At 52.8% G+C, this 57671-nt stretch carries 57 protein-coding genes (1 of these 57 cut by a window edge); 39 read left to right on the plus strand and 18 right to left on the minus strand.

Translation table 11 applies throughout. The features are described from left to right. Positions 1–78, minus strand: partial view of a beta-barrel assembly-enhancing protease gene (gene bepA, locus H9644_RS15710; RefSeq protein ID WP_064526260.1) — the 5' end (the start) only. The gene continues 1386 nt to the left of window position 1, outside the view; the window shows 78 of its 1464 coding nt (coding positions 1–78); the start codon lies at positions 76–78; its stop codon lies off the left edge, out of view. Between the two features lie 212 nt (positions 79–290). On the opposite strand from bepA, the gene H9644_RS15715 reads away from it, so the two are divergent. Next, positions 291–1352 (plus strand): AI-2E family transporter, encoded by a 1062-nt coding sequence (locus H9644_RS15715; RefSeq protein ID WP_064526262.1) that lies wholly within the window; start codon positions 291–293, stop codon positions 1350–1352. A 75-nt stretch (positions 1353–1427) separates the two neighbouring features. Here H9644_RS15715 and bcp read toward each other — a convergent pair whose 3' ends face one another. Together bcp and H9644_RS15725 are read right to left on the minus strand one after the other, a co-directional pair. Beyond that, positions 1428–1898, minus strand: a complete 471-nt coding sequence (bcp, locus tag H9644_RS15720; RefSeq protein ID WP_191775286.1) for a thioredoxin-dependent thiol peroxidase — start codon at positions 1896–1898, stop codon at positions 1428–1430. Beyond that, positions 1898–2470, minus strand: coding sequence for a glycine cleavage system transcriptional repressor (locus H9644_RS15725; protein ID WP_000176182.1), 573 nt, complete (start codon positions 2468–2470; stop codon positions 1898–1900). The genes bcp and H9644_RS15725 overlap by 1 nt, the downstream gene beginning before the upstream one ends. Positions 2471–2616: 146 nt before the next feature. Here H9644_RS15725 and dapA point away from each other — a divergent pair, with 146 nt between their 5' ends. The 6 genes from dapA (at position 2617) to ypfH (ending at position 9305) form a co-directional block, all read left to right on the plus strand. After that, entirely contained in the window at positions 2617–3495 is an 879-nt protein-coding gene (gene dapA / locus H9644_RS15730) for a 4-hydroxy-tetrahydrodipicolinate synthase (RefSeq protein ID WP_191775287.1), read from the plus strand. A 16-nt stretch (positions 3496–3511) separates the two neighbouring features. After that, positions 3512–4546: an outer membrane protein assembly factor BamC gene (gene bamC, locus H9644_RS15735; protein WP_064526268.1), complete on the plus strand. Its 1035-nt coding sequence runs from the start codon at positions 3512–3514 to the stop codon at positions 4544–4546. A gap of 212 nt (positions 4547–4758) precedes the next feature. Further along, entirely contained in the window at positions 4759–5472 is a 714-nt protein-coding gene (gene purC, locus H9644_RS15740) for a phosphoribosylaminoimidazolesuccinocarboxamide synthase (protein WP_001295467.1), read from the plus strand. Between the two features lie 167 nt (positions 5473–5639). After that, the gene (gene ypfJ, locus H9644_RS15745) at positions 5640–6503 is read left to right on the plus strand and encodes a KPN_02809 family neutral zinc metallopeptidase (RefSeq protein WP_064526270.1); all 864 of its coding nucleotides are present in this window, start codon (positions 5640–5642) and stop codon (positions 6501–6503) included. 14 nt (positions 6504–6517) lie between these two features. Beyond that, the gene (tmcA, locus tag H9644_RS15750; protein ID WP_191775289.1) at positions 6518–8533 is read left to right on the plus strand and encodes a tRNA cytosine(34) acetyltransferase TmcA; all 2016 of its coding nucleotides are present in this window, start codon (positions 6518–6520) and stop codon (positions 8531–8533) included. Positions 8534–8606: 73 nt separating this feature from the next. Then, entirely contained in the window at positions 8607–9305 is a 699-nt protein-coding gene (gene ypfH, locus H9644_RS15755) for an esterase (RefSeq protein ID WP_191775291.1), read from the plus strand. 108 nt (positions 9306–9413) lie between these two features. Here ypfH and H9644_RS15760 read toward each other — a convergent pair whose 3' ends face one another. From H9644_RS15760 to H9644_RS15770, 3 genes are read right to left on the minus strand one after another with little or no spacing between them, the layout of a single operon-like run. After that, positions 9414–9614, minus strand: coding sequence for a YpfN family protein (locus tag H9644_RS15760; RefSeq protein ID WP_001516859.1), 201 nt, complete (start codon positions 9612–9614; stop codon positions 9414–9416). Positions 9615–9641: 27 nt separating this feature from the next. Next, positions 9642–10769: a succinyl-diaminopimelate desuccinylase gene (gene dapE / locus H9644_RS15765; RefSeq protein WP_064526276.1), complete on the minus strand. Its 1128-nt coding sequence runs from the start codon at positions 10767–10769 to the stop codon at positions 9642–9644. Positions 10770–10772: 3 nt separating this feature from the next. Beyond that, on the minus strand, positions 10773–11129 hold the full coding sequence (locus tag H9644_RS15770) for an ArsC family reductase (protein ID WP_064526278.1): 357 nt from the start codon (positions 11127–11129) through the stop codon (positions 10773–10775). Between the two features lie 379 nt (positions 11130–11508). Here H9644_RS15770 and ypfM point away from each other — a divergent pair, with 379 nt between their 5' ends. Further along, positions 11509–11568: a protein YpfM gene (gene ypfM / locus H9644_RS15775; protein ID WP_001386977.1), complete on the plus strand. Its 60-nt coding sequence runs from the start codon at positions 11509–11511 to the stop codon at positions 11566–11568. Between the two features lie 92 nt (positions 11569–11660). Here the strand turns inward: ypfM and acrD are convergent, their stop codons facing one another. After that, entirely contained in the window at positions 11661–14774 is a 3114-nt protein-coding gene (gene acrD, locus H9644_RS15780) for a multidrug efflux RND transporter permease AcrD (RefSeq protein ID WP_064526280.1), read from the minus strand. Between the two features lie 169 nt (positions 14775–14943). Next, positions 14944–16638, minus strand: a complete 1695-nt coding sequence (gene narQ, locus H9644_RS15785) for a nitrate/nitrite two-component system sensor histidine kinase NarQ (protein WP_191775293.1) — start codon at positions 16636–16638, stop codon at positions 14944–14946. Between the two features lie 205 nt (positions 16639–16843). On the opposite strand from narQ, the gene aegA reads away from it, so the two are divergent. The 3 genes from aegA (at position 16844) to H9644_RS15800 (ending at position 20635) form a co-directional block, all read left to right on the plus strand. After that, entirely contained in the window at positions 16844–18823 is a 1980-nt protein-coding gene (aegA, locus tag H9644_RS15790; RefSeq protein ID WP_191775295.1) for a formate-dependent uric acid utilization protein AegA, read from the plus strand. A 67-nt stretch (positions 18824–18890) separates the two neighbouring features. Beyond that, the gene (gene nudK / locus H9644_RS15795; RefSeq protein ID WP_191775297.1) at positions 18891–19466 is read left to right on the plus strand and encodes a GDP-mannose pyrophosphatase NudK; all 576 of its coding nucleotides are present in this window, start codon (positions 18891–18893) and stop codon (positions 19464–19466) included. A 125-nt stretch (positions 19467–19591) separates the two neighbouring features. Beyond that, on the plus strand, positions 19592–20635 hold the full coding sequence (locus H9644_RS15800; protein WP_064526288.1) for a DUF1176 domain-containing protein: 1044 nt from the start codon (positions 19592–19594) through the stop codon (positions 20633–20635). A 103-nt stretch (positions 20636–20738) separates the two neighbouring features. On the opposite strand, the gene tkt is transcribed toward H9644_RS15800, so the two are convergent. Next, complete coding sequence (tkt, locus tag H9644_RS15805; RefSeq protein ID WP_191775299.1) at positions 20739–22742, minus strand: transketolase; 2004 nt, start codon at positions 22740–22742, stop codon at positions 20739–20741. Positions 22743–22762: 20 nt separating this feature from the next. Further along, positions 22763–23713, minus strand: coding sequence for a transaldolase (gene tal / locus H9644_RS15810; RefSeq protein WP_191775301.1), 951 nt, complete (start codon positions 23711–23713; stop codon positions 22763–22765). A gap of 287 nt (positions 23714–24000) precedes the next feature. Between tal and maeB the strand changes: the two genes are divergently transcribed. The 18 genes from maeB (at position 24001) to eutR (ending at position 41371) form a co-directional block, all read left to right on the plus strand. Next, entirely contained in the window at positions 24001–26280 is a 2280-nt protein-coding gene (gene maeB, locus H9644_RS15815) for an NADP-dependent oxaloacetate-decarboxylating malate dehydrogenase (RefSeq protein ID WP_064526293.1), read from the plus strand. Between the two features lie 287 nt (positions 26281–26567). Further along, positions 26568–26903 carry an ethanolamine utilization microcompartment protein EutS gene (eutS, locus tag H9644_RS15820; protein ID WP_000356956.1) on the plus strand — a complete coding sequence of 112 codons (336 nt, stop codon included), beginning with the start codon at positions 26568–26570 and terminating at the stop codon, positions 26901–26903. A gap of 12 nt (positions 26904–26915) precedes the next feature. Continuing rightward, complete coding sequence (gene eutP / locus H9644_RS15825; protein ID WP_064526294.1) at positions 26916–27395, plus strand: ethanolamine utilization acetate kinase EutP; 480 nt, start codon at positions 26916–26918, stop codon at positions 27393–27395. After that, a complete protein-coding gene (gene eutQ, locus H9644_RS15830; RefSeq protein WP_064526296.1) occupies positions 27370–28071 on the plus strand; it encodes an ethanolamine utilization acetate kinase EutQ in 702 nt (233 codons plus the stop codon). Before eutP ends, eutQ begins: the two co-directional genes overlap by 26 nt. Then, positions 28068–28871, plus strand: coding sequence for an ethanolamine utilization cob(I)yrinic acid a,c-diamide adenosyltransferase EutT (eutT, locus tag H9644_RS15835; protein WP_191775303.1), 804 nt, complete (start codon positions 28068–28070; stop codon positions 28869–28871). Before eutQ ends, eutT begins: the two co-directional genes overlap by 4 nt. Then, positions 28868–29884, plus strand: coding sequence for a phosphate acetyltransferase (gene pta / locus H9644_RS15840; RefSeq protein WP_064526300.1), 1017 nt, complete (start codon positions 28868–28870; stop codon positions 29882–29884). Before eutT ends, pta begins: the two co-directional genes overlap by 4 nt. 38 nt (positions 29885–29922) lie before the next feature. Next, positions 29923–30216 (plus strand): ethanolamine utilization microcompartment protein EutM, encoded by a 294-nt coding sequence (eutM, locus tag H9644_RS15845; RefSeq protein ID WP_000387713.1) that lies wholly within the window; start codon positions 29923–29925, stop codon positions 30214–30216. A gap of 106 nt (positions 30217–30322) precedes the next feature. Further along, positions 30323–30610 carry an ethanolamine utilization microcompartment protein EutN gene (gene eutN, locus H9644_RS15850; protein WP_000762200.1) on the plus strand — a complete coding sequence of 96 codons (288 nt, stop codon included), beginning with the start codon at positions 30323–30325 and terminating at the stop codon, positions 30608–30610. An 11-nt stretch (positions 30611–30621) separates the two neighbouring features. Beyond that, the gene (locus H9644_RS15855; RefSeq protein ID WP_064526302.1) at positions 30622–32025 is read left to right on the plus strand and encodes an aldehyde dehydrogenase family protein; all 1404 of its coding nucleotides are present in this window, start codon (positions 30622–30624) and stop codon (positions 32023–32025) included. A gap of 10 nt (positions 32026–32035) precedes the next feature. Further along, on the plus strand, positions 32036–32872 hold the full coding sequence (gene eutJ / locus H9644_RS15860) for an ethanolamine utilization protein EutJ (RefSeq protein ID WP_064526303.1): 837 nt from the start codon (positions 32036–32038) through the stop codon (positions 32870–32872). Further along, on the plus strand, positions 32862–34049 hold the full coding sequence (eutG, locus tag H9644_RS15865; RefSeq protein ID WP_191775305.1) for an ethanolamine utilization ethanol dehydrogenase EutG: 1188 nt from the start codon (positions 32862–32864) through the stop codon (positions 34047–34049). Before eutJ ends, eutG begins: the two co-directional genes overlap by 11 nt. 116 nt (positions 34050–34165) lie before the next feature. Then, positions 34166–35392: an ethanolamine utilization protein EutH gene (gene eutH / locus H9644_RS15870; protein WP_191775307.1), complete on the plus strand. Its 1227-nt coding sequence runs from the start codon at positions 34166–34168 to the stop codon at positions 35390–35392. Further along, entirely contained in the window at positions 35389–36792 is a 1404-nt protein-coding gene (eutA, locus tag H9644_RS15875; protein ID WP_191775309.1) for an ethanolamine ammonia-lyase reactivating factor EutA, read from the plus strand. Before eutH ends, eutA begins: the two co-directional genes overlap by 4 nt. Positions 36793–36803: 11 nt before the next feature. Continuing rightward, positions 36804–38165, plus strand: a complete 1362-nt coding sequence (eutB, locus tag H9644_RS15880) for an ethanolamine ammonia-lyase subunit alpha (protein ID WP_191775311.1) — start codon at positions 36804–36806, stop codon at positions 38163–38165. A 20-nt stretch (positions 38166–38185) separates the two neighbouring features. After that, positions 38186–39073: an ethanolamine ammonia-lyase subunit beta gene (eutC, locus tag H9644_RS15885; RefSeq protein WP_064526314.1), complete on the plus strand. Its 888-nt coding sequence runs from the start codon at positions 38186–38188 to the stop codon at positions 39071–39073. A gap of 9 nt (positions 39074–39082) precedes the next feature. After that, positions 39083–39742: an ethanolamine utilization microcompartment protein EutL gene (eutL, locus tag H9644_RS15890; RefSeq protein WP_001111027.1), complete on the plus strand. Its 660-nt coding sequence runs from the start codon at positions 39083–39085 to the stop codon at positions 39740–39742. Between the two features lie 12 nt (positions 39743–39754). Then, positions 39755–40267, plus strand: a complete 513-nt coding sequence (gene eutK, locus H9644_RS15895) for an ethanolamine utilization microcompartment protein EutK (RefSeq protein ID WP_064526318.1) — start codon at positions 39755–39757, stop codon at positions 40265–40267. Positions 40268–40312: 45 nt separating this feature from the next. After that, the gene (gene eutR, locus H9644_RS15900; RefSeq protein ID WP_064526319.1) at positions 40313–41371 is read left to right on the plus strand and encodes an HTH-type transcriptional regulator EutR; all 1059 of its coding nucleotides are present in this window, start codon (positions 40313–40315) and stop codon (positions 41369–41371) included. 33 nt (positions 41372–41404) lie between these two features. Here eutR and H9644_RS15905 read toward each other — a convergent pair whose 3' ends face one another. The 5 genes from H9644_RS15905 to amiA form a co-directional block, all read right to left on the minus strand. Then, entirely contained in the window at positions 41405–42076 is a 672-nt protein-coding gene (locus tag H9644_RS15905) for a hypothetical protein (protein ID WP_191775313.1), read from the minus strand. Positions 42077–42242: 166 nt separating this feature from the next. Next, complete coding sequence (locus H9644_RS15910) at positions 42243–42758, minus strand: GNAT family protein (protein ID WP_191775314.1); 516 nt, start codon at positions 42756–42758, stop codon at positions 42243–42245. Next, positions 42742–43035, minus strand: coding sequence for a type II toxin-antitoxin system TacA family antitoxin (locus H9644_RS15915; RefSeq protein WP_054494666.1), 294 nt, complete (start codon positions 43033–43035; stop codon positions 42742–42744). The genes H9644_RS15910 and H9644_RS15915 overlap by 17 nt, the downstream gene beginning before the upstream one ends. A gap of 120 nt (positions 43036–43155) precedes the next feature. Next, positions 43156–44055: an oxygen-dependent coproporphyrinogen oxidase gene (hemF, locus tag H9644_RS15920; protein ID WP_191775316.1), complete on the minus strand. Its 900-nt coding sequence runs from the start codon at positions 44053–44055 to the stop codon at positions 43156–43158. A 3-nt stretch (positions 44056–44058) separates the two neighbouring features. Beyond that, positions 44059–44928, minus strand: a complete 870-nt coding sequence (gene amiA, locus H9644_RS15925; RefSeq protein ID WP_191775318.1) for an N-acetylmuramoyl-L-alanine amidase AmiA — start codon at positions 44926–44928, stop codon at positions 44059–44061. A 213-nt stretch (positions 44929–45141) separates the two neighbouring features. Between amiA and H9644_RS15930 the strand changes: the two genes are divergently transcribed. The 4 genes from H9644_RS15930 (at position 45142) to yfeX (ending at position 47779) form a co-directional block, all read left to right on the plus strand. Continuing rightward, on the plus strand, positions 45142–45567 hold the full coding sequence (locus H9644_RS15930) for a GNAT family acetyltransferase (protein WP_064526329.1): 426 nt from the start codon (positions 45142–45144) through the stop codon (positions 45565–45567). After that, positions 45554–46003, plus strand: coding sequence for a DUF2919 domain-containing protein (locus tag H9644_RS15935; protein ID WP_064526331.1), 450 nt, complete (start codon positions 45554–45556; stop codon positions 46001–46003). Before H9644_RS15930 ends, H9644_RS15935 begins: the two co-directional genes overlap by 14 nt. Before the next feature lie 205 nt (positions 46004–46208). After that, complete coding sequence (locus tag H9644_RS15940; protein WP_064526333.1) at positions 46209–46784, plus strand: RpoE-regulated lipoprotein; 576 nt, start codon at positions 46209–46211, stop codon at positions 46782–46784. A 95-nt stretch (positions 46785–46879) separates the two neighbouring features. Next, positions 46880–47779, plus strand: coding sequence for a porphyrinogen peroxidase (gene yfeX, locus H9644_RS15945; RefSeq protein WP_000084590.1), 900 nt, complete (start codon positions 46880–46882; stop codon positions 47777–47779). 237 nt (positions 47780–48016) lie between these two features. Here yfeX and pbp4b read toward each other — a convergent pair whose 3' ends face one another. The 3 genes from pbp4b to murQ are packed head-to-tail and all read right to left on the minus strand — an operon-like array spanning position 48017 to position 51648. Further along, positions 48017–49321, minus strand: coding sequence for a penicillin binding protein PBP4B (gene pbp4b / locus H9644_RS15950; RefSeq protein ID WP_191775320.1), 1305 nt, complete (start codon positions 49319–49321; stop codon positions 48017–48019). 2 nt (positions 49322–49323) lie between these two features. Then, the gene (murP, locus tag H9644_RS15955) at positions 49324–50748 is read right to left on the minus strand and encodes a PTS N-acetylmuramic acid transporter subunit IIBC (RefSeq protein WP_191775322.1); all 1425 of its coding nucleotides are present in this window, start codon (positions 50746–50748) and stop codon (positions 49324–49326) included. 3 nt (positions 50749–50751) lie between these two features. Then, positions 50752–51648, minus strand: coding sequence for an N-acetylmuramic acid 6-phosphate etherase (gene murQ / locus H9644_RS15960; RefSeq protein ID WP_191775324.1), 897 nt, complete (start codon positions 51646–51648; stop codon positions 50752–50754). A 171-nt stretch (positions 51649–51819) separates the two neighbouring features. Between murQ and murR the strand changes: the two genes are divergently transcribed. The 6 genes from murR to cysA all read left to right on the plus strand — a co-directional run bounded on the left by murR (position 51820) and on the right by cysA (position 57579). Further along, positions 51820–52677 carry an HTH-type transcriptional regulator MurR gene (murR, locus tag H9644_RS15965; RefSeq protein ID WP_064526341.1) on the plus strand — a complete coding sequence of 286 codons (858 nt, stop codon included), beginning with the start codon at positions 51820–51822 and terminating at the stop codon, positions 52675–52677. A 128-nt stretch (positions 52678–52805) separates the two neighbouring features. After that, complete coding sequence (ucpA, locus tag H9644_RS15970) at positions 52806–53597, plus strand: SDR family oxidoreductase UcpA (RefSeq protein WP_191775326.1); 792 nt, start codon at positions 52806–52808, stop codon at positions 53595–53597. A 170-nt stretch (positions 53598–53767) separates the two neighbouring features. Next, positions 53768–54784: a thiosulfate/sulfate ABC transporter substrate-binding protein CysP gene (cysP, locus tag H9644_RS15975; protein WP_064526343.1), complete on the plus strand. Its 1017-nt coding sequence runs from the start codon at positions 53768–53770 to the stop codon at positions 54782–54784. Next, positions 54784–55617: a sulfate/thiosulfate ABC transporter permease CysT gene (gene cysT / locus H9644_RS15980; RefSeq protein WP_191775328.1), complete on the plus strand. Its 834-nt coding sequence runs from the start codon at positions 54784–54786 to the stop codon at positions 55615–55617. The genes cysP and cysT overlap by 1 nt, the downstream gene beginning before the upstream one ends. Further along, on the plus strand, positions 55617–56492 hold the full coding sequence (gene cysW, locus H9644_RS15985; protein WP_191775330.1) for a sulfate/thiosulfate ABC transporter permease CysW: 876 nt from the start codon (positions 55617–55619) through the stop codon (positions 56490–56492). The genes cysT and cysW overlap by 1 nt, the downstream gene beginning before the upstream one ends. After that, complete coding sequence (cysA, locus tag H9644_RS15990) at positions 56482–57579, plus strand: sulfate/thiosulfate ABC transporter ATP-binding protein CysA (RefSeq protein WP_191775332.1); 1098 nt, start codon at positions 56482–56484, stop codon at positions 57577–57579. The genes cysW and cysA overlap by 11 nt, the downstream gene beginning before the upstream one ends. Positions 57580–57671: the final 92 nt, after the last annotated feature.

Below are 57671 nucleotides of genomic sequence, written 5' to 3' on the forward strand. Positions count from 1 at the left end.
AAACGCCGGGGCCACCTGACCGAGGGTCACAGCAGCAATGAGGGTAGCAACAAGGTTTTTTTTCAACTGCCTGAACATAACCTCTGTCCTGTATTTTTGGAGATAGTCATTTGACCGATACTGTGAAATATCGTTCCCACCGCGCCGCCTTTGAGTGTAACGGTGAAGATTAGCCCACTCAAATGACTTTTCAGTTTCCTGAATCCGTCATAAAAAGCGAAGTCTTTTTTGTGACATTTCGATACAATTGCGGATCGCAATCCCCCTCTTGAGGTTCAGGGAAGGTCTTTATGCTCGAAATGTTGATGCAATGGTATCGCCGCCGTTTTAGCGACCCGGAAGCGATTGCCTTGCTGGTTATTTTAGTTGCCGGTTTTGGCATTATCTTTTTCTTTAGTGGCCTGCTCGCGCCGTTGCTGGTGGCTATTGTGCTGGCCTATTTGCTGGAATGGCCCACTGTGCGCCTGCAATCTATTGGCTGTTCCCGCCGTTGGGCAACGTCGATTGTATTGGTGGTTTTTGTCGGTATTTTGCTGCTGATGGCGTTCGTGGTACTGCCTATCGCCTGGCAACAGGGCATTTATTTAATCCGCGATATGCCGGGCATGCTCAATAAGCTTTCAGATTTTGCTGCCACGTTGCCGCGCCGTTATCCGGCGTTGATGGACGCGGGCATTATTGATGCGATGGCTGACAATATGCGTAGCCGGATGCTTACCATGGGCGATTCAGTGGTAAAAATTTCTCTCGCCTCGCTGGTTGGTTTGCTGACCATTGCCGTCTATCTGGTGCTGGTGCCATTGATGGTCTTCTTCCTGCTGAAAGACAAAGAGCAAATGCTGAATGCCGTTCGTCGGGTGCTGCCGCGCAACCGTGGGCTGGCAGGGCAGGTGTGGAAGGAGATGAACCAGCAAATCACCAACTACATCCGTGGCAAGGTACTGGAGATGATTGTGGTGGGGATCGCCACCTGGCTGGGATTCTTACTCTTCGGGCTGAACTATTCGCTGCTGCTGGCGGTGCTGGTCGGTTTCTCGGTGCTTATTCCGTACATTGGCGCATTTGTGGTGACCATTCCGGTGGTTGGCGTGGCGCTATTCCAGTTTGGCGCCGGCACCGAGTTCTGGAGCTGCTTCGCGGTGTATCTGATTATCCAGGCGTTGGACGGTAACTTACTCGTACCGGTGTTGTTCTCTGAAGCAGTTAACCTGCATCCGCTGGTGATTATTTTATCAGTGGTGATTTTCGGCGGGCTGTGGGGATTCTGGGGCGTATTCTTCGCTATTCCACTGGCGACGCTAATCAAAGCGGTAATCCATGCCTGGCCGGATGGACAAATCGCGCAAGAGTAATCTTCATTCCAATATATCACCGGATATGAAGTGTGCTGGCCGCAAGCGCAGCCAGCACGGAATGGAGCAAAGTAATCAGGCGTGTTCTTTTAGCCAGTTAAGCACTACGTCGTGGTGATTGCTGGTTTTGAAATCGTCAAATACGTGTTCGATTTTGCCGTTGGCATCGATCAGGAAGCTGATGCGGTGAATACCATCGTAGGTTTTACCCATGAAAGACTTCTCGCCCCAGACGCCGAATTGTTCGCATACCTGGTGGTCCTCATCGGACAGAAGCGTAAAGTTAAGCAGTTCTTTATCTGCGAAACGGGAGAGTTTTTCGGGTTTATCGGTACTGATACCCAGCACATCAACGCCCACTTTTTTTAACTCTTCCATGTTATCGCGTAAGCCGCAGGCCTGTACGGTACAGCCGGGGGTCATGGCTTTCGGGTAGAAATAAACCAGAACACGCTGTCCCTGGAAGTCGGTCAAATTAACTTGTTCTCCGTCTTGATCCGGCAAGCTAAATTTCGGTGCGATGTCACCGGCTTTCAGTGGATTCATTACTTAACTCCATCCTGTTCATCATGTTGGGAATAATTGACGACGCTAATACTGCCTTGCGCATTGAGTTCTGTACATAGTGCTTTGAAGGCTTGTTCAATATTTGCTGAGTCCGCAGACGCCGGGCTGTGAGCGGTGATCTGAATATGTAGCTGCGCAGCCCGTTCATTTTCAGCAGGTTGCGTGCGTGATACCAGCTCTGCAATGTTCATATGGTGCGCGTCAAAAAGTGCGGTAAAGCGCTCAATTAAATGCGGTGAATCTGCCACATCGATCTGAACCCAGACAGATGCGGGCATCGGCGGACGCGGACGAGCCGTCGTGCGCTTCATCACGATTAAAAGATCCAGTTCGGCACCTTTCAACGGTAACGTTGATTCGATCAAGGTGATGGCGTTCCATGAACCGGAAAGCAGCATGATAAAGGTGAACTCTTCTCCCAACATTGCCAGGCGACTGTCTTCAATATTACAGCCGCAACTACTGACATGACGGGTGATAGTGTTCACAATTCCTGGGCGATCGGCACCCAGCGCAGTGATCACCAGATAATGTTGCGATGACAGTGTCAAACCGGTTATTCCTTCAAGGGGGAGAGTAGCTCTTAAGGAAAGCATAAAAAAAACATGCATACAACAATCAGAACGGTTCTGTCTGCTTGCTTTTAATGCCATACCAAACGTACCATTGAGGCACTTGTTTGCACAGAGGATGGCCCATGTTCACGGGAAGTATTGTCGCGATTGTTACTCCGATGGATGAAAAAGGTAATGTCTGTCGGGCTAGCTTAAAAAAACTGATTGATTATCATGTCGCCAGCGGTACTTCGGCGATTGTTTCTGTAGGCACCACTGGTGAGTCCGCTACCCTGAATCATGACGAACATGTTGATGTGGTAATGATGACGCTGGAGCTCGCTGACGGGCGTATTCCGGTAATTGCCGGAACTGGTGCTAACGCTACTGCGGAAGCCATTAGCCTGACGCAGCGTTTCAACAACAGCGGTATCGTTGGCTGCCTGACGGTGACCCCTTATTACAACCGCCCGTCGCAGGAAGGTCTGTATCAGCATTTCAAAGCCATCGCTGAACATACTGACCTGCCGCAAATCCTGTATAATGTGCCGTCCCGTACTGGCTGCGATCTGCTACCAGAAACGGTGGGCCGTCTGGCGAAAGTCAAAAATATTGTCGGAATCAAAGAAGCAACAGGGAACTTAACGCGGGTAAACCAGATCAAAGAGCTGGTTTCAGACGATTTTGTTCTGCTGAGCGGCGATGATGCGAGCACGTTGGACTTCATGCAGTTAGGTGGTCATGGCGTTATTTCCGTTACGGCTAACGTCGCAGCGCGTGATATGGCCCAGATGTGCAAACTGGCGGCAGAAGGGCATTTTGCCGAGGCACGCGTTATTAATCAGCGTCTGATGCCATTACACAACAAACTATTTGTCGAACCCAATCCAATCCCGGTGAAATGGGCATGTAAGGAACTGGGTCTTGTGGCGACCGATACGCTGCGCCTGCCAATGACGCCAATCACCGACAGTGGTCGTGAGACGGTCAGAGCGGCGCTTAAGCATGCCGGTTTGCTGTAAAGTTTAGGGAGATTTGATGGCTTACTCTGTTCAAAAGTCGCGCCTGGCAAAGGTTGCGGGTGTATCGCTTGTTTTATTACTCGCAGCCTGTAGTTCTGACTCACGCTATAAGCGTCAGGTGAGTGGTGATGAAGCCTATCTGGAAGCGGCACCGCTTGCGGAGCTTCATGCCCCGGCAGGAATGATTTTGCCGGTGACCTCTGGTGATTATGCAATCCCGGTGACCAACGGTAGTGGTGCTGTCGGTAAGGCGCTGGACATTCGTCCACCAGCCCAGCCGCTGGCACTGGTTTCTGGCGCGCGTACCCAGTTCACGGGCGATACCGCTTCACTGCTGGTGGAAAATGGTCGTGGCAATACTCTGTGGCCGCAGGTGGTTAGCGTGCTGCAGGCGAAAAACTATACCATTACCCAACGCGATGATGCCGGTCAGACGCTGACCACCGATTGGGTACAATGGAACCGTCTGGACGAAGACGAGCAGTATCGTGGTCGTTATCAAATCTCTGTTAAACCGCAGGGTTATCAGCAGGCGGTAACGGTGAAATTGCTGAACCTGGAACAGGCTGGCAAGCCGGTTGCAGATGCGGCGTCTATGCAGCGTTACAGCGCTGAGATGATGAACGTCATTTCCGCTGGCCTGGATAAATCCGTCACTGATGCGGCTAATGCAGCGCAAAATCGTGCTTCCACAACAATGGATGTACAAAGCGCCGCTGACGACACTGGTTTACCGATGTTGGTCGTGCGTGGTCCGTTCAACGTAGTATGGCAACGTCTGCCTGCTGCGTTGGAAAAAGTGGGCATGAAAGTGACCGACAGCACTCGTTCACAAGGCAGCATGGCCGTAACTTACAAGCCACTGTCTGACAGCGACTGGCAGGAACTGGGCGCGAGCGATCCAGGCCTGGCATCGGGCGACTACAAACTGCAGGTCGGTGATTTAGATAACCGCAGCAGCCTACAGTTCATCGATCCGAAAGGTCATACGCTGACACAAAGCCAAAACGACGCACTGGTATCTGTCTTCCAGGCTGCGTTTAGCAAGTAAAAATACAGGGCTGGAGTCTTCCGGCCCTTTTTTCTGATATGATACGCAAACGTGTGCGTCGGCAGAAAAACGCGATTTTAGCGGTAATTCGCACGAAATTTGTTTGTCGGACGTAGGTCGGATAAGGCGTTTACGGCGCAACCGACAAAACATCCGGCACACCAGACAGCAAAAGATTTTAAAACGTTAATTCACACCCAGGAGTGATAAAGATGCAAAAGCAAGCTGAGTTGTATCGTGGTAAAGCGAAAACCGTATACAGCACGGAAAACCCGGACCTGTTGGTGCTCGAATTCCGCAATGATACGTCAGCAGGGGATGGCGCGCGCATTGAGCAGTTTGATCGCAAAGGTATGGTGAACAACAAGTTCAACTACTTCATTATGAGCAAACTGGCTGAAGCGGGTATCCCGACTCAAATGGAGCGTCTGCTCTCTGATACCGAATGTCTGGTGAAAAAACTGGATATGGTGCCGGTTGAGTGTGTCGTGCGTAACCGTGCTGCTGGCTCTCTGGTGAAACGTCTTGGAATCGAAGAAGGTATTGAGCTGAACCCACCGCTGTTCGATCTGTTCCTGAAAAACGACGCTATGCACGACCCAATGGTCAACGAATCTTACTGCGAAACCTTTGGCTGGGTAAGCAAAGAGAATCTGGCGCGTATGAAAGAGCTGACCTACAAAGCGAACGACGTGCTGAAAAAACTGTTCGACGATGCAGGTCTGATTCTGGTCGACTTCAAGCTGGAATTTGGCCTGTACAAAGGCGAAGTGGTGCTGGGCGATGAGTTCTCCCCGGACGGTAGCCGCCTGTGGGACAAAGAAACGCTGGAGAAAATGGACAAAGACCGTTTCCGCCAGAGCCTCGGTGGCCTGATCGAAGCCTATGAAGCCGTCGCCCGCCGCCTGGGTGTACAGCTGGACTGATTTTTCTGTTCATCATCTTGCCGTGCTGCTGGCACGGCAAGATGACCGCTCTTGTAAGACGTGAATTGAACGCTCATTCCTCCATCATTTCCTCCCGCTTTCCTGTGGTAATCTTCCTCTGAACGACCTACGATCATTCCTATAATGAATATATTGTTGAGGTATCTATGCGCTGGCAAGGGCGTCGTGAAAGTGACAATGTTGAAGACAGGCGAAACAGCTCCGGTGGTCCGTCAATGGGTGGTCCCGGTTTTCGCCTACCAACCGGTAAAGGTGGGTTAATTTTATTGGTGGTTGTTTTGGTTGCTGGCTACTATGGTGTTGATTTAACTGGATTGATGACCGGACAGCCAGTTTCACAACAGCAATCAACGCGTTCAATTAGCCCAAATGAAGACGAAGCGGCAAAATTCACCTCGGTGATTCTGGCAACCACGGAAGATACCTGGGGACAGCAATTCGAGAAGATGGGTAAGGCCTATCAGCAACCGAAGCTGGTAATGTACCGTGGAATGACTCGCACTGGTTGCGGGGCGGGGCAATCCATTATGGGACCGTTTTATTGCCCGGCGGATGGCACAGTCTATATCGATCTCTCCTTCTATGATGACATGAAAGACAAACTGGGCGCGGATGGTGATTTTGCCCAAGGGTACGTTATCGCCCATGAAGTCGGTCATCACGTGCAGAAACTGTTAGGCATCGAGCCGAAAGTCCGTCAGCTGCAACAAAACGCGACGCAAGCGGAAGCCAACCGCTTATCTGTGCGTATGGAACTCCAGGCCGACTGCTTTGCCGGTGTCTGGGGGCATAGCATGCAGCAGCAAGGTGTTCTGGAAACCGGCGATCTGGAAGAGGCGCTGAACGCGGCGCAGGCCATCGGCGATGACCGTTTACAACAGCAAAGTCAGGGGCAGGTTGTGCCAGATAGCTTTACTCATGGCACATCTCAGCAACGCTACAGCTGGTTTAAACGTGGCTTCGACAGCGGCGATCCGGCACAATGCAATACTTTCGGTAAAAGCATTTAACTTCCGGGGCAGGGATGGCTGAACTGACTGCGCTTCATACATTAACAGCGCAAATGAAACGCGAAGGGATTCGCCGCTTGTTGGTGTTGAGCGGCGAAGGAAGTTGGTGCGGTGAGCATGCGCTTAAGTTGCGTGAAGCATTACCGGGCGACTGGCTGTGGGTTTCGCCACAGCCAGCTTCTGAAAACCACTGTACGCCATCTGCGCTGCAAACTTTACTTGGGCGCGAGTTTCAGCATGCGGTATTCGATGCCCGCCAGGGCTTTGATGCCGCCGCTTTTGCGGCCCTTAGCGGAACGCTGAAAGCGGGAAGCTGGCTGGTGTTGTTGCTCCCCGTGTGGGAAGAATGGGAAAACCATCCTGATGTCGATTCGCTGCGCTGGAGTGATTGCCCTGGTCCTGTTGCGGCTCCGCATTTTGTCCAACATCTCAAACGCGTACTTGCGGCGGATAACAACGCTATCCTCTGGCGGCAAAATCAGCCGTTCACGTTGGTGCATTTTGCTCCCCGTACTGACTGGCAACCTGCTACCGGCGCACCACAACCAGAACAACAGCACATATTACAGCAACTGCTGACCATACCGCCGGGCGTGGCAGTAGTAACCGCTGCGCGCGGGCGCGGTAAGTCGGCGTTGGCGGGGCAGCTCATTTCCCGTATCTCTGGCAGTGCGATTGTTACAGCACCTGCGAAGGCTGCAACGGATGTGCTGGCGCAGTTTGCGGGCGAGAAGTATCGCTTTGTGGCGCCAGATGCCTTATTAGCCAGTGATGAAAAAGCTGACTGGCTGGTGGTTGACGAAGCTGCAGCCATTCCTGCGCCACTGTTGCATCAGCTGGTATCGCGTTTCTCACGCACCTTGTTAACTACCACGGTACAGGGTTATGAAGGTACCGGACGAGGATTTTTGCTGAAGTTTTGCGCTCGCTTTCCGCGCCTTCAGCGCTTTGAATTGCAACAGCCGATCCGCTGGGCGCAGGGCTGTCCACTGGAAAAAATAGTCGGTGAGGCACTGGTTTTTGACGACGAAAACTTCACTCACGAACCAGAAGGTGACATCGTCATTTCCGCTTTTGAACAGACGCTATGGCAAAGCCATCCGGATACACCGTTAAAGGTGTATCAGCTATTGTCTGGTGCGCATTACCGGACATCCCCCCTGGATTTACGCCGGATGATGGATGCACCTGGGCAACATTTTTTACAGGCGGCTTGCGAAAACGAGATTGCCGGGGCGCTGTGGCTGGTGGATGAGGGCGGATTATCGGAAGAACTCAGTCAGGCGGTATGGGCGGGTTATCGTCGTCCACGGGGCAATCTGGTGGCTCAGTCGCTGGCGGCACACGGCAGCAATCCAGTTGCGGCGATGTTGTGCGGTAGACGTGTCAGCCGGATTGCAGTCCACCCGGCACGTCAGCGCGAAGGTGTTGGGCAACAGCTTATTGCCAGCGCTTTGGAATATACGCATGGCCTCGACTACCTTTCGGTAAGCTTTGGCTACACCGAGGAATTATGGCGTTTCTGGCAACGATGCGGTTTTGTGTTGGTGCGGATGGGCAATCATCGCGAAGCCAGCAGCGGCTGTTATACGGCGATGGCGTTGTTACCGATTAGCGAAGCGGGTAAACAACTGGCAGAACGTGAGCATTTTCGTTTACGCCGCGATGCGCAAATTCTCTCGCAGTGGAATGGCGAAACTATTCCAGTCGATCCGCTTAACAATATCGTGATTACTGACGGCGACTGGCTGGAACTAGCTGGTTTTGCTTTCGCTCATCGTCCGCTTTTAACGTCGTTAGGCTGTTTAATGCGTCTACTGAAAATCAGCGAACTGACATTACCAGCGCTTCGTGGGCGTTTGCAGAAAAACGTCAGCGACGCGCAGTTATGTACCACACTTAAACTTTCGGGGCGTAAGGCGTTGTTGGCCCATCAGCGTGAAGAGGCGGCACAGGCGCTATTTGCACTTGATGATGCCCGCACTGAACGCCTGCGCGATCGCATAACGCAATGGCAATTTTTTCACTGACTCCTTCAATTTTATCCCATGGTCATTGTGAGTCAGCGGCGTAAAATTAATGACATCAGTTAAGGAGTTCGCCATGAAACATGACCATTTTGTTGTTCAAAGCCCGGATAAACCTGCGCAACAGTTGTTGCTGCTTTTTCACGGCGTCGGCGATAACCCAGTAGCGATGGGGGAGATCGGCAGTTGGTTTGCACCGTTGTTCCCGGATGCGCTGGTGGTGAGTGTCGGTGGCGCCCAGCCGAGCGGTAATCCGGCTGGACGTCAGTGGTTTTCGGTGCAGGGCATAACGGAAGAAAACCGCCAGGCGCGCGTGGATGCCATCATGCCGACCTTTATTGAGACGGTGCGCTACTGGCAGAAACAGAGCGGAGTAGCGGCTAACGCTACGGCGCTAATCGGTTTCTCACAAGGCGCGATTATGGCTCTGGAGAGTATTAAAGCCGAACCGGGCCTTGCCTCACGCGTCATTGCTTTTAATGGACGCTATGCCAGCCTGCCGGAAACGGCTTCTACGGCCACGACAATTCACTTGATCCATGGTGGTGAAGATCCGGTTATCGATCTGGCGCATGCGGTTGCGGCACAAGAAGCGTTAATTAATGCGGGTGGTGATGTGACGCTGGATATTGTGGAAGATTTGGGCCATGCGATCGACAATCGTAGTATGCAGTTTGCCCTTGATCACTTGCGTTATACCATACCGAAACATTACTTCGATGAAGCGTTAAGCGGGGGCAAGCCCGGCGATGATGATGTGATTGAAATGATGTAATAATAGACGAGTAGGCCTGATAAGACGCGTGAGCGTCGCATCAGGCATCGTTCACCATTGCCGGATGCGGCGTGAACGCCTTATCCGGCCTACGGTTGAGCGCCCAGCTTACTTCTTCGGTTGATCCTTCTTCGGCCAGTCGTCGTCATCGTCCCACTTATCGTTGAAATCACGATGCGGGGGAAGCTCCGGCTTGTTGGCGAGAAATTTCTTATGGTCGATGCGCTTGAGATCTTTAATCACGTTCAGCAGGACGCCGACCAAAAAGACAATCACCAGAATCCACCAATATTTAGCCAGCCAGTCCATGCTTATTTCCTCTTACAGAACGACTCATCAGGCGACGAGTTGTTCCATGATACGTTGATACATACGGGCAAGTAGCTGCAGGTCGGCAGCATTTACACATTCATTAATTTTATGAATGGTAGCATTGACCGGCCCGAGTTCCACCACCTGCGCCCCCATGCGAGCAATAAAGCGCCCGTCGGACGTTCCGCCTGTGGTCAGTAGCTGCGGTTTAATTTCATTATAGTGCTCAACGGCGTTCACCACCGCATCTACCAGTTTACCGCGTGCTGTCAAAAATGGCTGACCAGAAAGCCACCAGTCGACGGTGTAGCGCAGCTGATATTTATCCAGTAAGGCAAGCACCTGCGCTTTGATCATTTCGTCGGTCAGTTCGGTACTAAAACGGAAGTTAAACTGCACAAACAGTTCGCCCGGAATAACATTGTTACTGCCAGTTCCCGCCTGAATATTGGCAATCTGCATACTGGTTGCCGGGAAGAATTCATTACCCTGATCCCACTCAATGGCCACTAATTCATTAAGGAAAGGCGCTGCGCGATGTACCGGGTTGTCAGCCAGATGCGGGTAGGCCACATGCCCCTGCACGCCATGAATAGTGAGGTTGCAGGTTAATGATCCGCGCCGGCCATTTTTCACTACATCGCCAACCACTTCGATACTCGACGGCTCACCGACCAGGCAGTAATCCAGCCGTTCATTACGCGCCATTAACGCTTCGACGACTTTTACCGTGCCATTGTGGGCGCTGGCCTCTTCGTCTGAGGTGATCAGAAACGCCAGTCGGCCTTTATGGTTTGGATGTTGCGCGACAAAACGTTCTGCTGCCACCACCATCGCTGCCAGCGAGCCTTTCATATCAGCCGCGCCACGCCCGAACAACATGCCATCGCGAATGGTTGGCTCAAATGGTGGGTTGATCCAACGGTCGGCATCGCCAGGGGGGACTACGTCTGTATGTCCGGCAAAGGCCAATGTTTCTCCTTGCCCACGCCACGCCCAAAAATTCTGCGTATCCGCAAAATCCATGCGTTCAATGGTAAAACCGATTGCCTGCAGACGGTCAATCATGATTGCCTGACATCCTGCATCATCAGGACTTAAGGATGGGCGGCGAATAAGCTGCTGTGTCAGCTCAATAACCGGACACGACATAGACTACACCTCATGGAAAAATTGCTGATAACTGGATTCACTGAAACCCAGCAGCATAGGCTTCCCTGGCGCACAGAGCAATGGGCGTTTGATGATTGCAGGCATTTCAGTCATTAATGCTATAGCGGAGGCCGCATCGGTGATGTTGTGGCGGGTGGCTTCGTCCAGTTTTCGCCAGGTTGTACCACGGGTGTTGAGTAACGCTTCCCAGCCTAATTCGTTGATAAAACCGTTCAATAATTCGCTGTCCAGCCCATCAACGCGGTAATCGTGAAAGCGATAGTCGATGTTATTGGTTTCCAGCCAACGGCGAGCCTTTTTAATGGTGTCACAATTTTTGATGCCGTAAAGTGTAAGCATAATGAATCCTTTTTCGATTTATAAGAATAAATACTCATTTAACGGGCAATACATTTCCCCTGCAAATGAATACCAGAAAATATAACATTATTAAGGTGTTTCACTTAACAATTATTAAATGATTGTGAGCGTTTTGAATGCAATATATTAAGAATATTCCCCTAGGTATCTGTCTGTATTTCAAACAGAATTAAACAAGTATTAGAATCTGTATGAATATGTCGAAATGTTGCTGTTCATCACATAAAAATCCCTGTCACAGGGCCATAGTATTTACATAGGCTTTGCCCCGGAGGTAGTAATCACAGCAATCGAATAAATTAGCTTCACCACGGTATATTGTTTCCGTAGAATACCCATAATTATAAGAGAGGTTGTTATGATTGAACGTGAACTGGGGAACTGGAAAGACTTTATCGAAGTTATGCTTCGTAAGTAATTTCCAGAACAGGAAATGAAAGAACCTGACGTCAGGTTCTTTATCAGAGAGTTGAAAAAGGCGACACATATGTATGTCGCCTTTTTTATTGCTTATTCTGGTCGAGGCTTCAGTGGGAAGCGACGACGCACCAGCACAAAGAATAGCGGTACGAAGTAAATCGCCAGAATGGTGGCAGAAATCATCCCACCCATTACGCCAGTACCGACTGCGTGTTGGCCACCGGAACCGGCACCACTGCTGATAGCCATTGGCAGTACGCCGAAGATAAACGCCAGTGAGGTCATCAGAATCGGGCGTAAACGCTGACGGCAGGCGTAGAGCGTCGCTTCAAACAGGTCGTGGCCTTTTTGATTCATCTCGTTGGCAAACTCAACAATCAGAATGGCGTTTTTCGCCGACAAACCAATGACTGTTAGCAGGCCAACCTGAAAGTAAACATCGTTTTCCAGCCCACGCATCCAGGTTGCCAGCAGCGCGCCGATAACCCCCAGCGGTACAACCAGCATTACCGAGAACGGTACAGACCAACTTTCATAAAGTGCAGCCAGACACAGGAATACCACCAGCAATGAAATGGCATACAGCGCCGGAGCTTGCGCACCGGAAAGTCGTTCCTGGTACGACATCGCTGTCCACTCCAGTCCAAAGCCGTTCGGCAACTGCTTCACCAGCGATTCCATAATATCCATCGCTGTACCCGTACTAACGCCCGGAGCGGCTTCCCCGACAATTTCTACCGCAGAATAGCCGTTATAGCGTTCCAGACGCGGCGAGCCTGTCTCCCAGCGAGAGGTTGCGAAGGCGGAGAAAGGCACCATGCCGCCGTCTTTGTTACGCACATACCACAGGTTAATGTCATCTGGCAGCATGCGATACGGCGCGGCAGCCTGCACATAGACTTTCTTCACGCGACCGCGATCCATAAAGTCATTCACATAGCTCGAGCCCCACGCGGTTTGCAGCGTGTCGTTAATATCGTCAATGGCAACGCCCAGCGCCTGCGCTTTGCGCTGGTCGATATCAATCTGCAATTGCGGGCTGTCGTCCAGACCGTTATGGCGCACACGGGTAAGTTCTGGGTTTTCCGCCGCGAGCGCCAGCAGCTGATTACGCGCGGCCATCAGCGCATCGTGACCAGCCCCGGCGTGGTCCTGCAACTCCATATCAAATCCAGCGGAACTGCCAAGACCGCTGATAGCTGGCGGGCTACTGGCGATAACGCGAGCTTCTTTGATTTTATTAAATTCTTTTGTTGCACGTTCGATAATGGCAAACGAGGTGCCTGTTTTACTGTCGCGTTCGCTCCAGTCTTTCAGGCGGACAAACATTCGTGCCACGTTCTGCCCGTTCCCCCCAGGGCCAGAACCGACAGTGGCAAACACCGACATGATGTTGTCTTTCTCATGGGTGAAGTAATACTTCTCGATCTGTTCCACCACTTTCAGGGTCTGTTGTTGAGTCGAACCGCTGGGTAACTGTACCGAGGTGGTAAACATGCCACGGTCTTCCAGAGGCAGGAACGACGTCGGCAGACGCAGAAACAGGAACACCATGCCGCCTAACAGCAGGACGTAAATCAAAATCCAGCGCAGGCTGCGATGGAGAATTTTTGCCACCCCTTTTTCGTAGCGTTCGGCGTTACGGTTGAACATCTGGTTGAACCAGGCAAAAAAACCTTTTTGCCCGTGATGCTCACCTTTTTTCAGTGGCTTAAGTAGTGTGGCGCACAATGCCGGAGTCAGGATCATCGCCACCAGCACCGACAGCACCATTGCTGCAACAATGGTTATAGAGAACTGGCGATAGATAGCCCCGGTGGTGCCGCCAAAGAAGGCCATTGGCACAAATACGGCAGAAAGCACCATTGCAATCCCGACCAGAGCGCCCTGGATCTGCCCCATCGATTTACGTGTGGCTTCGCGAGGAGTGAGTCCTTCCTCACTCATAATGCGTTCGACGTTTTCCACCACCACGATGGCGTCATCCACCAGCAGGCCGATCGCCAGCACCATCGCGAACATGGTTAAGGTGTTGACGCTATAGCCGAAGGCATAAAGCACCGAAAAGGTTCCCATCAACACTACCGGCACGGCAATAGTTGGGATCAGCGTAGCGCGGAAGTTTTGCAGGAACAGATACATTACGAGGAAAACCAGCGCGATAGCTTCTAACAGGGTTTTCACTACGTCTTCAATGGAGGCCTTAACAAACGAGGTGGTTTCATACGCCACCTTGTACTCCAGTCCGGGCGGGAAATACTGCGCCAGTTCATCCAGACGGTTGATCACCAGTTCTGCCGTCGCCATTTCGTTCGCGCCGGAGGCCAGTTTTACCCCTAGCCCCGAGGCTGGTTTACCGTTGAAGCGGCTAAGATAGTCGTATTTCTCCGCTCCCATTTCGACGGTGGCGACATCACCCAGTTTCACTTCCGAACCGTCCTGATTCACCCGCAGAGTGATATCACGGAACTGTTCTGGCGTTTGTAACAGTGACTGGGCGTTAATGGTGGCGTTGAGTGCCTGGTTATCGACAGACGGCGTACCGCCAAGCTGCCCAACCGCAATTTGTGCGTTCTGCGACTCGATGGCGTCGGTCACATCTTTAGCCGTCATCTGGAAACTGTTCAGTTTTGCCGGATCCAGCCAGATACGCATCGAATACTGTGAACCGTAAGCGTCGATATCACCAACGCCGTTCACGCGGCTTAACGGGTCCTGAATATTACTGGCAACGTAATCGGCAATATCCTGTTTATCCATCGAACCATCGGTTGAGACAAAGGCAATGGTCAGAATGTTGGTATCCCCGGTTTTACGCACCGTTACACCCTGATTTTGCACCGCCTGCGGTAGTTTACGCATGGCCGACTGCAACTGGTTCTGCACCTGTTGCACTGCTTCATCCGGATCTGTGCCAGCTTTAAAACTGAGCGTTACCGACGCCTGTCCAGTACCGCTGCTTTGTGATGACATATACATCAGGTTATCGAGGCCAGTCATATTCTGCTCGATAACCTGGGTCACGGTGTTTTCCAGTGTCTGGGCTGACGCGCCAGGATAGTTAGCGGTCACTCGCACATTCGGTGGCGCGAGATCCGGGTACTGTTCAACGGGCAATGAGAAAATGGCCAGGGTTCCTGTCAGACACAACAGAATTGCCAACACCCAGGCAAAAATGGGGCGATCAATAAAGAAATTCGCCATTAAAAGAGGACCTCGTATTTCTGCGTATCGTTATGGGCATGCCTTGCTTCACTGTAGCGGCAAGGTACGAGCCAATCGTGGAGAAAAAAAGGAGATAATGTAAATTATCATACCCTTTTATACTGAATCTAAAGTGCCAGTATTTATTGAACAGTAGGCGGCATTATATCTACTGGCTTTCCTCGCTCTCCGCAGAGCGAAAGCTAATACTTACTAACGTGCCGCCGCCGGAAGGTTGCGAAAAAGTCAGCGTCCCACCCAATCTTTCCGCGCGCTCGCGCATGATATTCAGACCATAATGGCCTTCGGGTTCCTTCGGTTCACCGATGCCAATACCGTTGTCACGAATATAAACTGTGTGATTGCCATCTGGCGCGGTGACGCAGCTAACGGCAATTTCGCTGGCGTTGGCGTGCTTCATGGCGTTCAGCACCGCTTCGCGAATAATTTGCAACAAATGCACCTGCATCTGCGCATCCAGCGCCAGGGTTGGCAGACGGCAGTCGAGCGTCAATTTTGCACTGGTCTGGTTTTGTAATGTATCCAGCATTTCACGTAGTGCAGAGGGGAGATCCGCCTGCTGTAGCGTCAGTCGGAAAGTGGTTAATAGCTCGCGTAACTGCCGATAAGCATCATTCAGCGCCTGGGAGAAATCGGCCATGATACTTTGTGCTGTGGCGTTATCTTCTGGTATCGAACGCTTCAGTAACGTCAACTGGATACGTAAGTAAGAAAGCACCTGTGCCAGCGAGTCGTGCAACTCGCGGGCGATGGTCGCGCGTTCTTCCATCAACAGCAACTGCTGAAAATGCTTCTGTGCCTGGTTAAAGTACAAACCGCGGCCCAGCATCGACGAAACGCTGTTAAGCAGCGGTTCTGACGCCGACAGGTTGCTATTTTGCCAGTGCAGCTCGCCGTAAACCGTCTCTTGCATGGTAACTGGCAAAATCTGCATTGGCAGCTCAGGGTTTGGCTTCCCTTCGCTAATCCGCCAGTTATCCCCAACGTTCAGCTCCAGATATTCAGCCGCTTCATTGTCACGAACAATCTGCAAAATATGGCGGAAACAATGCACATCAATCTGGCTGGTGTTCAGCGCCTGTGAACACTGATAAAGAACTTCCAGACGCCGCTTGGCCTCGTGGAGATCGCGAGTCTTTTCTTCTACTGACGCTTCCAGCGAGCGGTACAACTTATGCAGCTCGCTCGACATCTGGTTAAAGGTTTTTGCAAGCAGGCCCAGTTCATTGGGGAGGCTGGTATCCAGCGGCGGCGAGTCGAACTGCCCGTGTTCAATACGCTGACTGGCGGTAACCAGTTGATTCAGCGGAGCAACCACCTGATGGCGTATGCGGCGCAGAGTAAAAAAGACCAGCGTGAAAATGCCAATACCGCCAGCCAGCGAAATCGCCACTACCAGCAGCATTTTACGTTCGGCGTAGTGTTGCAAAGCCAGTACGAACAGGTCTATCTGATTGACATAATTATTGATATTGGCCTGATACCACGGCAAATCGCCCTGAATGAGCCGGTTATTCATCTCCAGCCAGTTGGCATTCAGATGCGCATAGCGAGTTTTCACCGCCTCTGGTACATACCAGACGTTAAGATTGGTTAAGACTGGTGAGTGTAGCGCCTGCTGGAACAACTGGCGATGTGCATTTAGCTGTGGACTTCCGCTTTGCAGATCGTAACCCAGACGGTAACTCTGCATACGCAGCGATCCGGCAATATTGATGGCTTCCGCATCACGCAAACTGCTCGCCAGAGTTAGCAGGGCAATACCAGTGGAAAGAATCGACAGCAGCACAATGTAAAAAAAGGCCCGGGCCAGACTGGCCGAGACGGGTCGTTTGACAATCACACGCGTCTTCTCCACATAAAATAATTAATGTTCCAGAACGCTGAAACTCAATTTGATAAGTAATGGGATTATTTGATCTGCCACAGTTTATAGCGAAATAGTTACTTATTCCGGGCAAATGAACATTGCCGATTCCCCTGTAAGTCGGGTAATAACAACACTCATATAAAGAATAAGGTTTTTACAACCAAAAAAGAAGGTCGTTATGAATCGTTTTATTATGGCCAACAGTCAGCAATGTCTGGGGTGCCATGCTTGTGAAGTGGCCTGTGTGATGGCTCATAATGATGAGCAACACGTGTTGAGTCAGCACCATTTCCACCCCCGAATTACGGTTATCAAACATCAGCAGCAACGTAGCGCAGTGACCTGTCACCATTGTGAAGATGCGCCCTGCGCTCGTAGTTGCCCCAATGGCGCGATCAGCCACGTTGATGACAGCGTTCAGGTCAATCAGCAAAAGTGTATTGGCTGTAAATCCTGCGTGGTGGCCTGTCCGTTTGGCACGATGCAAATTGTTCTGACGCCCGTTTCGGTGGGTAAAGTGAAAGCCACTGCGCATAAATGTGACCTGTGTGCAGGGCGAGAAAACGGCCCTGCCTGTGTCGAGAATTGCCCGGCGGACGCGCTGCAACTGGTGACCGGCTCCGCACTCTCCGGCATGGCGAAATCCCGCCGCTTGCGTACCGCGCGTCAGGAACATCAACCGTGGCATGCGAGCGTCCCGGCACAAGAAAGGCCAGTCATCAGTAAAGTAGAACAAATGCAGGCAACCCCCGCGCGCGGCGAACCGGATAAACTGGCGATTGAGGCACGCAAAACTGGCTTTGATGAAATTTATCTGCCGTTTCGTGCCGACCAGGCACAACGAGAAGCCTCGCGCTGCCTGAAGTGCGGCGAGCATAGCGTTTGTGAATGGACCTGCCCGCTGCATAACCATATTCCGCAGTGGATTGAACTGGTGAAAGCCGGAAACATCGACGCCGCCGTCGAGCTTTCTCACCAGACTAACACGCTGCCGGAAATTACCGGGCGTGTTTGCCCGCAAGACCGTCTGTGCGAAGGTGCCTGTACTATTCGCGATGAGCACGGTGCGGTGACTATCGGCAATATTGAACGTTACATTTCGGATCAGGCGCTGGCGAAAGGCTGGCGTCCCGACTTAAGCCATGTCACCAAAGTCGACAAGCGAGTGGCGATTATCGGCGCAGGTCCGGCAGGGCTGGCATGTGCTGATGTCCTGACCCGCAATGGCGTCGACGTAACGGTCTACGATCGCCATCCGGAAATCGGCGGTTTGCTTACCTTTGGCATTCCCTCCTTTAAGCTCGATAAATCACTGCTGGCGCGCCGTCGGGAAATCTTCAGCGCGATGGGGATTCATTTCGAACTCAATTGTGAAGTGGGTAAAGATGTCTCTTTGGATTCGCTGCTGGAACAGTACGACGCGGTCTTCGTTGGCGTCGGCACTTACCGTTCCATGAAAGCAGGCTTACCCAATGAAGAGGCGCCGGGCGTTTATGACGCGCTGCCGTTCCTCATAGCCAACACCAAACAGGTGATGGGACTTGAAGAGTTACCGGAAGAGCCATTTATTAATACCGCCGGGATGAATGTGGTAGTACTGGGCGGTGGGGATACCGCGATGGATTGTGTACGTACTGCGCTGCGCCACGGCGCGAGCAACGTCACCTGTGCCTACCGTCGTGATGAAGCCAACATGCCTGGTTCGAAAAAAGAGGTGAAGAACGCCCGTGAAGAAGGGGCGAACTTCGAGTTTAATGTTCAGCCAGTGGCGATTGAGCTGAATGAACAAGGTCACGTCTGCGGGATCCGTTTCCTGCGCACGCGTCTTGGCGAAGCGGATGCACAAGGGCGTCGGCGACCTGTACCGATTGAGGGCAGTGAATTTGTGATGCCGGCAGATGCAGTGATCATGGCATTTGGCTTTAATCCACATGGTATGCCGTGGCTTGAGTCGCACGGTGTAACGGTGGATAAATGGGGCCGTATTGTGGCGGACGTTGAAAGCCAGTACCGTTACCAGACCACCAATCCGAAAATCTTCGCCGGTGGCGATGCCGTACGTGGTGCGGATCTGGTGGTTACCGCAATGGCCGAAGGCCGCCATGCGGCGCAGGGGATTATTGACTGGTTAGGGGTAAAATCAGTCAAATCTCACTGATAGCCTGCGCAGACAAACCCGACTTCACAGCGTAAGATAATTGTTCATTTCGCGCTGTGGAGTCGGTATGACGCAACAAATCACCCTCATTAAAGACAAAATTCTCTCCGATAACTATTTCACCTTGCACAACATTACCTACGATCTCACCCGCAAAGATGGCGAAGTTATCCGCCATAAACGTGAAGTTTACGATCGCGGCAATGGCGCGACGATCCTCCTGTACAACGCGAAGAAAAAGACCGTAGTTCTGATTCGCCAGTTCCGCGTCGCTACCTGGGTTAATGGCAATGAAAGTGGGCAGCTGATTGAAACCTGCGCCGGACTGCTGGATAACGACGAACCGGAAGCGTGTATTCGCAAAGAAGCGATTGAAGAGACGGGGTATGAAGTTGGCGAAGTACGCAAATTATTTGAACTGTATATGTCGCCTGGCGGTGTGACCGAGCTAATCCACTTTTTTATCGCCGAATACAGTGACAATCAGCGCGCTAACGCCGGTGGTGGCGTCGAAGATGAAGATATTGAAGTGCTCGAGCTGCCGTTCAGCCAGGCACTGGAGATGATCAAAACCGGCGAGATACGAGACGGTAAGACGGTGTTATTGCTTAACTATTTGCAAGCGTCGCATTTAATGGACTGAAAAATAACAATAATATTTCGTTGTTTATTATTGGCTCAATCCGATAAATCCGATTGAGCCGCGCTACCTGCGCAACGAAGATACGACTTGTGCTGTTTGTTTGAACTTCTGGGGTCGTACCGTCCATGCGCTATCGCATTTTTCTTCTCTTTTTTTTCGCCTGGTTGCCGACGTCTTTGGCGTGGGCGGCACCAGCGCAACGGGCGTTTTCCGACTGGCAGGTCACCTGTAATAACCAAAACTTCTGCGTGGCGCGCAATACTGGCGATCATAATGGACTGGTGATGACCCTGAGTCGAAGCGCCGGGGCGCATACCGACGCTGTTTTACGTATTGAGCGCGGTGGATTGAAATCCCCGGATGTGTCGGAAGGGGAGATAGCGCCACGACTGCTGTTAGATGGCGAGCCGCTGACGTTAAGCGGGGACAAATGGCGGATTTCGCCGTGGTTATTAGTGACCGATGATACGGCGACCATCACCGCATTTTTAAAGATGATTCAGGAAGGGAAAGCCGTCACTTTACGCGACGGCGATCAGACTATTTCTCTGGCCGGATTGAAAGCAGCGTTGCTGTTTATTGATGCCCAGCAAAAGCGCGTTGGTAGTGAAACCGCATGGATTAAGAAAGGGGACGAGCCGCCGCTGAGTGTACCGCCAGCGCCTGCGCTAAAAGAGGTCGCTGTGGTAAACCCAACGCCGACGCCACTCTCACTCGAAGAGCGTAACGATTTGCTGGATTACGGTAACTGGCGGATGAATGGCCTGCGCTGTTCGCTTGATCCGTTGCGTCGCGAAGTCAATGTCACTGCGCTGACTGACGACAAAGCGTTAATGATGATTAGCTGTGAAGCAGGCGCGTATAACACCATTGATCTGGCGTGGATTGTGTCGCGTAAAAAGCCGCTGGCCTCGCGCCCGGTACGGTTACGTTTACCATTCAACAACGGTCAGGAAACGAATGAACTGGAGTTGATGAATGCGACATTTGATGAAAAAACGCGTGAACTGGTGACCTTAGCGAAAGGCCGCGGATTAAGCGATTGTGGTATTCAGGCGCGCTGGCGTTTTGACGGCCAGCGTTTTCGCCTGGTGCGTTACGCTGCCGAACCGACCTGCGATAACTGGCATGGGCCAGACGCCTGGCCTACGCTTTGGATCACGCGTTGAGTGCCATCTGGCGGATGCGGCGTAAACGCCTTATCCGCCCTACGGTCCGGCGCGGCTTGTAGGCCTGATAAGACGCGTTAGCGTCGCATCAGGCAAACCGGCATCAGGCACCTTTCACCCCCAGCACCTTATGCGCTTTTGCCACAATATTCTCGGCGGTAAAGTCAAAGAACGGGAACAGCTTATCCGCTGGGGCCGATTCCCCGTAGCCGGTCATCCCGACAATCGCCCCTTTCAGGCCGACGTATTTGTACCAGTAATCGGCGATGCCTGCTTCCACCGCTACGCGGGCCGCAACGTTAGAAGGCAATACCGATTCCCGATATTCCTCATCCTGGGCGTCGAAAATATCGGTCGAGGGCAGGGAAACCACCCGCACATTACGCCCTTCGCCCGCTAATTTCTCCGCCGCTTGCAGGGTAATTTCCATCTCTGACCCCGTGGCAATCAAAATAATATCCGGCTTACCGCCGCTGTCTTTCAGCACATAGCCACCACGGGCAATTTCTTTAACCTGATCCGGCGTACGTTCCACCTGCGCCAGATTCTGCCTTGAGAGGATCAGCGCCGTCGGTCCGTTGTGGCGCTCAACCGCCAGCTTCCAGCCCACTGCTGCTTCCACCTGATCGCACGGTCGCCAGGTGCTGAAATTCGGCGTTAAGCGCAAACTGGCCAGTTGCTCAACCGCCTGGTGCGTTGGACCATCTTCCCCCAGGCCAATCGAGTCGTGGGTATAAACCATAATCTGCCGCGCTTTCATCAGCGCCGCCATCCGCGCGGCGTTACGGGCGTATTCAACAAACATCAGGAACGTTGCGGTATACGGTACAAATCCACCGTGGTGTGCAATGCCGTTGGCAATAGCAGTCATACCAAATTCACGTACCCCGTAGTGAATATAATTCCCTGCGGGATCTTCCTTCAGCGATACAGAACCTTTCCAGATGGTGAGGTTACTTGGGGCCAGATCCGCCGAACCGCCAAGCAGTTCCGGCAGCATAGGGCCGTAGGCGTTAAGCGTATTTTGCGACGCTTTACGGGTAGCGATTTTCGCCGGATTCGCCTGCAACTCATTGATATATTTCTGAGTCGTTTTCTCCCAGTCCTTCGGCAAACCACCACTCATCCGGCGAGTAAACTCTTCTGCCAGTTGCGGATGAGCCTTTTTATACGCGGCAAACTTCTCATTCCAGCTCTGCTGGGCTTTTTCGCCTTTTTCGCGGGCATCCCAGGCGTGATAAATCTCTTTGGGGATCTCAAATGGCGGATGATGCCAGCCTAGTTTTTGTCGTGCCAGTGCCACTTCTTCTTCACCCAGCGGTGCACCGTGGGCCTCTTCCTTACCCGCTTTATTAGGCGAACCAAAGCCAATCACTGTACGGCAGATAATCAACGACGGCTTATCTTTCACGCTTTGTGCTTCGAGGATCGCGTCCTTAACCGCCTGTGGATCGTGGCCGTCGATCTCGTGGATCACATGCCAGTGGTAGGCTTCAAACCGTTTTGCCGTATCGTCGGTAAACCAGCCTTCGGTTTCACCATCAATCGAAATACCGTTGTGATCGTAAAAGCCAATCAGCTTGCCGAGTCCCAGCGTACCCGCCAGCGAACAGACTTCGTGAGAGATTCCTTCCATCAGACAGCCGTCGCCCATAAACACGTAGGTGAAGTGATCGACAATCTCATGGTCCGGCTGGTTAAACTGCGCCGCCAGTGTACGTTCAGCTATCGCCATCCCGACTGCGTTCGCCAAACCTTGCCCAAGTGGACCTGTGGTGGTTTCAACACCTGGCGTATAGCCAATCTCCGGATGGCCTGGGGTTTTCGAATGCAGTTGACGGAAATTTTTCAGTTCTTCGAGCGGTAGGTCATAACCAGTCAGATGAAGCAAACTGTAGAGCAGCATCGACGCGTGACCGTTGGAGAGAATAAAGCGGTCGCGATCATACCAGGTCGGATCGGTGGGGTTATGTTTAAGAAAATCATTCCACAGCACTTCGGCAATATCTGCCATACCCATCGGCGCACCGGGATGACCAGAATTGGCTTTTTGCACCGCATCCATACTGAGCGCGCGAATCGCATTGGCAAGGTCTTTTCGGGACATAAAACACTCCGTGGCTGGTTTTAGAATTTGGCGGCAAGAAGATCTTCCAGTTTGCGTTGATCGACGGCGAACAGGCGGATGCCTTCAGACAGTTTTTCTACCGCCATCGCATCCTGATTATGCTCCCAACGGAACTCCGCTTCGCTCATGGGGGCAGGGCGTGGGAATGTCTGAGAAGGCGGGATTAATTTGCGGACGACTGGTGAGACTTTTTCCTGCAACTCTTTCAGCAAGTTCGGCGCGATGGTCAGACGATCGCAGCCGGTTAACGCGAGGATTTGCTCGGTACGGCGGAAACTTGCGCCCATCACAATGGTTTCATAGCGGTGCTGCTTATAGTAGTCGTAGATATTACGCACTGACTTAACGCCTGGATCTTCTTCTACCACATACGGGTCCAGCGGCTTGCGCGCCTGATACCAGTCATAAATACGACCGACAAACGGCGAAATCAGAAAAACGCCCGCTTCTGCACAGGCGCGTGCCTGAGCAAAGGAAAACAGCAGCGTCAGGTTGCAGTTAATGCCTTCTTTTTCCAGCTCTTCTGCTGCGCGAATTCCTTCCCAGGTCGAAGCCAGTTTGATCAGAATGCGTGATTTCTCAACGCCCTGTTGCTGGTACAAATCCACCAGATGGCGTGCTTTTTCAATACTCTTTTCTTTGTCAAAAGAGAGGCGTGCGTCAACTTCTGTTGACACACGACCGGGTACGATTTTGAGAATTTCTGTACCGAAATTGACCGCCAACTTATCGCAGGCAGCTACCACTTGTTGTTCCTGCGTTTGGCCATTTTTTTTACCCCAGGCGATAGCATCGTCTATTAAATGCTCATATTGTGATAATCCGGCAGCCTTGAGTAATAACGAAGGATTGGTGGTGGCATCCTGGGGGTGATAATGGCGAATGGACTCAATATCACCGCTGTCAGCCACTACAGTGGTGAACTGTTTGATGCCGTCTAACTCGTTCATAGGAAATACTCCTTGAAAAGTAAAGTGTTAGATGAGTGCGTTAATTCACACTTCTGAGAAATTTCGTTAAACGCATCAAAAAAGCATAGCAGACAGGCATGGTATTGCTGGATTAAGCAGGTAACATCAGTGTTATGGGATTATTACCAAAACATTATTTGATGGGGGAGGGGTTGGGCTTGCTCAGAGTCCCGAAGCTCCGGCAAGGTAATAATGTGCGCCACGTTGTGGGCTGAGGCAGTTGCCCACACCTATTTTTGTGAACGTTACGTGAAAGGAACAACCAAATGGATGAGCAGTTAAAACAAAGTGCACTTGATTTCCATGAATTTCCTGTACCAGGAAAAATCCAGGTTTCTCCGACCAAACCTCTGGCAACGCAGCGCGATCTGGCGCTGGCCTATTCACCTGGTGTCGCCGCGCCTTGTCTTGAAATCGAAAAAGATCCGTTAAAAGCCTATAAATATACTGCGCGCGGTAACCTGGTGGCGGTGATCTCCAACGGTACGGCGGTGCTGGGATTAGGCAACATTGGCGCGCTGGCTGGCAAACCGGTGATGGAAGGCAAGGGCGTTCTGTTTAAGAAATTCGCCGGAATTGATGTGTTTGACATCGAAGTTGACGAGCTGGACCCGGATAAATTTATTGAAGTGGTCGCCGCACTCGAACCGACCTTCGGCGGCATCAACCTCGAAGACATTAAAGCGCCGGAATGTTTCTATATTGAGCAGAAACTGCGCGAGCGGATGAACATTCCTGTATTCCACGACGACCAGCACGGGACGGCAATCATCAGTACCGCCGCCATTCTCAACGGCTTACGCGTCGTTGAGAAAAATATCTCCGACGTACGGATGGTGGTTTCTGGTGCGGGCGCAGCAGCAATTGCCTGTATGAACCTGCTGGTGGCGCTGGGTCTGCAAAAACATAACATCGTTGTATGTGACTCAAAAGGCGTTATTTATCAGGGCCGTGAGCCGAACATGGCGGAAACCAAAGCGGCTTACGCGGTGGTGGATGACGGCAAACGTACTCTCGACGATGTGATTGAAGGTGCGGATATTTTCCTTGGCTGTTCCGGCCCGAAAGTGCTGACTCAGGAGATGGTGAAGAAAATGGCCCGCGCGCCGATGATCCTTGCGTTGGCAAACCCGGAGCCGGAAATTCTGCCACCGCTGGCGAAAGAAGTGCGTCCGGATGCCATCATCTGTACCGGTCGTTCTGACTATCCAAACCAGGTCAACAACGTGCTTTGCTTCCCGTTCATCTTCCGTGGCGCGCTGGACGTTGGCGCAACCGCTATTAATGAAGAGATGAAACTGGCGGCGGTACGTGCGATTGCTGAACTGGCGCATGCGGAACAGAGCGAAGTGGTGGCTTCTGCCTATGGCGATCAGGATCTGAGTTTTGGCCCGGAATACATCATTCCTAAACCGTTCGATCCACGTCTGATCGTTAAGATCGCCCCTGCGGTCGCTAAAGCGGCGATGGAGTCCGGCGTGGCGACGCGTCCGATTGCTGATTTTGACGTCTACATCGACAAACTGACTGAGTTCGTTTACAAAACCAACCTGTTTATGAAGCCGATATTCTCCCAGGCTCGCAAAGCGCCGAAACGCGTTGTTCTGCCGGAAGGGGAAGAGGCGCGCGTTCTGCACGCCACTCAGGAACTGGTTACCCTGGGGCTGGCAAAACCGATTCTCATTGGCCGTCCGAACGTTATCGAAATGCGCATTCAGAAACTGGGCTTGCAGATCAAAGCGGGCGTTGATTTTGAGATCGTCAATAACGAATCCGATCCGCGTTTTAAAGAGTACTGGAGTGAATACTTCCAGATCATGAAGCGTCGTGGTGTAACTCAGGAACAGGCGCAACGTGCGCTGATCAGCAACCCGACGGTGATCGGTGCGATCATGGTTCAGCGTGGTGAAGCCGATGCGATGATCTGCGGAACGGTGGGCGATTATCACGAACACTTTAGCGTAGTGAAAAATGTCTTCGGTTATCGCGATGGCGTTCACACCGCAGGTGCAATGAACGCGCTGTTGCTGCCGAGTGGTAACACCTTTATTGCTGACACCTATGTTAATGATGACCCAGACGCAGAAGAGCTGGCGGAGATCACGCTGATGGCGGCAGAAACTGTCCGTCGTTTCGGTATTGAGCCGCGCGTTGCCTTACTGTCGCACTCTAACTTCGGTTCTTCTAACTGCCCGTCGTCGAGCAAAATGCGTCAAGCGCTGGAACTGGTCCGGGAACGTGCGCCTGAGCTGATGATTGATGGCGAAATGCACGGTGATGCGGCGCTGGTGGAATCGATTCGCAACGACCGTATGCCGGACAGCACCCTGAAAGGTTCCGCTAATATTCTGGTGATGCCGAACATGGAAGCTGCCCGTATTAGTTACAACTTACTGCGCGTTTCCAGCTCAGAAGGTGTTACCGTCGGCCCGGTGCTGATGGGCGTGGCGAAACCGGTTCACGTGTTAACGCCGATCGCGTCAGTGCGTCGTATTGTCAACATGGTGGCGCTCGCCGTGGTTGAAGCGCAAACCCAGCCGCTGTAATTCTTCTTTAACTATCACGCTTACCCTGAGTAATTCGGGGTAAGCGATTTTTATATTATCAATACGTCTTACTGCTTTTACTAATAGCAAATAAATTACCCGACATAAAAATAAAGTAATATCTTTATATTTATTCATGCGCTGCATATGAAAGTTTATACACCACGGTAAATATCTCTCCATTCTTAGTGATCTACCTCACCTTTTAAACTCGCTTGCCGAATTTTGTTATTTACTCTGACGAAAAATTGTCACGATACACGCAAGTTTTTTACAGGCGGCGACTTATGGACAAAGAACGCATCATTCAGGAATTTGTACCCGGGAAACAGGTCACGCTGGCGCATCTTATCGCGCATCCGGGCGAAGAGCTGGCGAAAAAAATCGGCGTTCCGGATGCTGGCGCAATTGGCATTATGACGCTAACGCCAGGCGAAACAGCAATGATCGCCGGTGATTTAGCACTGAAAGCCGCCGATGTGCATATCGGTTTTCTCGACCGCTTCAGCGGCGCATTGGTGATTTATGGCTCGGTGGGCGCAGTCGAAGAGGCTTTATCACAAACCGTCAGCGGTTTAGGGCGTTTATTAAATTATACGCTGTGTGAAATGACCAAAAGTTAATACGAGGCATTCATGAAGCGAATTGCGTTTGTGGGTAGCGTCGGGGCAGGAAAAACAACGTTATTTAATGCGTTGCAGGGAGATTATACCCTCGCCAGAAAAACACAGGCCGTGGAATTTAATGATAATGGCGATATTGATACTCCGGGTGAATATTTTAGCCATCCCCGCTGGTATCACGCCTTAATTACCACACTACAGGATGTGGACATGCTGATATATGTCCACGGCGCAAATGACCCGGAAAGCCGATTACCTGCCGGGTTGCTGGATATTGGCGTCACTAAACGGCAAATCGCCGTCATCAGTAAAACGGACATGCCGGATGCTGACGTCGCCGCAACGCGAAAGTTATTGCTTGAGACTGGCTTTGAAGAGCCGATTTTCGAGCTAAACAGCCACGACCCGCAAAGCGTGCAGCAACTGGTGGATTATCTGGCATCTCTCACCGAACAGGAGGAAGCAGGTGAAAAAACTCATCACAGCGAATGATATTCGTGAAGCACATGCGCGCGGCGAACAGGCAATGTCTGTGGTTTTGCGCGCCAGCATTATTACCCCGGAAGCCCGCGAAGTAGCAGACTTGCTGGGAGTTACCATCACTGAATGCGATGAATCGACGCCAGTAACGGCATCCGTTCCCGCCAGCGAGCCAGCCGATAAAACCGAAAGCCAGCGCATTCGCGAAACCATCCTCGCCCAGCTGCCAGAAGGCCAGTTTACCGAAAGCCTGGTTGCGCAGCTGATGGAAAAAGTGATGAAGGAAAAACAGTCGCTGGAGCAGGGCGCAATGCAGTCGAGCTTTAGATCGGTAACTGGCAAAGGCGGCATCAAAGTTATTGATGGCGGCAGCGTTAAGTTTGGTCGCTTTGATGGCGCACAGCCACACTGCGTCGGTTTAACGGATCTGGTGACCGGAGACGATGGCAGCAGCATGGCTGCGGGTTTTATGCAGTGGGATAACGCCTTCTTCCCGTGGACTCTGAACTACGACGAAATCGACATGGTACTGGAAGGTGAACTGCACGTTCGCCATGAAGGAGAAACCATGATCGCCAAAGCAGGCGACGTGATGTTTATCCCGAAAGGTTCCAGCATTGAATTTGGTACGACATCCAGCGTGAAATTCCTGTATGTCGCCTGGCCGGCTAACTGGCAATCCCTATGAAAGATTTCATCACCGAAGCATGGCTAAGAGCGAACCATACGCTCAGTGAAGGCGCAGAGATCCATCTCCCTGTGGACAGTCGCCTGACGCCCTCTGCCCGGGAGTTACTGGAAAGCCGCCATCTGCGCATCAAGTTTATTGACGAGCAGGGCAGCCTGTTTGTGGACGATGAACAGCAGCAGCCGCAGCCCGTTCACGGGCTGACCAGTAGCGATGAACATCCGCAGGCATGTTGTGAACTGTGCCACCAGCCGGTGGCGAAAAAGCCAGACACGCTAACTCACCTGTCGGCGGAAAAAATGGTCGCCAAAAGCGATCCGCGTCTGGGTTTTCGCGCTGTTCTCGACACCACCATTGCACTTACGGTGTGGCTGCAAATTGAACTGGCGGAACCGTGGCAGCCGTGGCTGGCGGATATCCGTTCACGTCTTGGCAACATTATGCGCGCCGATGCGCTGGGGGAACCGCTGGGCTGTCAGGCGATTGTCGGGCTTTCTGACGAAGATCTGCATCGGCTTTCTCACCAGCCGCTGCGCTATCTCGACCACGATCATCTGGTGCCGGAAGCCAGCCACGGACGCGATGCGGCGTTGCTGAATCTGCTACGCACCAAAGTGCGTGAAACCGAGACGGTAGCGGCACAGGTGTTTATCACCCGCAGTTTTGACGTATTACGCCCGGACATCTTGCAGGCGCTGAACCGCCTTTCCAGCACGGTTTACGTGATGATGATCCTGAGCGTAGCGAAGCAGCCGTTAACGGTGAAACAGCTCCAACAACGACTGGGAGAGACGCAATGATTATTGAACGTTGCCGTGAACTGGCGTTGCGAGCGCCCGCCAGAGTTGTTTTTCCGGATGCGTTAGACCAGCGTGTACTGAAAGCCGCGCAATATCTGCATCAACAAGGTCTGGCGACACCTGTTCTGGTCGCCAATCCGTTTGAACTTCGCCAGTTTGCGCTCAGTCACGGCGTGGCGATGGACGGGCTACAGGTGATTGATCCGCATGGCAACCTCGTAATGCGGGAAGAATTTGCCCACCGCTGGCTGGCCCGTGCGGGCGAAAAAACGCCGCCGGATGCGTTGGAAAAACTCACCGATCCGCTGATGTTTGCCGCCGCTATGGTTAGCGCCGGTAAAGCGGATGTCTGCATTGCTGGCAATCTCTCTTCCACGGCGAATGTGCTGCGTGCCGGATTACGCATTATCGGCTTGCAGCCAGGCTGTAAAACGCTCTCTTCCATTTTCCTGATGCTGCCCCAGTACAGTGGCCCGGCGTTGGGCTTTGCCGATTGCAGCGTGGTGCCGCAGCCGACGGCGGCGCAGCTGGCGGATATCGCGCTTGCCAGCGCCGAAACCTGGCGGGCCATCACTGGAGAAGAGCCGCGCGTGGCGATGCTGTCGTTTTCCAGCAACGGTAGCGCCCGTCATCCCTGCGTTGCCAACGTGCAGCAGGCGACAGAAATCGTCCGTGAGCGCGCACCGCAACTGGTGGTGGATGGTGAGTTGCAGTTTGACTCCGCTTTCGTGCCGGATGTTGCGGCGCAAAAAGCGCCTGCCAGCCCGCTACAGGGCAAAGCCAATGTGATGGTTTTTCCATCTCTGGAAGCGGGAAATATTGGCTACAAAATCGCACAACGACTCGGCGGATATCGTGCCGTCGGGCCATTGATACAAGGACTTGCCGCGCCGATGCACGATCTTTCTCGTGGTTGTAGCGTGCAGGAAATTATCGAACTGGCGCTGGTGGCAGCTGTACCGCGTCAGACAGAAGTGAACTGCGAAAGCAGTTTACAAACACTGGTTGAATGAACGGTCCCGTTCTGGACCCCTATAAAGAGGAAAACACAATGGAAGCATTAGGAATGATCGAAACCCGGGGCCTGGTTGCACTGATTGAGGCTTCTGATGCGATGGTGAAAGCTGCGCGCGTCAAACTGGTTGGTGTTAAGCAGATTGGCGGCGGCCTGTGTACTGCCATGGTTCGCGGTGATGTTGCCGCCTGTAAAGCCGCGACTGATGCAGGTGCCGCAGCGGCACAGCGTATCGGTGAACTGGTATCCGTACATGTTATCCCGCGTCCTCACGGCGACCTGGAAGAAGTCTTCCCGATCGGCCTGAAAGGCGACAGCAGCAACCTGTAATCACCCTGTGTGACGTCGACTCGGGCGTCACGCTCTCTCCTTTTTCATTTTACCTTCCGCGGAGGGTAGGGGGAGCTTTTACCTGAAATACGCCACGGAGGCGGGTATGAAACTGGCAGTCGTCACTGGACAAATTGTTTGTACCGTACGCCATCACGGACTGGCGCATGACAAATTGCTGATGGTGGAAATGATTGACTCACAAGGTAATCCTGACGGGCAGTGTGCCGTTGCCATCGACAATATTGGCGCCGGAACCGGGGAGTGGGTGTTGCTGGTGAGTGGCAGTTCCGCCCGCCAGGCGCATAAAAGCGAAACGTCACCGGTCGATCTGTGCGTGATTGGCATCGTCGATGAAGTGGTGTCTGGCGGTCAGGTTATTTTCCACAAATAAGGCAGAACATCATGAATCAACAGGATATTGAACAGGTGGTGAAAGCGGTACTGCTGAAAATGCAAAGCAGTGACACGCCGCCCACCGCCGTTCATGAGATGGGCGTTTTCGCTTCCCTGGATGACGCCGTTGCGGCAGCCAAAATTGCCCAGCAAGGGTTAAAAAGCGTGGCAATGCGCCAGTTAGCCATTGCCGCTATTCGTGAAGCAGGCGAAAAACACGCCAGAAATTTAGCGGAACTTGCCGTCAGTGAAACCGGCATGGGCCGCGTTGAAGATAAATTTGCCAAAAACGTCGCCCAGGCGCGCGGTACGCCAGGCGTTGAGTGCCTCTCTCCGCAGGTGCTGACGGGCGACAACGGCCTGACCTTAATTGAAAACGCGCCCTGGGGCGTGGTGGCTTCGGTGACGCCTTCCACTAACCCGGCGGCAACCGTAATTAATAACGCCATCAGCCTGATTGCGGCGGGTAACAGCGTTATTTTCGCCCCGCATCCGGCGGCGAAAAAAGTCTCCCAGCGGGCGATTACGCTGCTCAACCAGGCGATTGTTGCCGCAGGCGGGCCGGAAAACTTGCTGGTTACCGTGGCCAATCCGGATATCGAAACCGCGCAACGCTTGTTCAAGTTTCCAGGCATCGGCCTTTTGGTGGTGACCGGCGGCGAAGCGGTGGTGGAAGCGGCGCGTAAACATACCAATAAACGCCTGATTGCCGCAGGTGCCGGTAATCCGCCAGTAGTGGTGGATGAAACCGCCGACCTTGCCCGCGCAGCCCAGTCCATCGTCAAAGGCGCTTCTTTCGATAACAACATCATTTGTGCCGATGAAAAGGTACTGATTGTTGTCGATAGCGTGGCCGATGAACTGATGCGTCTGATGGAAGGCCAGCACGCGGTGAAACTGACCGCAGAGCAGGCGCAGCAGCTGCAACCGGTATTACTGAAAAATATCGACGAGCGTGGAAAAGGCACCGTCAGCCGTGACTGGGTGGGTCGTGACGCAGCGAAGATTGCGGCGGCAATCGGCCTGAACGTCCCGCATGAAACGCGATTGCTGTTTGTAGAAACCACCGCAGAACATCCGTTTGCTGTTACCGAACTGATGATGCCGGTGCTGCCCGTCGTGCGCGTCGCCAACGTAGCGGATGCCATTGCGTTGGCGGTGAAACTGGAAGGCGGTTGCCACCACACGGCGGCAATGCACTCGCGCAATATCGAGAACATGAACCAGATGGCGAACGCCATTGATACCAGCATTTTCGTCAAGAACGGGCCGTGCATTGCCGGGCTGGGGCTGGGCGGTGAAGGCTGGACCACGATGACCATCACTACGCCAACCGGTGAAGGTGTAACTAGCGCACGGACGTTTGTCCGACTGCGTCGCTGTGTATTAGTCGATGCGTTTCGCATTGTTTAAGGAGTAACCGATGGCGCACGACGAACAATGGCTCACTCCACGTCTGCAAACGGCGGCAACGCTGTGTAACCAGACGCCCGCCGCGACGGAATCTCCGCTGTGGCTGGGGGTGGATCTGGGCACCTGCGATGTGGTGTCGATGGTCGTCGACAGCGACGGTCAGCCGGTGGCGGTATGCCTCGACTGGGCCGATGTAGTCCGCGACGGCATCGTCTGGGATTTCTTCGGCGCAGTCACCATTGTTCGTCGCCATCTCGATACCCTCGAGCAGCAATTCGGTCGCCGTTTTAGCCATGCGGCGACGTCATTTCCTCCTGGTACTGACCCGCGTATTTCCATCAATGTGCTGGAGTCTGCCGGACTGGAAGTGAGCCATGTGCTGGATGAGCCAACGGCGGTGGCAGATCTGCTGCAACTGGACAATGCAGGTGTAGTGGATATCGGCGGCGGTACTACCGGTATTGCCATCGTGAAGCAGGGCAAAGTGACTTACTCGGCGGATGAAGCCACTGGCGGGCATCACATCTCTCTGACCCTTGCCGGAAATCGTCGTATTTCGCTGGAAGAGGCGGAGCAGTACAAGCGTGGTCACGGTGAAGAGATTTGGCCTGCGGTGAAACCGGTGTACGAAAAAATGGCGGACATTGTCGCCCGGCATATCGCGGGGCAGGGCATTACTGATTTATGGCTGGCAGGCGGCTCCTGTATGCAACCGGGCGTGGCGGAACTGTTTCGCAAACAATTCCCGGCGTTACAGGTGCATTTACCGCAGCACAGTTTGTTTATGACCCCGCTGGCGATCGCCAGTAGCGGGCGAGAGAAAGCGGAGGGGCTATATGCAAAATGAATTGCAGACCGCGCTCTTTCAGGCGTTCGATACCCTGAATCTGCAACGGGTAAAAACATTTAGTGTTCCACCGGTGACGCTTTGCGGTCCGGGCGCGGTGAGCAGTTGCGGACAGCAAGCGCAAATGCGTGGGCTGAAACATCTGTTCGTGATGGCCGACAGCTTTTTGCATCAGGCGGGGATGACCGCCGGACTGATTCGCAGTCTGACCGTTAAAGGTATCGCTATGACGCTCTGGCCGTGTCCGGTGGGCGAACCGTGCATTACTGACGTGTGTGCAGCCGTGGCGCAACTGCGTGAATCAGGGTGCGATGGGGTGATCGCGTTTGGCGGTGGATCGGTGCTGGATGCGGCGAAAGCCGTTGCGTTGCTGGTGACGAACCCCGATAGCACGCTGGCAGAAATGTCAGAAACCAGCGTTCTGCAACCGCGTCTGCCGCTGATTGCCATTCCAACGACCGCCGGAACCGGCTCTGAAACTACCAACGTAACAGTGATTATCGACGCAGTGAGCGGGCGCAAGCAGGTGTTAGCACATGCCTCGCTGATGCCGGATGTGGCGATTCTCGACGCTGCGCTGACCGAAGGCGTGCCGTCACACGTTACGGCGATGACTGGCATCGATGCGCTAACTCACGCCATTGAAGCGTATAGCGCGTTGAACGCCACACCGTTTACCGACAGCCTGGCGATTGGCGCTATTGCGATGATCGGTCAATCGCTTCCGAAAGCGGTGGGTTACGGGCATGACCTGGCGGCGCGCGAGAGCATGTTGCTCGCCTCGTGCATGGCGGGTATGGCGTTTTCCAGTGCTGGGCTTGGGTTATGCCACGCGATGGCGCATCAGCCGGGGGCGGCGTTGCATATTCCGCACGGTCTGGCGAACGCCATGTTGCTGCCAACGGTGATGGAATTTAACCGGATGGTCTGCCGCGAACGTTTTAGTCAGATAGGTAGGGCGCTGCGAACTAAAAAATCGGACGATCGTGACGCTATTAATGCGGTAAGCGAGTTGATTGCGGAAGTTGGGATCGGTAAACGGCTGGGCGATGTTGGTGCGACATCTGCGCATTACGGTGCATGGGCGCAGGCCGCGCTGGAAGATATTTGTCTGCGCAGTAATCCGCGTACTGCCAGCCTGGAACAGATTGTCGGCCTGTACGCAGCGGCGCAATAAATGCCGGATGCGACGCCTGGCGCGTCTTATCCGGCTTACGGGATTGGACATGTAGGGCGGATAAGGCGTTCACGCCGCATCCGCCAATAAATAACAACTAACAGGGAGTAAAGGCGATGGGAATTAACGAAATCATCATGTACATCATGATGTTCTTTATGCTGATAGCTGCCGTAGACAGGATCCTGTCGCAGTTCGGCGGTTCTGCTCGTTTCCTCGGTAAGTTCGGTAAAAGTATCGAAGGAGCCGGCGGCCAGTTCGAGGAAGGTTTTATGGCAATGGGCGCTCTGGGGCTGGCGATGGTTGGTATGACCGCGCTGGCACCGGTACTGGCCCACGTACTCGGGCCGGTGATTATCCCCGTTTACGAAATGCTCGGCGCCAACCCGTCAATGTTCGCCGGAACGCTGCTGGCGTGCGATATGGGGGGCTTCTTCCTCGCCAAAGAGCTGGCGGGCGGCGATGTAGCAGCGTGGCTATACTCTGGGTTAATTCTCGGGTCGATGATGGGGCCAACGATTGTGTTTTCCATTCCGGTGGCGCTCGGCATTATCGAACCTTCTGACCGTCGTTATCTGGCGCTCGGCGTGCTGGCGGGCATTGTAACCATTCCGGTTGGCTGTATCGCTGGTGGTCTGGTGGCTATGTACTTCGGGGTGCAAATCAACGGTCAGCCGGTGGAATTCACCTTTGCGCTGATCCTGATGAACATGATCCCGGTACTTATCGTCGCGGTGCTGGTGGCGCTGGGGCTGAAATTCATCCCGGAAAAAATGATCAACGGCTTCCAGATCTTCGCCAAATTCCTCGTTGCATTAATCACCATTGGCCTTGCTGCCGCGGTAGTGAAATTCCTGCTTGGTTGGGAACTGATCCCCGGTCTGGATCCGATCTTCATGACCCCTGGCGATAAACCAGGCGAAGTGATGCGCGCCATTGAAGTGATCGGTTCGATCTCCTGTGTACTGTTGGGGGCGTATCCGATGGTACTGCTGCTGACCCGCTGGTTTGAAAAACCGCTGATGAGCGTCGGTAAAGTGCTGAATATGAACAATATCGCGGCAGCAGGCATGGTGGCAACGCTTGCTAACAACATCCCGATGTTCGGCATGATGAAGCAGATGGATACCCGCGGCAAAGTGATCAACTGTGCCTTCGCCGTTTCTGCAGCCTTCGCCCTGGGCGACCACTTAGGCTTCGCGGCTGCCAACATGAACGCGATGATCTTCCCGATGATTGTCGGCAAGCTGATTGGCGGTGTAACGGCGATTGGCGTGGCGATGATGCTGGTGCCAAAAGAAGATGCGACTACGGCTAAAACCGAAGCGGAGGCGCAATCGTGAACACTCGCCAGCTACTGAGCGTCGGTATTGATATCGGCACCACTACCACCCAGGTGATCTTCTCCCACCTGGAGCTGGTTAACCGTGCGGCGGTGTCGCAGGTGCCGCGCTACGAATTTATCAAACGCGAAATTAGCTGGCAAAGCCCGGTGTTCTTTACCCCTGTTGACAAACAGGGCGGATTAAAAGAAGCGGAACTGAAAACCTTAATCCTCGAGCAATATCAGGCCGCAGGCATCGCGCCAGAAAGCGTCGATTCCGGTGCCATCATCATCACCGGCGAAAGCGCGAAAACCCGCAATGCCCGTCCGGCGGTGATGACGCTCTCTCAGTCGCTGGGCGATTTTGTGGTCGCCAGCGCCGGACCGCATCTCGAATCCGTGATTGCCGGTCACGGTGCCGGGGCGCAAACCCTCTCTGAACAACGGTTATGTCGGGTCCTGAATATCGACATCGGCGGCGGCACGGCGAACTACGCGCTGTTCGATGCCGGAAAAATCAGCGGAACTGCCTGCCTGAACGTCGGCGGGCGGCTGCTGGAAACCGACAGTCAGGGACGCGTGGTGTACGCCCATAAACCGGGACAGATGATTGTGGATGAGTGCTTCGGCGCAGACACCGACGTCCGTTCGCTGACAGGCGCGCAGCTGGTGCAGGTTACCCGACGGATGGCGGCGCTGATTGTCGAAGTGATTGACGGAACGTTCTCGCCGCTCGCGCAGGCATTGATGCAAACCGGTTTGCTGCCCGCAGGTGTTACGCCCGAAATCATTACGCTTTCTGGCGGTGTGGGCGAATGTTATCGCCACCAGCCCGCTGACCCGTTCTGTTTTGCCGATATTGGCCCGCTGCTTGCAACGGCGCTGCATGACCATCCGCGCCTGCGTGAGATGAACGTGCAGTTTCCGGCGCAAACCGTGCGCGCCACGGTAATTGGTGCGGGCGCGCATACCCTTTCGCTCTCTGGCAGCACTATCTGGCTGGAGGGCGTACAACTGCCGCTGCGCAATTTGCCAGTGGCGATCCCGATTGATGAAACGGATCTGGTGAATGCCTGGCAACAGGCGCTGATTCAGCTCGATCTGGATCCCAAAACTGATGCGTACGTGCTGGCGCTTCCCGCCTCGCTGCCTGTGCGTTACGCCGCGGTACTGACGGTCATCAACGCGCTGGTCGATTTCGTCGCGCGTTTTCCGAATCCGCATCCCCTGCTGGTGGTGGCCGGGCAGGACTTTGGTAAAGCTCTGGGCATGTTGTTGCGCCCACAGCTACAACAACTCCCGTTGGCAGTCATTGACGAAGTGATTGTCCGCGCGGGGGACTATATCGACATTGGTACGCCTCTTTTTGGCGGATCGGTTGTGCCGGTGACGGTGAAATCACTCGCATTTCCTTCTTGAGGGAACGACTTATGAAACTAAAGACCACATTGTTCGGCAATGTATATCAATTCAAGGATGTAAAAGAGGTGCTGGCAAAAGCCAACGAACCGCGTTCGGGGGATGTGCTGGCGGGCGTTGCAGCGGCAAGTTCGCAGGAGCGCGTGGCAGCCAAACAGGTGCTGTCGGAAATGACGGTGGCGGATATCCGCAATAACCCGGTGATTTCCTATGAAGAAGACTGCGTTACGCGGCTGATTCAGGACGACGTTAACGAAACGGCCTACAACCAGATTAAAAACTGGAGCATCAGCGAGCTGCGTGAGTACGTCCTGAGTGACGAAACCAGCGTGGATGACATTGCCTTTACCCGCAAAGGGCTGACCTCGGAAGTGGTCGCGGCGGTGGCGAAGATTTGCTCCAACGCAGACTTGATTTACGGCGCAAAGAAAATGCCGATTATCAAAAAGGCCAATACCACCATCGGTATTCCTGGCACCTTCAGCGCGCGTTTGCAGCCAAACGACACTCGTGACGACGTGCAGAGTATCGCCGCGCAAATCTATGAAGGGCTTTCCTTCGGGGTGGGCGATGCGGTGATCGGCGTTAACCCGGTAACTGACGACGTGGAAAACTTAAGCCGCGTGCTGGATACCATTTACGGCGTGATCGACAAATTCAATATTCCAACCCAGGGCTGCGTGCTGGCGCACGTCACCACCCAGATTGAAGCGATTCGTCGCGGCGCACCGGGCGGGCTGATTTTCCAGAGTATTTGCGGCAGCGAAAAAGGGCTGAAAGAGTTTGGCGTGGAGCTGGCGATGCTCGACGAAGCGCGCGCAGTGGGCGCGGAGTTCAACCGTATTGCCGGGGAAAACTGCCTCTACTTCGAAACAGGGCAAGGTTCTGCGCTCTCCGCTGGCGCTAACTTCGGCGCTGACCAGGTGACGATGGAAGCACGTAACTACGGGCTGGCGCGTCATTACGATCCGTTTATCGTCAACACCGTGGTCGGCTTTATTGGGCCGGAGTATCTCTACAACGACCGGCAGATTATCCGCGCGGGTCTGGAAGATCACTTTATGGGCAAGCTGAGTGGCATCTCGATGGGCTGCGACTGCTGCTACACCAACCACGCTGACGCTGACCAGAACCTCAACGAAAACCTGATGATCCTGCTCGCCACCGCAGGCTGCAACTACATCATGGGCATGCCGCTGGGTGACGACATCATGCTCAACTACCAGACCACGGCGTTCCACGACACCGCTACTGTGCGTCAGTTACTCAACCTGCGCCCGTCACCGGAGTTTGAACGCTGGCTGGAAAGCATGGGCATTATGGCAAACGGTCGCCTGACCAAACGGGCGGGCGATCCGTCACTGTTCTTCTGATGACGCGGAGATAACACATCATGGATCAAAAACAGATTGAAGAAATTGTACGCAGCGTGATGGCGTCAATGGGACAAGCGGCCCCCGCGCCGTCAGAAGCAAAATGCGCCACCACAACCTGTGCGGCACCGGTGACCTCTGAAAGCTGCACGCTGGATTTAGGTTCCGCTGAAGCAAAAGCGTGGATTGGCGTAGAAAATCCGCATCGCGCAGACGTATTAACAGAACTGCGCCGTAGTACTGTGGCCCGCGTGTGTACCGGTCGTGCCGGTCCGCGTCCGCGTACCCAGGCGCTGTTGCGTTTCCTGGCCGATCACTCTCGTTCGAAAGACACCGTACTGAAAGAAGTGCCGGAAGAGTGGGTAAAAGCCCAGGGCTTACTGGAAGTCCGCTCTGAAATTAGCGACAAAAATCTCTATCTGACTCGCCCGGATATGGGCCGCCGCCTGTGTGCAGAAGCTGTTGAAGCGCTGAAAGCACAGTGTGTTGCTAATCCGGACGTGCAGGTCGTTATTTCCGATGGCTTGTCTACTGACGCTATTACCGTGAACTACGAAGAGATCCTGCCGCCGCTGATGGCGGGCCTGAAACAGGCCGGGCTGAAAGTCGGCACACCGTTCTTTGTTCGTTATGGGCGCGTGAAGATTGAAGATCAGATTGGTGAGATCCTCGGCGCGAAAGTGGTGATCCTGCTGGTGGGTGAACGTCCGGGGCTGGGGCAGTCAGAAAGCCTCTCCTGCTACGCCGTTTACTCGCCGCGTATGGCAACCACCGTTGAGGCCGATCGCACCTGTATCTCTAACATTCACCAGGGCGGCACACCGCCGGTTGAAGCCGCAGCAGTCATTGTGGATTTGGCGAAACGTATGCTGGAGCAGAAAGCATCCGGCATCAACATGACCCGTTAAGGAGGCATCATGCCAGCTTTAGATTTGATTCGACCGTCGGTCACCGCCATGCGGGTGATTGCCTCCGTTAACGCCGATTTTGCGCGTGAACTGAAATTACCGCCGCATATTCGTAGCCTCGGTCTGATTTCAGCCGACTCCGATGACGTAACCTACATTGCGGCTGACGAAGCGACCAAACAGGCGATGGTGGAAGTGGTTTATGGCCGCTCGCTGTATGCGGGAGCGGCGCACGGTCCGTCACCGACTGCCGGTGAAGTGTTGATTATGCTTGGTGGGCCAAACCCGGCGGAAGTGCGTGCCGGTCTGGATGCAATGGTTGCGCATATTGAAAATGGCGCGGCGTTCCAGTGGGCCAACGATGCGCAAGATACGGCATTCCTCGCACATGTGGTTTCGCGTACCGGTTCTTATCTCTCATCAACCGCCGGGATCACACTTGGCGATCCGATGGCGTATCTGGTGGCGCCGCCGCTGGAAGCGACCTACGGCATTGATGCAGCGTTAAAATCTGCCGACGTGCAGCTGGTGACCTATGTACCACCGCCGTCAGAAACCAACTACTCGGCGGCATTTTTAACCGGTAGCCAGGCAGCGTGTAAAGCGGCCTGTAACGCCTTTACTGATGCTGTGCTGGAAATCGCGCGTAATCCAATCCAGCGTGCGTAACGGAGGTTGCCGATGATCAATGCACTGGGATTGCTGGAAGTGGACGGCATGGTCGCCGCAATCGATGCGGCAGATGCCATGCTGAAAGCGGCCAACGTGCGCCTGCTCAGTCATGAAGTGCTTGACCCTGGTAGGTTGACGCTGGTGGTGGAAGGCGATCTGGCGGCGTGTCGTGCGGCGCTGGACGCAGGTTGTGCTGCTGCGATGCGTACCGGGCGTGTAATCAGCCGTAAGGAAATCGGTCGGCCAGATGATGACACCCAGTGGCTGATTGGCGGCTTTAAACGCCAGCCGAAGCAACCTGTGAAGGAGCCGGAAAAGGAAGCTGACGCGCCAGCGATCGTCGCGGAATCTGCCGACGAGTTGTTGGCGCTGTTAACATCAGTACGTCAGGGAATGACGGCAGGAGAAGTCGCTGCCCACTTTGGCTGGCCGTTGGATAAAGCCAGAAATGCGCTGGAACAGTTCTTTTCTGCCGGGACGTTACGTAAACGCAGTAGTCGTTATCGTCTTAAGCCCCATTAACCTGTCGGAGGTGCCGGGCGTTATGTAACGCCCGGCATTAACATCATGAAAAAGACCCGTACAGCCAATTTGCACCATCTTTATCATGAACCCTTACCCGAAAACCTGAAGCTCACGCCGAAGGTTGAAGTGGATAATGTTCATCAACGACAGACAACGGATGTTTATGAACATGCATTGACAATTACCGCCTGGCAGCAGATTTACGATCAGCTGCATCCGGGCAAGTTTCATGGTGAATTTACGGAAATCCTGCTTGATGATATTCAGGTTTTCCGTGAATACACCGGTCTGGCGCTGCGTCAGTCGTGTCTGGTCTGGCCGAACTCGTTCTGGTTTGGTATTCCGGCGACGCGCGGTGAACAGGGATTTATTGGATCGCAATGTCTGGGAAGCGCAGAAATTGCCACGCGCCCTGGCGGCACCGAGTTCGAATTAAGTACGCCTGACGATTACACGATCCTTGGCGTAGTGCTTTCTGAAGATGTCATTACCCGGCAGGCTAACTTTTTGCATAACCCGGAAAGGGTGCTGCATATGTTACGTAACCAGTCGGCGCTGGAAGTGAAAGAGCAGCATAAAGCCGCGCTGTGGGGCTTTGTCCAACAGGCGCTGGCGACATTTTGCGAGAACCCGGAGAATTTGCATCAGCCTGCGGTGCGTAAAGTGCTTGGCGATAACTTGCTGCTGGCGATGGGGACGATGCTGGAAGAAGCGCAGCCAATGGTGACGGCGGAAAGCATTAGTCATCAGAGTTACCGTCGTTTGCTTTTCCGCGCCCGTGAATATGTGCTGGAAAACATGTCCGAACCGGTAACAGTGCTGGATTTGTGCAATCAACTGCATGTCAGCCGCCGCACCTTACAAAACGCGTTTCACGCTATTTTAGGCATTGGCCCGAACGCGTGGCTGAAACGCATCCGCCTGAACGCCGTACGTCGCGAACTGATAAGCCCGTGGTCGCAGAGCACAACGGTAAAAGACGCCGCCATGCAGTGGGGATTCTGGCATTTGGGGCAATTTGCCACGGATTATCAGCAACTGTTTGCCGAAAAACCGTCACTGACGTTGCATCAGCGGATGCAGGAATTGGGGGGAGGTTGAGGGCCGGATGGGGAGGGTGTTTGATCCGGCCACTTATAAATTACCCTCAATCATTATACTTTTGTATTTTGTTAATAAAGGGTTTATCCAATCAATAACATAATGAATAAATGCAGCATATTCGGTATTTGTTTGTGCATCACTTCGCCACTGCACAATCATCTTTGTACATTCGTCTGAGGTAAACTCATTCCAGCTTGTGTGATCAAAAAAGGTTTCTCCATTGATTAAAGGATATAACACTTTAATTGCCGGAGATAAGATCGCAAAATCGCAATCATAAATAAAAAGACTATCAACATTATAATCCCAGCCGTCGTTGGGTTCCTCTTTATAGGGATAGATATAGCAACCAATGCGACCCTCACCCCGACGATGTTTTTTACGCAGGAAAGTACGGCGAATTTTTTCATGCATATCAGTGTAATAATCGGGAATGGGATGGCTAAGAGCAGTAGTGAATGCTGTCAAAAATTTTTTCCATTCGTTTGGATGAATGTCCCGATTACATTGATAATTGATATCTACACAATCATCTGACCATAAAATATTACATCTGTGATTTGCGTTATTTACACAAAGTACTGAGTCGGTAATTCTTTCATTAACCTGCTGTGTTCCCCAATATTCACGAAAGAACTCAAGTATTCTTGTTTTCTGTTCTTCAATAGGTATTGCTGTGTCAGCTATAATTTTAATTTCCATATTATATATTTGGCTCCATTTCCGTCTTTAATAAGACGTATCTTCCACTATTATCACAGCTAAGATTGCTGATAAGATGTCGCCGTTGTCCGGCATCAAACTGGCTTCAACAATATACGCCTGGTGGGATAGTCTCTAATTCTCCGCTGATAATAACGTACTTTGTTCATAACAATATACTGGCTGTTTCAATACACGTTTTAATCGGCAACCACATTTCTGTACGCGATGTATCACCACAATCAGCTTTCAGGAATCCATATTGTTCATAAAAAGGCATCACTTTGGGCGTTAGTGGATCTACAAACAGCCCAATAGCCGAAATTTGTTCGGCAACTAATACGGTTCTATAGATGGCATCAATAAGTAATTTTTCTCCCAAACGCTCACCTTGATTTGAACGATCGACAGCAAGCCTGGCCAGTTTTACCGCGTTAAGGGGATGAGGATAGTTTTTATATTCTCTGCAAACAGGGGGAATAATAACTGAATATCCTGATAAAGTATGATAACCAATGATATTTGTGGGGGCTGATTTTCGGCAGGCCACATAGGTCTTTGCTATATGTTTGACTGCTTTCTGCCGGGCTTGCTGTTGTAAAAACTGATTTAATTCGTGATTCCCACAGTCAAAAAGTTTCCGAGTATGCTGCTGAGTTATCTCTTCAATTATCACGGACATTCACTACATCCTTGTAGTTTTGCGCTGCTTTTAGCAGTTTTTGATTAGGTCTTTGTGGATTCTCAAGGGCAGCAACCAGTGCATCTGCTCCTGCCATAGATAAATGCAACGCTTCAGTACGCTCAATGACGTTGCGTGCTTTATCCACTGCAGATTCAATAAGAAATTGTGACACAGTTGAACCACAATAATCTGCAGCTCTTTGAATCATTTCCTGTATTTCTAAAGATGTTCTGGCAACCAGGCGAGTGTCTTTTCGTTCGATGTTCGTAGCCATAATAATACCTCAATGTTAGTGATGACTAACTATTATGGTGTCACTATGGCACACAAATTAAACAGAGTCAATTTCAAGTCACAAACAGAGGATTATGAATTTTCGTTTATTTTCATGATATTACACCCAATCTCTGACCTTAATAAACTCACTCAACGCCGCTTCCGGACTGTCTTCTTCCGGCTGATAATCGTACTCCCAGCGTACCAGCGGTGGCATTGACATCAGGATTGATTCAGTGCGCCCGCCGGTTTGTAAGCCAAACAGCGTGCCGCGATCCCAGACCAGGTTGAACTCGACATAACGACCGCGACGGTAGAGCTGGAAATTACGCTCGCGCTCGCCGTATTCCATCGCTTTACGTCGCTCAACAATCGGCAAGTATGCGTCGGTGTAGCCTTTGCCTACCGCCTGCATAAAGGCGAAACAGTGGTCGAAGTCTGGCGTGTTCAGGTCATCAAAGAACAGCCCGCCAATGCCGCGCTGCTCGTTACGATGTTTGAGGTAGAAGTAATCGTCGCACCACTTTTTGTAGCGTGGATAAACATCTTCGCCAAACGGCTGGCACAGGTCGCGGGCGGTGCGGTGCCAGTGAATGGCATCTTCTTCAAAGCCATAGAAAGGGGTTAAATCGAAGCCGCCGCCAAACCACCAGACGGGAGCGGCACCCGGTTTTTCGGCAATAAAAAAGCGCACATTGGCGTGGCTGGTGGGAACATACGGATTATGCGGATGCACCACCAAAGAAACGCCCATAGCCTCGAAACTGCGCCCGGCAAGTTCCGGGCGATGAGCGGTGGCGGAAGCGGGCATTGCGTCGCCGTGGACGTGAGAAAAGTTGACGCCCGCCTGTTCGAAAACACCGCCATTACGCAACACCCGACTACGCCCACCGCCACCAGCTTCGCGTTGCCAGCTATCTTCGACAAACTCTGCGCCATCTACGGCGGCCAGTTGCTGGCAAATTGTATCCTGAAGGTCGAGGAGGAACTGTCTAACCTGGTGTGCGTCGGGTTTCATAACTTACCGCTTTTTCGAGTGTGCTTTCTGGTTGTCAAACCAGTGGAAATAACTGATCACGCCTTCAGCAATCGCTGTGGCGATTTTCTGACGAAACGCCGCCGTGCCTAACAGCCGTTCTTCTTCCGGGTTGGTGATAAACGAAGTTTCCACCAGCACCGAAGGAACAGACGGTGATTTCAACACCACAAATGCCGCTTGTTCGGTGTTGCGGCTGTGTAGTTTATGCACCGGCTTAATCTTCTTTAGAATGTGCGAGCCGAGTGTCAGACTATTTTTAATGGTATCTGTTTGCACCAGATCAAACAGCACTTGTTGTAATAGGTGATCCCTGTCGGTCGCCTTTTTCCCGGCGACTTCATCAGCACGGTTTTCGCGTTCCGACAAATATTTTGCCATCGCGCTACTTGCGCCACGGTTAGAGAGGGCAAAGACCGATGCACCAGCGGCTTTTGGGTTGGTAAAGCCGTCGGCGTGAATTGACATAAACAGGTCAGCGCCATATTTATGGGCGATTTCAACGCGATCGTACAGTGGAATAAACGTATCGCCAGAACGCGTCAGCCGCGCATCAATGCCATGATTGCGCAATATGGAACGGACATTTTTAGCAATCGCCAGCACTACGTGTTTTTCTTTCGACCCGTTGCGGCCAATCGCCCCGGTATCAATTCCGCCGTGGCCTGGATCGAGAACGACTATTCGCTTACCCCCGGCTTTTTTGGCTTTAGGCTTACTGTGTCCGTTACTGGTTTTTAAAGGTTCTTCTTTGGCGATGGCTTGTGACATTCCTGACAACGTCAGGGCAGCTAATCCGGCTTTCAGCACCTGGCGGCGCGAAGTGAGTGTTTTTAGTGGTTTAAAAGTGCTCATACGGCCTGAGTTGTAATAATGAAGTTCCAGATGTTATATCGTATCGCGTAATCCGTTACGACGGTTTGCTGGTGAGAATTGTTTTACTTTTCATTTCAATAAATGACAACGTGTCATTATGCCACTTTTTCAACCGATTTTCGTCAGATATTGGCTAATTCAACCGTTCACGCCATAATCACCCTTTTAACCCCCAAAAAGGTAACCAATACCATGGAGATACGCGTATTTCGCCAGGAAGATTTCGAAGAGGTCATCACCCTTTGGGAGCGTTGCGACTTGCTGCGTCCGTGGAACGATCCGGAAATGGACATCGAGCGCAAGATGAACCATGACGTCAGTTTGTTCCTGGTCGCGGAAGTGAACGGTGAAGTGGTGGGAACGGTGATGGGCGGTTATGACGGGCATCGTGGGTCTGCTTATTATCTTGGCGTGCATCCGGAGTTTCGCGGGCGCGGCATTGCTAACGCGTTGCTTAATCGGCTGGAGAAAAAGCTAATTGCCCGCGGCTGCCCGAAAATTCAGATCAACGTGCCGGAAGATAACGACATGGTGCTTGGGATGTATGAACGTCTGGGATATGAACACGCTGATGTGCTGAATCTGGGCAAGCGTTTGATTGAAGATGAAGAGTACTGAGTTTCATCCTGTCCATTACGATGCGCACGGACGCCTGCGTTTACCTTTCCTCTTCTGGTGTGTGTTATTACTACAGGCGCGGACCTGGGGGCTGTTTGTGATTGCCGGTGCGTCGCGTGAGCAGGGAACTGCGTTGCTGAATCTGTTTTATCCCGATCACGATAATTTCTGGCTGGGGTTGATTCCTGGCATTCCGGCGGTGCTGGCGTTTTTGTTGAGCGGTCGGCGGGCTACGTTTCCCCGTTTTTGGCATGGGCTCTATTTTGTGTTGCTGTTGGCACAGCTCGTTTTACTTTGCTGGCAGCCGTGGCTGTGGCTGAATGGGGAATCAGTGAGCGGTATCGGCCTGGCGCTGGTGGTGGCGGATATTGTGGCGTTAATCTGGCTTTTGACCAACCGACGTTTACGCGCCTGTTTTAATGAAGAAAAAGAATAACGCAGAGGCGCGCTTTGTTTATGCCGGATGCGGCGTGAACGGCTTATTCGGTCTACAAATTTTGCAAATTCAATATATTGCAGGAAAGAGTAGGCCTGATAAGCGTAGCGCATCAGGCAATTTTGTGTTTGCCATCAGCCTCTAACGGCACTTTTTTGCAAATTCGCACTCCAAGCAACGTTATTGAATAACCAAAGGAAGTGACATGAAATCGCTGCGTTTATTGTTATGCGCTATGCCGTTGATGCTGACCGGCTGTTCCACTATGTCGTCAGTTAACTGGTCTGCCGCTAATCCGTGGAACTGGTTTGGTTCATCTACCAAAGTGAGCGAGCAGGGCGTGGGTGAATTAACGGCGTCCACACCATTACAAGAACAAGCTATTGCCGATGCGCTTGATGGTGATTATCGCCTGCGCAGCGGAATGAAAACCGCTAACGGTAATGTAGTGCGCTTTTTTGAAGTGATGAAAGGCGACAGCGTGGCGATGGTCATCAATGGTGATCAAGGTACAATCAGCCGCATTGACGTTTCAGATAGCAATATTCCTGCTGACACCGGTGTTAAAATCGGTACACCGTTTAGCGACCTTTACAGCAAAGCATTTGGCAATTGCCAAAAAGCCGACGGCGATGATGATCGTGCTGTCGAATGTAAAGCTGAAGGCAGTCAACATATTAGCTACCAGTTCAGCGGGGAATGGAGTGGTCCTGAAGGGCTAATGCCTTCGGACGATACCCTGAAAAACTGGAAAGTCAGTAAAATTATCTGGCGACGTTAATTTGCGTCTGAGCAAACCGCTAATCATAAAAAACACGTAAAATAGCGCCCAACAATGCCACGGATTGCGTGGCATTCTTATTTTCAGGAGGAACAATGTCTCAGGTTCAGAGTGGCATTTTGCCAGAACATTGCCGCGCGGCGATTTGGATCGAAGCCAACGTTAAAGGGGAGGTTGACGCCCTGCGTGCGGCCAGTAAAACATTTGCCGACAAACTGGCAACTTTTGAAGCGAAATTCCCTGACGCGCATCTTGGTGCGGTGGTTGCCTTTGGTAACAACACCTGGCGTGCTCTGAGCGGCGGCGTTGGTGCCGAAGAGCTGAAAGATTTTCCGGGCTACGGCAAAGGTCTTGCGCCGACTACTCAGTTCGATGTGTTAATCCACATTCTTTCTCTGCGTCATGACGTAAACTTCTCTGTCGCCCAGGCGGCGATGGAAGCTTTCGGCGACTGCATTGAAGTGAAAGAAGAGATCCACGGCTTCCGTTGGGTGGAAGAGCGTGACCTGAGCGGCTTTGTTGACGGTACGGAAAACCCGGCAGGTGAAGAGACGCGTCGCGAAGTGGCGGTCATTAAAGACGGCGTGGATGCAGGTGGCAGCTATGTGTTTGTGCAGCGCTGGGAACACAACCTGAAGCAACTCAACCGTATGAGTGTTCACGACCAGGAGATGATGATCGGCCGTACCAAAGAAGCTAACGAAGAGATTGATGGCGACGAACGTCCGGAAACCTCTCACCTGACTCGTGTTGATCTGAAAGAAGATGGCAAAGGGCTGAAGATTGTTCGCCAGAGCTTGCCGTACGGCACCGCCAGCGGCACGCACGGTCTGTACTTCTGTGCTTATTGCGCACGTCTGCATAACATTGAGCAGCAACTGCTGAGTATGTTTGGCGACACCGATGGCAAACGTGACGCAATGTTGCGTTTCACCAAACCAGTCACTGGCGGCTATTACTTCGCGCCGTCGTTGGACAAGCTGATGGCGCTGTAAGCGTTTCTGATTCAATGATTAAAGGCCAGCCAGTAACACAACTGACTGGCCTAAGATTGTTGACCAAGTGCGCGTTGTACACACCGGATGCGGCGTGAACGCCTTATCCGGCCTACGAAATCGTGCTAATTCAATATATTGCAGGCTCCGCGTAGGCCTGATAAGCGTAGCGCATCAGGCAGTTTTGCGTTTGTCAGCAGTCTCAGGCCAGCCAGTACAAACTGACTGGCCTTTTTACTACTTCTGCTTTAACGCCGCATATACCTGATCAACCACCCAACCATAAGTTGCAATCGGTAACTGACCGCTTTCGAACATATTGGGATTTTTTTGTGGATCGGCAACTGGCGAATGTGGCTTGTTGCTTAACATCACAATCGCCATATGATTGACCGGATCGATAACGGTCACCGTTCCGGTCCAGCCCGTGTGACCGTAGGTTTGCGGGCTTGCCAGCGTGCCAAATGTTGGTGTCATGGTGGCATTACCATTCACGCGCCAGCCGAGGCCAAAAGTGGCATCTTCCTTTGAACTGGTGGTGAACATCTTCACCGTTTCTGCACTGAACAGCTGAACATCGCCATAGCCACCACCGTTCAGCATCGTTTGCATTAACACCGCAATATCGCCGGTACTGGAAAATAAACCTGCATGTCCGGAAACGCCGCCCATCGAATAAAAGGCTTTTTCGTCGTGCACCTGACCCCAGAGAGTGGTGGTGCGAATGTTCGGGAAGTGGATCACGCCATCGCGGGTATTGCCGTTCAGTTCCGTCGCGGCAATTTGCTGCGGTTTAAAGCCTTTCAGTAGCGGATTAAACACGGTGTGCGTCAGACCGAGCGGGCGATAAATCGACTCTTCAACATAGCGGTCAAGCGGTTGGCCAGTCACTGACTCGACGATAAATCCGAGCAGCATATAATCGACATCGCTGTAGATATGCTTGCTACCGGGCTGATACTCCAGCGGCGTGCGTTTAATCATCTCCAGCGTCTGGCCTTTATCCTGGGAATATAACGCGCCCGCGACGGCTTTATTCGGGTATTGCGGGTCTGCCGGGAAACCGCCGCTGTGATGCAGCAGGTCGGCGATCCGCAGCGTGTTTTTGCCTTTAATCGTATCGCTCGGGCTATCGGCAAACCCGGGAATATATTTCGCAATCAGATCGTCAGGATGCAACTTGCCTTCGCTCATCAGCTTTTGCAGGGCGAAGTTAGTGGCGTACATTTTTGTGTTTGAGGCCAGGTCATACAGCGTATCGGTAGTGGCTTTTACAGGCTGCGCCATCAACACGCTGCCATCGTACTTTTTCGCCGCGCCCCAGGCTTTGCGATACACAATCTGATTATCTTTAATAATCAGCAGGTTTACTCCTGGGTAACCGGCATTCACCTGCTGGTTAATCCAGTTCTCCATCTGGTTAAGCCGCTCGACGTTGAATCCTGCTTTCTCTGGCGAACTTTCTGTCAGAACAGGGAATTTTGCGGCGCTGACGCTACAGCTGACAGCCAGCAGAGAAAGATAGAGCATTGTCCGTTTCATAATCAGTCCAGATTGACGTTACGGCAGCCAAAGAGTGTGGTGAAAATAAACCCACTAATCCATGCCACCAGAATCCCACCTGCATATACCGCCATTGCCGGAAGGATACCTTGAGCGGAAGTCATCAGCGGCAGCGCCACCAGACCAGACGGCCCAAAGGCGCTGTTTAAGCCCATTGGTAGACCCCACCAGGCTATCAGACCGATAAAGAAACCGCCCGCTGCGCCGCCTAAACAGGCGGTAACAAACGGTTTCATGCGGGGCAGGGTGACGCCGTAAATCAACGGTTCGCCAACGCCCAGCAGGCCGGGAATAATCGCCCCGCGTACCTGACTGCGTAATGCGCTATGCGGTTGCGCCCGCCAGTAGAGTGCCAGCGCCGCGCCCACCTGGCCCGCGCCCGCCATCGAAAGGATGGGAAATAAGCTGTTGAATCCCTGGCTGTCCATTAAAGCCAGATAAACAGGAATAAAGCCCTGATGCACGCCAAACACCACGGCAATCAGGAATAGCCCGGCCAATACTGCACAACCGAGCGGATTACTGTTCAGGTGCATAAACAGCCACGACATACCTTCGAATAACCAGCCGCCCAGCGGCATAATGATCAAATACGCCAGCGTAGCGGTGATCAGCAGAGTGATTAACGAGGTCAACAGCATGTCGAGATCGTCCGGCATAAAGCGGCGCACCATGCCTTCAATGCGGGCGCAGGCCCAGGCGGCAATCAACACGCCGATAATATTGCCGCGTGGATCGATGGGCAGACCGAAGAAATCATGAAAACCGGCGTAGTAACCGGTGGTGGCAGCAGGGTTATAACCAAGTAAAAAGAGCGCGGCGATAATTGCGCCATTTACGCCCGTGCCGCCGAACGCCTGCGCCGCGTTATAGCCAACCAGAATTACCAGGAAGGTGAACAAGCCTTTGCTGAACACCTTCATAAAATTCAGCGCGTCGGGCAGCATTCCCTGAGCATCTGCCGGAACGTGCATCACCGTGGCGATTAGTGTCGCTATCCCCAGCAACAGACCCGCAGCAATAAAACCGGGGATCAGCGGCGTAAAGATGGTGGCGAATTTGGCGAGAAATTGTTGTACGCCGGAAGTTTGTTTGGCTTTTAACTGACGTTTGTTCTGGGCGGCGATTTCTGCAGCATCCTGCACGGGCGCTTCACCCAGCAACTCGCTCATGGCTTTTGCGGCACGATGCGCTTTGCCTGGCCCAAAAACGACCTGTACCTGATCGCTGGTCAAAATGACGCCCTTTACGCCTTCCAGGGTTTTGATATCGGGATCAACCAGTGAACTGTCATGTACACCCAGACGCAGGCGCGTCATACAGTTACCACAACTGGCGATGTTTCCCGGGCCACCGACCCGGGTAAGAATGGTATTCAGAAGTTCACTGCTGATCTCTTTAGCCATGGGTTAATCCTTTTCCAGAGCCTTTCGAATAAAGCCGCCGTGTTGATCCAGGCGTTTTTTAGCTTCAGTGGCATCGAGATTTTTCAGCACCATCACAATGGCCGTTTTACAGTGGCGGTCGCAGGCAACCAATGCCGCTTCCGCTTGCTCCGCGCTACATCCGGTGGCGTTTTTGACGATATTGACCTGGCGTACATGCAGTTTTTCGTTGGTGGCGACCACATCGACCATCAGATTGCCGAACACTTTACCTGACTTAATCATCAGCCCGGTGGAGAGCATATTGAGCACCAGTTTCTGCGCCGTACCTGCTTTCATTCGCGAAGAACCGGTAACCACTTCGGCACCAACAACGGGTGTAATAGCAAACTCTGCGGTAGTGGAAACAGCACTCCCCGGATTACAGGAAATTCCCACTGTGCGGCAGCCTAACTGGCGTGCGTATTCCAGCCCGGCAATCACGTACGGTGTACGACCGCTGGCAGCAATACCGACCACCACATCCTGTGCCGTTAAATTGATATTTTTCAGATCGTTAACACCGCCTTCCCGGCTATCTTCTGCGCCTTCCACTGCATGCTGAATGGCATATTCGCCGCCAGCAATCAAACCCACCACCAGACCCGGTTTCACGCCGTAGGTCGGCGGGCATTCACTGGCATCAAGAATACCCAGACGACCAGAGGTCCCCGCACCGATGTAAATCAGACGGCCGCCGCCGCTCACCTGGGCGTGAATAACATCGATCGCCGCTGCGATATCCGGCAGTACACGCTCAACGGCGAGTGGTACGGTTTTATCTTCATCGTTGATAATCCGGCACATTTCCAGCGTCGAAACACGGTCAATTTCAGCCGAGGCGGCGTTCGAGCCTTCGGTAATCATCTTTTCAAGTTGCATCAGTGGTGACCTTAGTATTCACAATCAAATAATTGCAGATTGATGGAATCATATATCTCGATTTGCTAGTTTTAAAGGAATCATTGAGTCTGAAATCGCAGAGTGTGAAGAGCGTCAAAGGGCAAAAACCGTGTGCTATGCTGCGCGCAGGATGTGGTGAGGGAGTGGAAGATGTTGTACCTGACAAAATTACGTAATGCAGAAAGTGACTTTACTGAAAACGAGCAAAAAATAGCCGACTTTTTGCAAGCCAGGGTGAGCGAACTGAAATCCGTTTCTTCACGAAATATGGCGAAACAGCTCGGTATTAGCCAGTCGAGTATTGTGAAGTTCGCTCAGAAACTCGGCGCGCAAGGTTTTACCGAATTGCGTATGGCGTTAATTGGCGAATATAGCGCCAGCCGGGAGAAGAAAAACGCCACGGCGTTGCATTTGCACAGTTCGATTACCAGTGATGATTCGCTGGAAGTGATCGCACGTAAATTGAATCGCGAAAAAGAGCTGGCGCTGGAACAGACCTGCGCGTTGCTCGATTACACGCGACTGCAAAAAATCATTGAGGTCATCAGTAAAGCGCCATTTATTCAGATAACCGGTTTGGGCGGATCGGCGCTGGTGGGGCGCGATCTCTCATTCAAACTGATGAAAATTGGTTATCGCGTGGCCTGTGAGGCCGACACGCACGTACAAGCCACGGTTTCCCAGGCGCTGAAAAAAGGCGATGTACAAATTGCTATCTCTTACAGTGGCAGTAAAAAAGAGATTGTCTTGTGCGCAGAAGCGGCACGAAAGCAGGGGGCAACGGTGATTGCCATTACTTCTCTGACTGACTCTCCGCTGCGGCGGCTGGCGCATTTCACGATCGATACCGTTTCCGGCGAAACCGAATGGCGTAGCTCGTCAATGTCTACCCGCACAGCGCAAAATTCTGTTACCGATTTACTGTTTGTTGGCCTGGTGCAACTCAATGATGTGGAGTCGTTGAAAATGATTGAGCGCAGTAGTGAGCTGACACAACGGTTAAAGTGATGCATAAAGCAGCAACTGGATTGAGATTTTCCTTAATTAGTGAGCTGATACGCAGCAATATTTTGTTTATCCTGTATTTTCAGAGGTAATGGAGTGTAACGCTCTGTATTAACAAGGAGAGCATTAAAATGGGTAAACTCACGGGCAAGACAGTACTGATTACAGGCGCATTGCAGGGAATTGGCGAAGGAATTGCCAGAACTTTTGCACGTCATGGCGCGAACCTAATCTTGCTGGATATCTCCCCTGAGATTGAAAAGCTAGCGGACGAACTGTGTGGTCGCGGTCATCGTTGTACGGCGGTTGTTGCCGATGTTCGTGACCCGGCGTCGGTCGCCGCAGCTATCAAACGCGCAAAGGAAAAAGAAGGGCGCATTGATATTCTGGTGAATAACGCAGGCGTTTGTCGTCTGGGCAGTTTCCTCGATATGAGCGATGAAGATCGCGATTTCCATATTGATATCAATATTAAAGGCGTATGGAACGTCACGAAGGCGGTGCTGCCGGAGATGATTGCCCGCAAAGATGGCCGCATTGTGATGATGTCTTCAGTCACTGGCGATATGGTGGCCGATCCGGGCGAAACGGCGTATGCCTTAACGAAAGCGGCGATCGTCGGTTTGACTAAATCGCTGGCGGTGGAGTACGCGCAATCCGGTATTCGCGTAAATGCGATTTGTCCGGGCTATGTTCGTACGCCAATGGCGGAAAGTATTGCCCGCCAGTCGAATCCGGAAGATCCAGAATCGGTTCTGACGGAAATGGCGAAAGCAATCCCGCTGCGTCGCCTTGCCGATCCGCTGGAAGTGGGCGAACTGGCCGCCTTCCTCGCATCGGATGAATCCAGCTATTTAACCGGTACTCAGAATGTGATTGATGGCGGCAGCACGTTGCCGGAAACGGTTAGCGTCGGCATCTGATTCACCTCTGTTTCCTCCCTGCATGGGTGGGGAGGATTTCGTTTTGAACCCGGTTCTTATTCCCTTTTCAACTTCCAAATCACCAAACGGTATATAAAACCGTTACTCCTTTCATGCCCGTTATAAATATGATGGCTATTAGAAAGTCATTAAATATATAAGGGTGCGCAATGGCGGTTAACTTACTGAAAAAGAACTCTCTCGCGCTGGTCGCTTCTCTGCTGCTGGCGGGCCACGTGCAGGCAACGGAACTGCTGAACAGTTCTTATGACGTCTCCCGCGAGCTGTTTGCTGCCCTGAACCCGCCGTTTGAGCAACAATGGGCAAAAGATAACGGCGGCGACAAACTGACGATAAAACAATCTCATGCCGGGTCATCAAAACAGGCGCTGGCAATTTTGCAGGGCTTAAAAGCAGACGTTGTCACTTATAACCAGGTGACCGACGTACAAATCCTGCACGACAAAGGCAAGCTGATCCCGGCCGACTGGCAGTCGCGCCTGCCGAATAACAGCTCGCCGTTCTACTCCACCATGGGCTTCCTGGTGCGTAAGGGCAACCCGAAGAATATCCACGACTGGAATGATCTGGTGCGCTCCGACGTGAAGCTGATTTTCCCGAACCCGAAAACGTCTGGTAACGCGCGTTACACTTATTTAGCCGCGTGGGGTGCAGCGGACAAAGCTGACGGTGGCGATAAAGCCAAAACCGAACAGTTTATGACTCAGTTTCTGAAAAACGTTGAAGTGTTCGATACTGGCGGACGTGGCGCGACCACCACCTTTGCCGAGCGCGGTCTGGGCGATGTGCTGATTAGCTTCGAATCGGAAGTGAACAACATCCGTAAACAGTATGAAGCGCAAGGCTTCGAAGTGGTGATTCCGAAAACCAATATTCTGGCGGAATTCCCGGTGGCGTGGGTGGATAAAAACGTGCAGGCCAACGGTACGGAAAAAGCAGCAAAAGCCTACCTGAACTGGCTCTACAGCCCACAGGCGCAGACCATCATCACCGACTATTACTACCGCGTAAATAACCCGGAAGTCATGGCCAAACTGAAAGATAAATTCCCGCAGACCGAGTTGTTCCGTGTGGAAGACAAGTTTGGCTCCTGGCCGGAAGTGATGAAAACTCACTTCACCAGCGGTGGCGAGTTAGACAAGCTGTTAGCGGCGGGGCGTAACTGATGTTTGCCGTCGCCTCCAGACGCGTGCTGCCGGGCTTTACCTTAAGCCTTGGCACTAGTCTGCTGTTTGTGTGCCTGATTTTGCTGCTGCCGCTCTCCGCGCTGGTGATGCAGCTCTCTGAGATGAGCTGGATGCAGTACTGGGAAGTGATCACCAACCCGCAGGTGGTGGCGGCCTATAAAGTGACGCTGCTGTCGGCGTTTGTCGCATCGATTTTTAACGGCATTTTCGGCCTGCTGATGGCGTGGATCTTAACCCGTTATCGCTTTCCGGGTCGCACGCTGCTTGATGCGCTGATGGATTTACCGTTTGCACTGCCGACCGCAGTCGCTGGTTTGACGCTGGCCTCACTCTTCTCCGTGAACGGTTTTTACGGTGAATGGCTGGCGAAGTTTGATATCAAAGTCACCTACACCTGGCTGGGGATTGCGGTGGCGATGGCCTTTACCAGTATTCCGTTTGTGGTGCGTACCGTGCAGCCGGTGCTGGAAGAGTTAGGCCCGGAATATGAAGAAGCGGCGGAAACGCTCGGCGCCACGCGCTGGCAGAGTTTCTGCAAAGTGGTGCTGCCGGAACTTTCTCCGGCGCTAGTGGCGGGCGTGGCGCTGTCGTTTACCCGTAGTCTTGGAGAGTTTGGCGCGGTGATTTTTATCGCCGGGAACATCGCCTGGAAAACAGAAGTGACGTCGCTGATGATTTTCGTTCGCTTACAGGAGTTTGATTACCCGGCGGCGAGCGCAATTGCCTCGGTGATCCTTGCGGCATCACTGCTGCTGCTGTTCTCAATTAACACTCTGCAAAGTCGCTTTGGTCGGCGTGTGGTAGGTCATTAATGGCGGAAGTTACCCAATTGAAGCGTTATGACGCGCGCCCGATTAACTGGGGCAAATGGTTTCTGATTGGCATCGGGATGCTGGTTTCGGCGTTCATCCTGCTGGTGCCGATGATTTATATCTTCGTGCAGGCGTTCAGCAAAGGGCTGATGCCGGTATTACAGAATCTGGCCGATCCGGACATGCTGCACGCCATCTGGCTGACGGTGATGATTGCGCTAATTGCCGTACCGGTAAACCTGGTGTTTGGCATTCTGTTGGCGTGGCTGGTGACGCGTTTTGATTTTCCGGGACGTCAGTTGCTGCTGACGCTGCTGGATATTCCGTTTGCTGTTTCACCGGTAGTTGCTGGTCTGGTTTATCTGCTGTTCTACGGCTCTAACGGCCCGCTGGGCGGTTGGCTCGACGAGCATAACATGCAAATTATGTTCTCGTGGCCGGGGATGGTGCTGGTGACGATTTTTGTCACCTGCCCGTTTGTGGTGCGCGAACTGGTTCCGGTGATGTTAAGCCAGGGCAGCCAGGAAGACGAAGCGGCGATTTTGCTTGGTGCATCCGGCTGGCAGATGTTCCGTCGCGTCACATTGCCGAATATTCGCTGGGCGCTGCTTTATGGCGTGGTGCTGACCAACGCCCGCGCGATTGGCGAGTTTGGCGCGGTGTCGGTGGTTTCCGGCTCGATTCGCGGAGAAACCCTGTCGCTGCCATTACAAATTGAATTGCTGGAGCAGGACTACAACACCGTCGGCTCCTTTACCGCCGCTGCGCTGTTGACGCTGATGGCGATTATCACCCTGTTTTTAAAGAGTATGTTGCAGTGGCGCCTGGAAAATCAGGAAAAACGCGCGCAGCAGGAGGAACATCATGAGCATTGAGATTGCCAGGATTAAGAAGTCTTTTGGTCGCACCCAGGTGCTGAACGATATCTCGCTGGATATTCCTTCGGGTCAGATGGTCGCGTTACTGGGGCCGTCCGGTTCCGGGAAAACCACGCTGCTGCGCATTATTGCCGGGCTGGAGCATCAAACCAGCGGGCATATCCGTTTTCATGGCACGGATGTTAGCCGCCTACATGCGCGCGATCGTAAAGTCGGTTTCGTGTTCCAGCACTACGCGCTGTTCCGCCATATGACGGTATTCGACAATATCGCCTTTGGCCTGACGGTGCTGCCGCGTCGCGAGCGCCCGAATGCGGCGGCGATCAAAGCGAAAGTGACAAAATTGCTGGAAATGGTCCAGCTTGCCCATCTGGCGGATCGTTATCCGGCGCAGCTTTCCGGCGGGCAGAAACAGCGTGTGGCGCTGGCGCGTGCGCTGGCTGTAGAACCGCAAATTCTGCTGCTCGATGAACCGTTTGGTGCACTGGATGCGCAGGTGCGTAAAGAACTGCGTCGCTGGCTGCGTCAGCTGCATGAAGAACTGAAATTTACCAGCGTATTTGTCACCCACGACCAGGAAGAGGCGATGGAAGTCGCCAACCGCGTAGTGGTGATGAGCCAGGGCAATATCGAACAGGCCGATGAACCGGATCAAGTATGGCGAGAACCGGCGACCCGTTTTGTGCTCGAATTTATGGGCGAAGTGAACCGTCTGCGTGGCACCATTCGCGGCGGGCAGTTCCACGTTGGCGCACATCGCTGGCCGCTGGGCTACACACCTGCGTATCAGGGGCCGGTGGATCTCTTCCTGCGCCCGTGGGAAGTGGATATCAGCCGCCGTACCAGCCTTGAATCGCCACTGCCGGTCCAGGTGCTGGAAGCCAGCCCGAAAGGCCACTATACCCAGTTAGTAGTGCAGCCGCTGGGGTGGTATGACGACCCGCTGACCGTGGTGATGCGTGGCGATGATGCGCCAGTGCGCGGCGATCGTTTGTTCGTCGGCCTGCAACATGCGCGGCTGTATAACGGCGACGAGCGTATTGAAACCCGCGATGAGGAACTTGCTCTCGCGCAAAGCGCCTGATAGGTTGAGTGAATGTTAAACGCCCGGAGGCGCTTCCCGCGATCCGGGCTTTTTAATGGCAAGGTTTTGTAACCTGTAGGCCTGATAAGACG

This window comes from Escherichia whittamii, assembly GCF_014836715.1.
GTDB lineage: Bacteria > Pseudomonadota > Gammaproteobacteria > Enterobacterales > Enterobacteriaceae > Escherichia > Escherichia whittamii.

Bases quoted from the DNA above. Each gene is read 5' to 3' on its own strand.
- H9644_RS15930 (WP_064526329.1), top strand. From the start codon at position 45,142: ATGGAGATACGCGTATTTCGCCAGGAAGATTTCGAAGAGGTCATCACC.
- cysW (WP_191775330.1), top strand. From the start codon at position 55,617: ATGGCGGAAGTTACCCAATTGAAGCGTTATGACGCGCGCCCGATTAAC.
- tkt (WP_191775299.1), bottom strand. From the start codon at position 22,742: ATGTCCCGAAAAGACCTTGCCAATGCGATTCGCGCGCTCAGTATGGAT.
- ypfJ (WP_064526270.1), top strand. From the start codon at position 5,640: ATGCGCTGGCAAGGGCGTCGTGAAAGTGACAATGTTGAAGACAGGCGA.
- tal (WP_191775301.1), bottom strand. From the start codon at position 23,713: ATGAACGAGTTAGACGGCATCAAACAGTTCACCACTGTAGTGGCTGAC.
- maeB (WP_064526293.1), top strand. From the start codon at position 24,001: ATGGATGAGCAGTTAAAACAAAGTGCACTTGATTTCCATGAATTTCCT.
- eutS (WP_000356956.1), top strand. From the start codon at position 26,568: ATGGACAAAGAACGCATCATTCAGGAATTTGTACCCGGGAAACAGGTC.
- yfeX (WP_000084590.1), top strand. From the start codon at position 46,880: ATGTCTCAGGTTCAGAGTGGCATTTTGCCAGAACATTGCCGCGCGGCG.
- H9644_RS15935 (WP_064526331.1), top strand. From the start codon at position 45,554: ATGAAGAGTACTGAGTTTCATCCTGTCCATTACGATGCGCACGGACGC.
- acrD (WP_064526280.1), bottom strand. From the start codon at position 14,774: ATGGCGAATTTCTTTATTGATCGCCCCATTTTTGCCTGGGTGTTGGCA.
- aegA (WP_191775295.1), top strand. From the start codon at position 16,844: ATGAATCGTTTTATTATGGCCAACAGTCAGCAATGTCTGGGGTGCCAT.
- bamC (WP_064526268.1), top strand. From the start codon at position 3,512: ATGGCTTACTCTGTTCAAAAGTCGCGCCTGGCAAAGGTTGCGGGTGTA.
- H9644_RS15940 (WP_064526333.1), top strand. From the start codon at position 46,209: ATGAAATCGCTGCGTTTATTGTTATGCGCTATGCCGTTGATGCTGACC.
- eutN (WP_000762200.1), top strand. From the start codon at position 30,323: ATGAAACTGGCAGTCGTCACTGGACAAATTGTTTGTACCGTACGCCAT.
- eutL (WP_001111027.1), top strand. From the start codon at position 39,083: ATGCCAGCTTTAGATTTGATTCGACCGTCGGTCACCGCCATGCGGGTG.
- eutH (WP_191775307.1), top strand. From the start codon at position 34,166: ATGGGAATTAACGAAATCATCATGTACATCATGATGTTCTTTATGCTG.
- H9644_RS15760 (WP_001516859.1), bottom strand. From the start codon at position 9,614: ATGGACTGGCTGGCTAAATATTGGTGGATTCTGGTGATTGTCTTTTTG.
- eutR (WP_064526319.1), top strand. From the start codon at position 40,313: ATGAAAAAGACCCGTACAGCCAATTTGCACCATCTTTATCATGAACCC.
- H9644_RS15915 (WP_054494666.1), bottom strand. From the start codon at position 43,035: ATGGCTACGAACATCGAACGAAAAGACACTCGCCTGGTTGCCAGAACA.
- dapA (WP_191775287.1), top strand. From the start codon at position 2,617: ATGTTCACGGGAAGTATTGTCGCGATTGTTACTCCGATGGATGAAAAA.
- H9644_RS15770 (WP_064526278.1), bottom strand. From the start codon at position 11,129: ATGCTTACACTTTACGGCATCAAAAATTGTGACACCATTAAAAAGGCT.
- murQ (WP_191775324.1), bottom strand. From the start codon at position 51,648: ATGCAACTTGAAAAGATGATTACCGAAGGCTCGAACGCCGCCTCGGCT.
- purC (WP_001295467.1), top strand. From the start codon at position 4,759: ATGCAAAAGCAAGCTGAGTTGTATCGTGGTAAAGCGAAAACCGTATAC.
- ypfH (WP_191775291.1), top strand. From the start codon at position 8,607: ATGAAACATGACCATTTTGTTGTTCAAAGCCCGGATAAACCTGCGCAA.
- H9644_RS15910 (WP_191775314.1), bottom strand. From the start codon at position 42,758: ATGTCCGTGATAATTGAAGAGATAACTCAGCAGCATACTCGGAAACTT.
- eutB (WP_191775311.1), top strand. From the start codon at position 36,804: ATGAAACTAAAGACCACATTGTTCGGCAATGTATATCAATTCAAGGAT.
- tmcA (WP_191775289.1), top strand. From the start codon at position 6,518: ATGGCTGAACTGACTGCGCTTCATACATTAACAGCGCAAATGAAACGC.
- eutT (WP_191775303.1), top strand. From the start codon at position 28,068: ATGAAAGATTTCATCACCGAAGCATGGCTAAGAGCGAACCATACGCTC.
- H9644_RS15855 (WP_064526302.1), top strand. From the start codon at position 30,622: ATGAATCAACAGGATATTGAACAGGTGGTGAAAGCGGTACTGCTGAAA.
- eutK (WP_064526318.1), top strand. From the start codon at position 39,755: ATGATCAATGCACTGGGATTGCTGGAAGTGGACGGCATGGTCGCCGCA.
- amiA (WP_191775318.1), bottom strand. From the start codon at position 44,928: ATGAGCACTTTTAAACCACTAAAAACACTCACTTCGCGCCGCCAGGTG.
- cysP (WP_064526343.1), top strand. From the start codon at position 53,768: ATGGCGGTTAACTTACTGAAAAAGAACTCTCTCGCGCTGGTCGCTTCT.
- bcp (WP_191775286.1), bottom strand. From the start codon at position 1,898: ATGAATCCACTGAAAGCCGGTGACATCGCACCGAAATTTAGCTTGCCG.
- eutJ (WP_064526303.1), top strand. From the start codon at position 32,036: ATGGCGCACGACGAACAATGGCTCACTCCACGTCTGCAAACGGCGGCA.
- dapE (WP_064526276.1), bottom strand. From the start codon at position 10,769: ATGTCGTGTCCGGTTATTGAGCTGACACAGCAGCTTATTCGCCGCCCA.
- H9644_RS15715 (WP_064526262.1), top strand. From the start codon at position 291: ATGCTCGAAATGTTGATGCAATGGTATCGCCGCCGTTTTAGCGACCCG.
- hemF (WP_191775316.1), bottom strand. From the start codon at position 44,055: ATGAAACCCGACGCACACCAGGTTAGACAGTTCCTCCTCGACCTTCAG.
- nudK (WP_191775297.1), top strand. From the start codon at position 18,891: ATGACGCAACAAATCACCCTCATTAAAGACAAAATTCTCTCCGATAAC.
- eutM (WP_000387713.1), top strand. From the start codon at position 29,923: ATGGAAGCATTAGGAATGATCGAAACCCGGGGCCTGGTTGCACTGATT.
- cysA (WP_191775332.1), top strand. From the start codon at position 56,482: ATGAGCATTGAGATTGCCAGGATTAAGAAGTCTTTTGGTCGCACCCAG.
- murR (WP_064526341.1), top strand. From the start codon at position 51,820: ATGTTGTACCTGACAAAATTACGTAATGCAGAAAGTGACTTTACTGAA.
- ucpA (WP_191775326.1), top strand. From the start codon at position 52,806: ATGGGTAAACTCACGGGCAAGACAGTACTGATTACAGGCGCATTGCAG.
- eutC (WP_064526314.1), top strand. From the start codon at position 38,186: ATGGATCAAAAACAGATTGAAGAAATTGTACGCAGCGTGATGGCGTCA.
- pta (WP_064526300.1), top strand. From the start codon at position 28,868: ATGATTATTGAACGTTGCCGTGAACTGGCGTTGCGAGCGCCCGCCAGA.
- pbp4b (WP_191775320.1), bottom strand. From the start codon at position 49,321: ATGAAACGGACAATGCTCTATCTTTCTCTGCTGGCTGTCAGCTGTAGC.
- cysT (WP_191775328.1), top strand. From the start codon at position 54,784: ATGTTTGCCGTCGCCTCCAGACGCGTGCTGCCGGGCTTTACCTTAAGC.
- eutG (WP_191775305.1), top strand. From the start codon at position 32,862: ATGCAAAATGAATTGCAGACCGCGCTCTTTCAGGCGTTCGATACCCTG.
- murP (WP_191775322.1), bottom strand. From the start codon at position 50,748: ATGGCTAAAGAGATCAGCAGTGAACTTCTGAATACCATTCTTACCCGG.
- H9644_RS15905 (WP_191775313.1), bottom strand. From the start codon at position 42,076: ATGGAAATTAAAATTATAGCTGACACAGCAATACCTATTGAAGAACAG.
- H9644_RS15800 (WP_064526288.1), top strand. From the start codon at position 19,592: ATGCGCTATCGCATTTTTCTTCTCTTTTTTTTCGCCTGGTTGCCGACG.
- eutP (WP_064526294.1), top strand. From the start codon at position 26,916: ATGAAGCGAATTGCGTTTGTGGGTAGCGTCGGGGCAGGAAAAACAACG.